The organism is Bradyrhizobium sp. RD5-C2 (genome assembly GCF_019972155.1).
Lineage (GTDB): Bacteria > Pseudomonadota > Alphaproteobacteria > Rhizobiales > Xanthobacteraceae > Bradyrhizobium.
The window spans coordinates 53,824-110,262 of the sequence record NZ_BOVL01000012.1; the positions used below are offsets into that span (position 1 = coordinate 53,824).

General features: G+C 65.7%; 54 protein-coding genes (1 of these 54 only partly in view). 29 read left to right on the forward strand and 25 right to left on the reverse strand.

What is annotated here, in order from left to right; translation table 11 throughout:
• Positions 1–160 carry the beginning of a glutathione S-transferase family protein gene (locus BraRD5C2_RS14530; protein ID WP_223969391.1) on the reverse strand. It extends 461 nt beyond the left edge of the window, so 160 of the gene's 621 nt are visible here — the first part of the coding sequence; it begins with the start codon at positions 158–160; its stop codon lies off the left edge, out of view.
• A gap of 172 nt (positions 161–332) precedes the next feature.
• Between BraRD5C2_RS14530 and BraRD5C2_RS14535 the strand changes: the two genes are divergently transcribed.
• Positions 333–1,601, forward strand: coding sequence for a flavin-dependent oxidoreductase (locus BraRD5C2_RS14535; protein WP_223969392.1), 1,269 nt, complete (start codon positions 333–335; stop codon positions 1,599–1,601).
• Between the two features lie 177 nt (positions 1,602–1,778).
• Here the strand turns inward: BraRD5C2_RS14535 and BraRD5C2_RS14540 are convergent, their stop codons facing one another.
• Both BraRD5C2_RS14540 and mutY read right to left on the reverse strand, forming a co-directional pair.
• Positions 1,779–2,198 carry a PaaI family thioesterase gene (locus BraRD5C2_RS14540; RefSeq protein WP_223969393.1) on the reverse strand — a complete coding sequence of 140 codons (420 nt, stop codon included), beginning with the start codon at positions 2,196–2,198 and terminating at the stop codon, positions 1,779–1,781.
• 68 nt (positions 2,199–2,266) lie between these two features.
• Positions 2,267–3,349: an A/G-specific adenine glycosylase gene (mutY, locus tag BraRD5C2_RS14545; protein ID WP_223969394.1), complete on the reverse strand. Its 1,083-nt coding sequence runs from the start codon at positions 3,347–3,349 to the stop codon at positions 2,267–2,269.
• A gap of 230 nt (positions 3,350–3,579) precedes the next feature.
• Between mutY and BraRD5C2_RS14550 the strand changes: the two genes are divergently transcribed.
• From BraRD5C2_RS14550 to BraRD5C2_RS14585, 8 genes are all read left to right on the forward strand, one after another.
• Positions 3,580–4,059: a DUF721 domain-containing protein gene (locus BraRD5C2_RS14550; RefSeq protein ID WP_223969396.1), complete on the forward strand. Its 480-nt coding sequence runs from the start codon at positions 3,580–3,582 to the stop codon at positions 4,057–4,059.
• A 122-nt stretch (positions 4,060–4,181) separates the two neighbouring features.
• Positions 4,182–4,838, forward strand: coding sequence for a DsbA family protein (locus BraRD5C2_RS14555; protein ID WP_092124558.1), 657 nt, complete (start codon positions 4,182–4,184; stop codon positions 4,836–4,838).
• 346 nt (positions 4,839–5,184) lie between these two features.
• Complete coding sequence (gene smc / locus BraRD5C2_RS14560; RefSeq protein WP_223969398.1) at positions 5,185–8,649, forward strand: chromosome segregation protein SMC; 3,465 nt, start codon at positions 5,185–5,187, stop codon at positions 8,647–8,649.
• 146 nt (positions 8,650–8,795) lie between these two features.
• Positions 8,796–9,764, forward strand: a complete 969-nt coding sequence (locus tag BraRD5C2_RS14565; RefSeq protein ID WP_223969400.1) for a small ribosomal subunit Rsm22 family protein — start codon at positions 8,796–8,798, stop codon at positions 9,762–9,764.
• A 772-nt stretch (positions 9,765–10,536) separates the two neighbouring features.
• Positions 10,537–11,097 carry a LemA family protein gene (locus tag BraRD5C2_RS14570; protein WP_092124555.1) on the forward strand — a complete coding sequence of 187 codons (561 nt, stop codon included), beginning with the start codon at positions 10,537–10,539 and terminating at the stop codon, positions 11,095–11,097.
• Positions 11,098–11,230: 133 nt separating this feature from the next.
• Positions 11,231–12,472, forward strand: coding sequence for a M48 family metallopeptidase (locus tag BraRD5C2_RS14575; RefSeq protein WP_223969402.1), 1,242 nt, complete (start codon positions 11,231–11,233; stop codon positions 12,470–12,472).
• Between the two features lie 163 nt (positions 12,473–12,635).
• A complete protein-coding gene (locus BraRD5C2_RS14580) occupies positions 12,636–13,379 on the forward strand; it encodes a P-loop NTPase family protein (protein ID WP_092124553.1) in 744 nt (247 codons plus the stop codon).
• Positions 13,380–13,509: 130 nt separating this feature from the next.
• A complete protein-coding gene (locus tag BraRD5C2_RS14585) occupies positions 13,510–14,178 on the forward strand; it encodes a P-loop NTPase family protein (protein ID WP_223969403.1) in 669 nt (222 codons plus the stop codon).
• Positions 14,179–14,214: 36 nt separating this feature from the next.
• On the opposite strand, the gene BraRD5C2_RS14590 is transcribed toward BraRD5C2_RS14585, so the two are convergent.
• Positions 14,215–14,754, reverse strand: coding sequence for an adenine phosphoribosyltransferase (locus tag BraRD5C2_RS14590; RefSeq protein ID WP_223969405.1), 540 nt, complete (start codon positions 14,752–14,754; stop codon positions 14,215–14,217).
• 14 nt (positions 14,755–14,768) lie between these two features.
• Positions 14,769–16,934 (reverse strand): anthranilate synthase component I, encoded by a 2,166-nt coding sequence (locus BraRD5C2_RS14595; RefSeq protein WP_223969407.1) that lies wholly within the window; start codon positions 16,932–16,934, stop codon positions 14,769–14,771.
• Between the two features lie 344 nt (positions 16,935–17,278).
• On the opposite strand from BraRD5C2_RS14595, the gene BraRD5C2_RS14600 reads away from it, so the two are divergent.
• Positions 17,279–18,274: a VOC family protein gene (locus tag BraRD5C2_RS14600; protein WP_223969409.1), complete on the forward strand. Its 996-nt coding sequence runs from the start codon at positions 17,279–17,281 to the stop codon at positions 18,272–18,274.
• Between the two features lie 150 nt (positions 18,275–18,424).
• Here BraRD5C2_RS14600 and BraRD5C2_RS14605 read toward each other — a convergent pair whose 3' ends face one another.
• From BraRD5C2_RS14605 to petA, 3 genes are all read right to left on the reverse strand, one after another.
• The gene (locus tag BraRD5C2_RS14605; RefSeq protein WP_223969411.1) at positions 18,425–19,099 is read right to left on the reverse strand and encodes a dienelactone hydrolase family protein; all 675 of its coding nucleotides are present in this window, start codon (positions 19,097–19,099) and stop codon (positions 18,425–18,427) included.
• Between the two features lie 201 nt (positions 19,100–19,300).
• On the reverse strand, positions 19,301–21,373 hold the full coding sequence (locus tag BraRD5C2_RS14610) for a cytochrome c1 (RefSeq protein ID WP_223969413.1): 2,073 nt from the start codon (positions 21,371–21,373) through the stop codon (positions 19,301–19,303).
• A gap of 71 nt (positions 21,374–21,444) precedes the next feature.
• Positions 21,445–21,975 carry a ubiquinol-cytochrome c reductase iron-sulfur subunit gene (gene petA / locus BraRD5C2_RS14615; RefSeq protein WP_097672906.1) on the reverse strand — a complete coding sequence of 177 codons (531 nt, stop codon included), beginning with the start codon at positions 21,973–21,975 and terminating at the stop codon, positions 21,445–21,447.
• Between the two features lie 277 nt (positions 21,976–22,252).
• On the opposite strand from petA, the gene BraRD5C2_RS14620 reads away from it, so the two are divergent.
• The 6 genes from BraRD5C2_RS14620 (at position 22,253) to BraRD5C2_RS14645 (ending at position 25,749) form a co-directional block, all read left to right on the forward strand.
• Positions 22,253–22,723 carry a tRNA (cytidine(34)-2'-O)-methyltransferase gene (locus tag BraRD5C2_RS14620; RefSeq protein ID WP_223969415.1) on the forward strand — a complete coding sequence of 157 codons (471 nt, stop codon included), beginning with the start codon at positions 22,253–22,255 and terminating at the stop codon, positions 22,721–22,723.
• A gap of 10 nt (positions 22,724–22,733) precedes the next feature.
• The gene (queE, locus tag BraRD5C2_RS14625) at positions 22,734–23,366 is read left to right on the forward strand and encodes a 7-carboxy-7-deazaguanine synthase (protein ID WP_223969417.1); all 633 of its coding nucleotides are present in this window, start codon (positions 22,734–22,736) and stop codon (positions 23,364–23,366) included.
• Between the two features lie 27 nt (positions 23,367–23,393).
• Positions 23,394–23,759 (forward strand): 6-pyruvoyl trahydropterin synthase family protein, encoded by a 366-nt coding sequence (locus BraRD5C2_RS14630; RefSeq protein ID WP_092126881.1) that lies wholly within the window; start codon positions 23,394–23,396, stop codon positions 23,757–23,759.
• Between the two features lie 2 nt (positions 23,760–23,761).
• Positions 23,762–24,658, forward strand: a complete 897-nt coding sequence (hemF, locus tag BraRD5C2_RS14635) for an oxygen-dependent coproporphyrinogen oxidase (protein ID WP_223969419.1) — start codon at positions 23,762–23,764, stop codon at positions 24,656–24,658.
• Positions 24,649–25,389: an HAD family hydrolase gene (locus BraRD5C2_RS14640; protein ID WP_223969421.1), complete on the forward strand. Its 741-nt coding sequence runs from the start codon at positions 24,649–24,651 to the stop codon at positions 25,387–25,389. Before hemF ends, BraRD5C2_RS14640 begins: the two co-directional genes overlap by 10 nt.
• A 111-nt stretch (positions 25,390–25,500) precedes the next feature.
• Positions 25,501–25,749, forward strand: a complete 249-nt coding sequence (locus BraRD5C2_RS14645; protein WP_223969424.1) for a YodC family protein — start codon at positions 25,501–25,503, stop codon at positions 25,747–25,749.
• Positions 25,750–25,828: 79 nt separating this feature from the next.
• Here the strand turns inward: BraRD5C2_RS14645 and BraRD5C2_RS14650 are convergent, their stop codons facing one another.
• The 5 genes from BraRD5C2_RS14650 to BraRD5C2_RS14670 are packed head-to-tail and all read right to left on the reverse strand — an operon-like array spanning position 25,829 to position 29,427.
• Entirely contained in the window at positions 25,829–26,593 is a 765-nt protein-coding gene (locus BraRD5C2_RS14650; protein WP_223969426.1) for a sulfite exporter TauE/SafE family protein, read from the reverse strand.
• Complete coding sequence (locus BraRD5C2_RS14655) at positions 26,590–27,846, reverse strand: CCA tRNA nucleotidyltransferase (RefSeq protein WP_223969427.1); 1,257 nt, start codon at positions 27,844–27,846, stop codon at positions 26,590–26,592. The genes BraRD5C2_RS14650 and BraRD5C2_RS14655 overlap by 4 nt, the downstream gene beginning before the upstream one ends.
• Complete coding sequence (locus tag BraRD5C2_RS14660; RefSeq protein WP_223969429.1) at positions 27,843–28,106, reverse strand: DUF6111 family protein; 264 nt, start codon at positions 28,104–28,106, stop codon at positions 27,843–27,845. Before BraRD5C2_RS14660 ends, BraRD5C2_RS14655 begins: the two co-directional genes overlap by 4 nt.
• Entirely contained in the window at positions 28,103–28,738 is a 636-nt protein-coding gene (locus BraRD5C2_RS14665) for a CoA pyrophosphatase (RefSeq protein WP_374708003.1), read from the reverse strand. The genes BraRD5C2_RS14660 and BraRD5C2_RS14665 overlap by 4 nt, the downstream gene beginning before the upstream one ends.
• A gap of 32 nt (positions 28,739–28,770) precedes the next feature.
• A complete protein-coding gene (locus BraRD5C2_RS14670) occupies positions 28,771–29,427 on the reverse strand; it encodes a DUF1285 domain-containing protein (RefSeq protein ID WP_223969433.1) in 657 nt (218 codons plus the stop codon).
• A gap of 229 nt (positions 29,428–29,656) precedes the next feature.
• On the opposite strand from BraRD5C2_RS14670, the gene BraRD5C2_RS14675 reads away from it, so the two are divergent.
• The 6 genes from BraRD5C2_RS14675 (at position 29,657) to BraRD5C2_RS14700 (ending at position 39,672) form a co-directional block, all read left to right on the forward strand.
• Positions 29,657–30,661, forward strand: a complete 1,005-nt coding sequence (locus BraRD5C2_RS14675; protein WP_223969434.1) for an AAA family ATPase — start codon at positions 29,657–29,659, stop codon at positions 30,659–30,661.
• Positions 30,661–31,602: a DUF58 domain-containing protein gene (locus BraRD5C2_RS14680; RefSeq protein WP_212315584.1), complete on the forward strand. Its 942-nt coding sequence runs from the start codon at positions 30,661–30,663 to the stop codon at positions 31,600–31,602. The genes BraRD5C2_RS14675 and BraRD5C2_RS14680 overlap by 1 nt, the downstream gene beginning before the upstream one ends.
• Positions 31,602–34,412: a DUF4159 domain-containing protein gene (locus tag BraRD5C2_RS14685; protein WP_223969802.1), complete on the forward strand. Its 2,811-nt coding sequence runs from the start codon at positions 31,602–31,604 to the stop codon at positions 34,410–34,412. The genes BraRD5C2_RS14680 and BraRD5C2_RS14685 overlap by 1 nt, the downstream gene beginning before the upstream one ends.
• Positions 34,413–34,535: 123 nt before the next feature.
• Positions 34,536–36,599, forward strand: a complete 2,064-nt coding sequence (locus BraRD5C2_RS14690) for a hypothetical protein (RefSeq protein ID WP_223969435.1) — start codon at positions 34,536–34,538, stop codon at positions 36,597–36,599.
• 171 nt (positions 36,600–36,770) lie between these two features.
• A complete protein-coding gene (locus BraRD5C2_RS14695) occupies positions 36,771–37,193 on the forward strand; it encodes a DUF2946 family protein (protein WP_223969436.1) in 423 nt (140 codons plus the stop codon).
• Positions 37,194–37,305: 112 nt separating this feature from the next.
• Positions 37,306–39,672, forward strand: a complete 2,367-nt coding sequence (locus BraRD5C2_RS14700) for a TonB-dependent receptor (protein ID WP_223969437.1) — start codon at positions 37,306–37,308, stop codon at positions 39,670–39,672.
• A 58-nt stretch (positions 39,673–39,730) separates the two neighbouring features.
• Here BraRD5C2_RS14700 and BraRD5C2_RS14705 read toward each other — a convergent pair whose 3' ends face one another.
• From BraRD5C2_RS14705 to BraRD5C2_RS14715, 3 genes are all read right to left on the reverse strand, one after another.
• Positions 39,731–40,048 (reverse strand): EthD family reductase, encoded by a 318-nt coding sequence (locus tag BraRD5C2_RS14705; RefSeq protein ID WP_223969438.1) that lies wholly within the window; start codon positions 40,046–40,048, stop codon positions 39,731–39,733.
• A 113-nt stretch (positions 40,049–40,161) separates the two neighbouring features.
• A complete protein-coding gene (locus BraRD5C2_RS14710) occupies positions 40,162–40,674 on the reverse strand; it encodes a GNAT family N-acetyltransferase (RefSeq protein ID WP_223969439.1) in 513 nt (170 codons plus the stop codon).
• A gap of 39 nt (positions 40,675–40,713) precedes the next feature.
• A complete protein-coding gene (locus BraRD5C2_RS14715; RefSeq protein WP_223969440.1) occupies positions 40,714–41,202 on the reverse strand; it encodes an NUDIX domain-containing protein in 489 nt (162 codons plus the stop codon).
• A gap of 147 nt (positions 41,203–41,349) precedes the next feature.
• Here BraRD5C2_RS14715 and BraRD5C2_RS14720 point away from each other — a divergent pair, with 147 nt between their 5' ends.
• Positions 41,350–42,237 (forward strand): metallophosphoesterase family protein, encoded by an 888-nt coding sequence (locus BraRD5C2_RS14720; protein WP_223969441.1) that lies wholly within the window; start codon positions 41,350–41,352, stop codon positions 42,235–42,237.
• A 61-nt stretch (positions 42,238–42,298) separates the two neighbouring features.
• Here the strand turns inward: BraRD5C2_RS14720 and BraRD5C2_RS14725 are convergent, their stop codons facing one another.
• The 3 genes from BraRD5C2_RS14725 to BraRD5C2_RS14735 all read right to left on the reverse strand — a co-directional run bounded on the left by BraRD5C2_RS14725 (position 42,299) and on the right by BraRD5C2_RS14735 (position 44,150).
• Positions 42,299–43,081 (reverse strand): glycine-rich domain-containing protein, encoded by a 783-nt coding sequence (locus BraRD5C2_RS14725; protein ID WP_223969442.1) that lies wholly within the window; start codon positions 43,079–43,081, stop codon positions 42,299–42,301.
• A gap of 74 nt (positions 43,082–43,155) precedes the next feature.
• The gene (locus BraRD5C2_RS14730; RefSeq protein WP_223969443.1) at positions 43,156–43,731 is read right to left on the reverse strand and encodes a hypothetical protein; all 576 of its coding nucleotides are present in this window, start codon (positions 43,729–43,731) and stop codon (positions 43,156–43,158) included.
• Positions 43,732–43,940: 209 nt separating this feature from the next.
• A complete protein-coding gene (locus BraRD5C2_RS14735; RefSeq protein ID WP_223969444.1) occupies positions 43,941–44,150 on the reverse strand; it encodes a DUF4170 domain-containing protein in 210 nt (69 codons plus the stop codon).
• A 243-nt stretch (positions 44,151–44,393) separates the two neighbouring features.
• Here BraRD5C2_RS14735 and BraRD5C2_RS14740 point away from each other — a divergent pair, with 243 nt between their 5' ends.
• Positions 44,394–45,836 carry a helix-turn-helix domain-containing protein gene (locus tag BraRD5C2_RS14740; RefSeq protein WP_223969445.1) on the forward strand — a complete coding sequence of 481 codons (1,443 nt, stop codon included), beginning with the start codon at positions 44,394–44,396 and terminating at the stop codon, positions 45,834–45,836.
• Between the two features lie 2 nt (positions 45,837–45,838).
• Here BraRD5C2_RS14740 and BraRD5C2_RS14745 read toward each other — a convergent pair whose 3' ends face one another.
• The 3 genes from BraRD5C2_RS14745 to BraRD5C2_RS14755 all read right to left on the reverse strand — a co-directional run bounded on the left by BraRD5C2_RS14745 (position 45,839) and on the right by BraRD5C2_RS14755 (position 47,795).
• Entirely contained in the window at positions 45,839–46,096 is a 258-nt protein-coding gene (locus tag BraRD5C2_RS14745) for an iron oxidase (RefSeq protein WP_223969446.1), read from the reverse strand.
• Positions 46,097–46,567: 471 nt separating this feature from the next.
• Complete coding sequence (locus BraRD5C2_RS14750) at positions 46,568–46,999, reverse strand: hypothetical protein (RefSeq protein WP_223969447.1); 432 nt, start codon at positions 46,997–46,999, stop codon at positions 46,568–46,570.
• A gap of 127 nt (positions 47,000–47,126) precedes the next feature.
• Complete coding sequence (locus tag BraRD5C2_RS14755; RefSeq protein WP_223969448.1) at positions 47,127–47,795, reverse strand: S1 family peptidase; 669 nt, start codon at positions 47,793–47,795, stop codon at positions 47,127–47,129.
• A gap of 290 nt (positions 47,796–48,085) precedes the next feature.
• Between BraRD5C2_RS14755 and BraRD5C2_RS14760 the strand changes: the two genes are divergently transcribed.
• Positions 48,086–48,499 carry a nuclear transport factor 2 family protein gene (locus BraRD5C2_RS14760; protein WP_223969449.1) on the forward strand — a complete coding sequence of 138 codons (414 nt, stop codon included), beginning with the start codon at positions 48,086–48,088 and terminating at the stop codon, positions 48,497–48,499.
• A gap of 266 nt (positions 48,500–48,765) precedes the next feature.
• Here the strand turns inward: BraRD5C2_RS14760 and BraRD5C2_RS14765 are convergent, their stop codons facing one another.
• Entirely contained in the window at positions 48,766–49,101 is a 336-nt protein-coding gene (locus tag BraRD5C2_RS14765; RefSeq protein ID WP_223969450.1) for a GYD domain-containing protein, read from the reverse strand.
• 421 nt (positions 49,102–49,522) lie between these two features.
• Here BraRD5C2_RS14765 and BraRD5C2_RS14770 point away from each other — a divergent pair, with 421 nt between their 5' ends.
• Entirely contained in the window at positions 49,523–49,894 is a 372-nt protein-coding gene (locus tag BraRD5C2_RS14770) for a cupin domain-containing protein (protein WP_223969451.1), read from the forward strand.
• A 247-nt stretch (positions 49,895–50,141) separates the two neighbouring features.
• Entirely contained in the window at positions 50,142–51,092 is a 951-nt protein-coding gene (locus BraRD5C2_RS14775; protein WP_223969452.1) for an aldo/keto reductase, read from the forward strand.
• 205 nt (positions 51,093–51,297) lie between these two features.
• On the opposite strand, the gene htpX is transcribed toward BraRD5C2_RS14775, so the two are convergent.
• Entirely contained in the window at positions 51,298–52,230 is a 933-nt protein-coding gene (gene htpX, locus BraRD5C2_RS14780) for a zinc metalloprotease HtpX (protein ID WP_223969453.1), read from the reverse strand.
• 234 nt (positions 52,231–52,464) lie between these two features.
• Positions 52,465–54,117, reverse strand: coding sequence for an ATP-binding protein (locus BraRD5C2_RS14785; RefSeq protein ID WP_223969454.1), 1,653 nt, complete (start codon positions 54,115–54,117; stop codon positions 52,465–52,467).
• 213 nt (positions 54,118–54,330) lie between these two features.
• Here BraRD5C2_RS14785 and BraRD5C2_RS14790 point away from each other — a divergent pair, with 213 nt between their 5' ends.
• Both BraRD5C2_RS14790 and BraRD5C2_RS14795 read left to right on the forward strand, forming a co-directional pair.
• On the forward strand, positions 54,331–55,656 hold the full coding sequence (locus BraRD5C2_RS14790) for a lytic murein transglycosylase (RefSeq protein ID WP_374708004.1): 1,326 nt from the start codon (positions 54,331–54,333) through the stop codon (positions 55,654–55,656).
• Between the two features lie 279 nt (positions 55,657–55,935).
• Complete coding sequence (locus BraRD5C2_RS14795) at positions 55,936–56,439, forward strand: DUF1993 domain-containing protein (protein WP_223969456.1); 504 nt, start codon at positions 55,936–55,938, stop codon at positions 56,437–56,439.

Genomic DNA, 56,439 nt, shown 5'->3' on the forward strand with positions numbered 1-56,439 from the left:
ACGGCACCCGGCCCTTCGGATTGATCTTCAGATATTCCGGGCTGTTCTGCTGGTTGACCTTGAAATCGAGCCGCTCGACCGAATAGGGCGCGCCGGCCTCGGCCAGCGCGATGTGGGACGCGAGCGCGCAGGTGCCGGGGGCGGTGTAGAGCTTGAGCATGTCGTTGTCCTCTGCGGGCCTTGTCGGTTCGTTGCGAACCCGGCCTGGCTTGTTATGAGATGCAGCGGACGTTAGCGGCAGCACCCGTTGCCGTCCACCCCGTGCGGTGCCGCGGACCTTGCCCGCAGCGGGGCCGCCATGCGATGACCATGGCCAATCGAGAGGGCTTTTGATGACTGTGCTGATTGCAGGTGGCGGAATTGGCGGGCTGACGCTGGCGCTCAGCCTGCACCAGATCGGCGTGCCCTGTCGCGTCTTTGAGAGCGTGCCCGAGCTGAGGCCGCTCGGCGTCGGCATCAACGTGCTGCCGCATGCGGTGCGCGAATTGATCGAGCTCGGCCTGCACGATGTGCTCGACGCATCAGCGGTGCGCACGCGCGAGCTCGCCTATTTCTCCAAGCACGGCAAGCCGATCTGGAGCGAGCCGCGCGGGCTCGAGGCCGGCTATAAATGGCCGCAGTTCTCCATCCATCGCGGCCGGCTGCAGCAGCTGCTGCTCGATGCCGCGACCGAGCGGCTGGGCGCTGCGAACATCCTGACCAGCCATCATCTTACCGGCTGGACCGAGACCACCGACGGCGTCCGCGCCGACTTCATCGACAAGGCGACCGGCAAGCCCGCCGGCAGCTATGACGGCGCGGTGCTGATCGCCGCCGACGGCATCCATTCGGCGGTGCGCGAAAAACTCTATCCGCAGGAAGGTCCGCCGATCTGGAACGGCCGCATCCTGTGGCGCGGCATCACCCGCGGCAATGCCTTCCTGACCGGCCGCACCATGATCATGGCCGGCCACGAGACCCTGAAATTCGTCTGCTATCCGATCTCGAAGGAGGCCGGCGTCGACGGCAAGTTCGACATCAACTGGGTCGCCGAGCGCCATATGCCGCCGACCTATCAGTGGCGCCGCGAGGACTATAACCGCACCGCAAAGCTCGACGAGTTCCTGCCGTGGTTCGAGAACTGGAATTTCGACTGGCTCGACGTGCCCGGCCTGATCCGCAACTGTCCGCATGCCTACGAATATCCGCTGGTCGATCGCGATCCGATCGCGCAATGGACCTTCGGCCGCGTCACGCTGATGGGCGACGCCGCGCATCCGATGTACCCGATCGGCTCCAACGGCGCCTCGCAGGCGATCCTCGATGCGCGCACGCTGACGCGCGAGATTTTGGCGCATGGCCCGACGCGGGCGGCGCTGTCAGCCTATGAGGCCGAACGGCGCCCGGCGACGACCGACCTCGTGATGCTGAACCGCCGCAACGGCCCGGAGCAGGTGATGCAGCTGGTCGAGGAGCGCGCACCCAACGGCTTTGGCGTCGTCACCGAGGTGCTGTCACAGCAGGAACTGGAAGACATCGCCGCCAACTACAAGCGCGTCGCCGGCTTCCAGGTCGAGGGGCTGAACGCCAAGCCGCCGATCGTGCAGCGGGCGGGTGCGTAAGCGCTGCATGACTTGAAGCAGCTTAATATCCCGTCATCCTGAGGAGCCGCGAAGCGGCGTCTCGAAGGATGAACGGCCCGGCTGGCGGCCGTCGACCCTTCGAGGCTCGCCCAGCGGTGCAAGTGCACCGCAAGGCTCGCACCTCAGGGTGACGGAACGGCCTGTAGCGAGCAGTCCCTATCGCAGCGCCCGCGCCGCCTCGACCAGCCGAATGCCGCTGCTCGCCGTCGCAAGCAATGTGCCATCCGCGGCGGTCAGCCGGCCCTCGACGAAGGCGATGGTCTTGCCGAGCTGCGTCACCGTCGCCTCGCCGGTGATCGGTCCGGGCTTCGCCGGTGCGAGAAAATTGACGGTCATCGTGATCGTCGTGGTGAACAGCCTGCCCTCGGTCATGATGAACACCGCCGGCCCCATCGTGTCGTCGAGCATCGAAGACAGCATGCCGCCCTGGATGAAGCCGGCCGGATTGCAGAAATCTTGCTTGCCGTCGAACACGATCCTGATCCAGCCGTCCTGCGGACGTGCGTCAGCCACGCGCCAACCCAGCAGCTTTGCGACTGGCGGCATCGGGATGCGGTCGAGTGCGGTTGCAATCATGGCGGCCTCCGTTTTGGACGTCGTAGCCGAGACCTGCTGCCAGCATGGTGTCAGCAGGTCGTCTCCCCCTAGAGATCCAGCCCGTGGGCGATAGCCTTGCGCATCACGTTGGGAAACGCCTCGCCGTCCAGCGTCGCCACCGGCACCCAGCGCATGCCGGCCGGCGCGCGCGTGCGTTGCGGCACGCTGGCCGTGTAGACCACGAGCTCGAGCGGAAAGTGCGTGAACACATGCGTGACCACGCCGGTCTTGCGGTGCCAGCGCATGACGCCCTTGAGCTCGGGCGCCTGCGCCAGCGCGGCGGCATCCACCTGCCCGGCCAGCCATTGCGATCCCGGCACTTCGGTCATGCCGCCGAGCAGGCCCTTTTCCGGGCGCGAGCGCACCAAAAGCTCGCCGCCCCGCGTCACCACGAAGGCGGCGCCGCGGCGCAGCGCGCCGCTCTTCTTCGGCGCCTTGCGCGGGAACGTCTCCTGGTCGCCGCGGGCGCGGCCTGCGCAATCGTCATTCAGCGGACATAATGCGCAGGCCGGCTTCTTCGGCGTGCAGATGGTAGCACCGAGATCCATCAAGGCCTGAGCACTGTCCCCGGCGCGAGAGTTCTCGTCGCCGGCGCGAGAGGGCCCAAGCAATGTCGCCGCCATCTCCTTGATCAGCGGCTTGGCCTGCGGCAGCGCCGCCTCGATGGCGTAGAGCCGGCTGACTACGCGCTCGATATTGCCGTCGACCGGCATGGTGCGGCGGTCGAAAGCGATCGCGGCGATCGCCGCCGCGGTGTAGGGCCCGATGCCCGGCAGCGCGCGCAGCCCGTCCTCGGTGTCCGGAAACACCCCGCCATGGTCGCCCAGCACTGCAACCGCGCAGGCGTGCAGGTTGCGCGCCCGTGAATAGTAGCCGAGCCCGGCCCACATCCTGAGGACATCGTCGAGCGAGGCGCGGCCGAGCGCTGACACGTCGGGCCAGCGCGACAGGAACTTCTCGAAATACGGTCCGACTGCCCGGACCGTGGTCTGCTGCAGCATGATCTCGGACAGCCAGACACGGTACGGATCGGCCCGCGCCCCCGCCTCCGCACGCCACGGCAGCCGCCGGCGATGCCGGTCATACCAGGCCAGCAGCCGGGCCGGGCGGTCGGCTTGCTGATCGGTCATTTTGGTCTTGGCGGCCGCGCGAGAGCTCATGATGTTACTTTAGGACAAATCTTGCCCCGTCATGGGCGGGCTTGACCCGGGCATCCACGTCTTTCTTTGTCCGGGGAAACAAAGGCGTGTATGGCCGGGACATAGGCGAGCGGAAGCGACGCCGTCCTTCGGACGGCTAAGCCCGGCGACGACGGAAGGAACGTTCCTCACACGAATTGCGGGATGCTATAACCCTACCCATGCCCAGACCCGGCCCGATCAGCGCAAAGCCCCTGTCGATCCTGCTCAGCGACGTCTTCACCGACGCCTATGCCAAGCAGGGCTTTGCCGCTCGCGAACTGGTGACGCGCTGGACCGAGATCGCCGGCGAGCGGATCGCGGCCTATTGCGAGCCCCTGAAGATCCAGTGGCCTCGGCCGGTCGAGGGGCAGCCGCAGGAGCCGGCCACGCTGGTGCTGCGGGTCGAGGGGCCGATGGCGCTGGAGATCCAGCATTCCTCCGACGTCATCCTGGAGCGGGTGAACCGCTTCTTCGGCTGGCACGCGGTCGGCCGCCTGACGATCCGGCAAGCGCCGCTTTCGCGGCGCGCCCCCCCGACCCGGCCGCGCCCGCCCGACGCCAAAGCCGTAGCCCGGGAGGCGGCAAATCTTGCAGCCGTTGAGGACGATGATCTGCGCGCCGCGCTGGCCCGGCTGGGTGCCTTGATCAAGCGAAATTGACGCTTTTCGCAGGCACGGCCGCAAGACCCCGGCATTGCCACAATGGTCGTTTCAAGCTAGCGAAGGCTTCTTTTCGGGACCCCCTTCATTCTGGCGTGAATGCGCCAATCCGGGAGCTGACCTTGATCATCACGCGCCGCGCTTTCACCACCGCTCTCTCGCTGACCGGGCTTGCCGCTCTCGCCGGGCTGTCGCCGCTGCGCCTGATCACGGACGCGTTCGCGCAGACCGCCGCCGAGGTCGCCAAGCCGCAGTCGCTGCCGGACATGGGGCTCGGCCCGGCGGACGCCAAGGTGACCATCATCGAATACGCCTCGATGACCTGCCCGCACTGCGCCAATTTCAACGAGACGGTGTTCCCGAAGATCAAGTCGACCTACATCGACTCGGGCAAGGTCCGCTACGTGTTCCGCGAATTCCCGCTCGACATCAAGGCCGCCGCCGGCTCGATGCTGGCGCGCTGCATCGCCAAGGACGACGCACCGAAGTTCTTCGCCGTGATCGACCTGCTGTTCCGCCAGCAGAACGACTGGGTGGTCAAGAACACCACCGAGACGCTGACGCGGATCGGCAAGCAGGCCGGCCTCAGCCAGCAGCAGGTCGAGGACTGCCTGAAGGATCAGACGCTGCTCGACAAGATCGCCGCCGACCAGAAATACGCCAACGACGTGCTGAAGGTGAACTCGACGCCGACCTTCTTCGTCAACGGCGAGATGCTGAAGGGCGAGACCTCGTTCGAGGAGTTCAGCAAGCACATCGATCCGCTGCTGAAGAGCTGATCACGCACCCGCGAATCCGACGTCGTCGTGCCCGCGTTCGAGTCGCGGCACGATAACTGTGGATGATTTGCGATCACCGCATGCGGCCGTCGCATAATTTGGTTGTTGAAAACCTGATTCGCGCGATGCGAATCTTGGAGGACATGCAGGGGCCACAAAACCCCTGTAAATCCCCTGCAAATCCCTTGGGAAAAGCTTGGTCAAGCGGTTGCCCTGACGCACTCGCATCGCCATTGTCGCCGCTCATGAGAGCTGCACGCAGCTATTCACCCCAGACACCGACATTGCCATCCATGGTATTGTCACGGCAGGGAGATTCGCGCCCGGCCAAACGAGATTTGTGTACATGAAGCTCACGCGCCTCCGCCTGCACGGTTTCAAGTCGTTCGTTGAACCCACCGATTTCATGATCGAGCCGGGCCTGACCGGCGTTGTCGGACCGAACGGCTGCGGCAAATCCAATCTGGTCGAAGCGCTGCGTTGGGCGATGGGCGAAACCTCGCACAAGTCGCTGCGTGCCGCCGACATGGATGCGGTGATCTTCGCCGGTTCCGGCAACCGCCCGGCGCGCAACCACGCCGAAGTCGTGATGACGATCGACAATTCCGATCGCTCGGCGCCGGCCGCTGTCAACGACAGCCAGTTGCTCGAAATCTCCCGCCGCATCGAGCGCGAGGCCGGCTCGGTGTACCGCATCAACGGCCGCGACGTGCGCGCCCGCGACGTCCAGATCCTGTTCGCCGACGCCGCCACCGGCGCGCGGTCGCCGGCACTGGTCCACCAGGGCAAGATCGGCGAGATCATTCAGGCCAAGCCCGAGCAGCGCCGCCGCGTGCTGGAAGACGCCGCCGGCGTCGCCGGCCTGCATGCCCGCCGCCACGAGGCGGAACTGCGGCTGAAGGCGGCCGAAACCAACCTCACCCGCGTCGAGGACGTGATCGGCCAGCTCACCGGCCAGATGGAAGGCCTGAAGAAGCAGGCCCGCCAGGCGATTCGTTACCGCGAGGTCGCGGCCAAGGTACGCAAGTCCGAGGCCATGCTGTTCCATCTGCGCTGGATCGGGGCCAATGCCGACGTCAACGACGCCGGGCGGACGCATGATCTCGCCGTGCGCGAGATGGCGGAGCGCACCCAGCATCAAGCGGAAGCCGCGCGTATCCAGGCGATCCGCGCCACCGAGCTGCCGGCGCTGCGCGATGCCGAGGCGCGCGCCGCCGCCGGCCTGCAGCGCCTGACCAATGCGCGCGAGATGCTCGATCGCGAGGAACAGCGCGCCAAGGAACGCGTCGGCGAGCTCGATCGCCGCCTCACCCAGTTTGCCCAGGACATCGCGCGCGAGCAGCAGCAGACCTCCGATGCCGACATCGCGTTGCAGCGGCTCGACACCGAAGACGCCGAGCTGAAGGAAGAGATCAAGTCGCGGGTCGAGAAGCGCTCCGGCGTCGACGAGCGCGTCTCCGAGGCCGAGGAGATCCTGGCCGCGACCGAGCGCCAGTTCTCCGAGCTGACCACGCAGCTCGCCGACCTCACCGCCAAGCGCAACCAGCTCGAAGCCGGCGTGCGCACGCATCGCGACCGGCTGGCCCGGCTCGATCAGGAGATCGCCAACGTCCAGGCCGAGGAAACCAAGCTCGCGCAGGAGACCGGAAATCTCGGCGACATCGATGCGCTCGCCGCCGCCATGGAGATGGCGCAGCAGACGCTCGCCGAGTCCGAGGCGGCCGTGCAGGAGAGCGAGGCGCATCACGCCGCCGCACGGCAGACGCTGGAATCCTCCCGTAATCCGCTCGCCGAGGCCGAGAAGCGCGTGCAGCGGCTCGAGACCGAAGCCCGCACCATCTCCAAGCTCGTCACCAGCGAGACCAAGAATCTGTGGCCGCCGATCATCGACGGCATCACGGTCGCCAAGGGCTACGAAAAGGCGATCGGCGCCGTGCTCGGCGACGACCTCGACGCGCCCGTGGATTCGTCTGCGCCGATGCGCTGGACCAATGTCGGCGAAGCCGCTGATGATCCTGCGCTGCCGGATGGCGTCGAGCGGCTGGCCGATCACGTCCAGGCGCCGCCGGAACTGGCGCGACGTCTGGCCCAGATCGGCGTGGTGGCCAAGGAACGCGGCGCGGCGCTGGTGTCGCAGCTGAGGACCGGCCAGCGGCTGGTGTCGCTCGAAGGCGACGTCTGGCGCTGGGACGGCTTTGTCGCCGACGCCCATGCCCCGACCGGCGCGGCCCGCCGCCTCGCCGAGCGCGCCCGTCTGGTCGACATCGAGCATGAGCTGGAACAGGCCCGCATCGATGCCGCCGCCAAGCGCCAGGCGCTGGAGACGGCTGAAGAAGAATTGCGCTCGGCATCCGCCGCCGAGGGTGCCTCGCGCGAAGCCGTGCGTGCCGCCCGCCGCGAAACCGACGCCGCCCGTGAGCGCCATGCCGCGACCGAACGCGAGATCAATCGCCACTCTGCGCGCAAATCGGCGCTGACCGAGGCGCACAGCCGCGTCGCCGCCGACCGCGCCGAAGCCGAAGCGGCCCATGAGAACGCAGTTGCCGCGCTGTCCGAACTGCCGCCGGGCGTGGAGACCGAAGCCCAGCTCGCCGCGGTTCGCGCCGAGATCGACAACCAGCGCCGTGCCGCGGCGCAAGTCCGCGCCGAGGCGCAGGCGCTCGCCCGCGAGGCCGAGCTCGCCGACCGCCGCGTGCAGGCCATCGTTGCCGAACGCAACGAGTGGCAGAGCCGCAAGACCAGCGCCGCCTCGCAGGTCGGGACCATCGAAGAGCGCATCGCCGAGGTGTCGGCCGAGCGCGAGGAACTGGCCAACGCGCCGGAAGTGTTCGCCGAGAAGCGCAGCGCGCTGATCACGGAGATCGAGCACGCCGAGGGTGATCGCCGGATCGCCGCCGATGCGCTGGCGACGGCGGAAGCCGCGATGGCGGAAACCGATCGTGTCGCCAAGGCTACGCTCGAAGCCCTCTCCTATTCCCGTGAGGCAACCGCGCGTGCCGAAGAACGCATGGAAGGCACCCGCCGCCGCCTCGCCGATATCGAGCGCGAGATCCACGATATGCTCGAGGTCGAGCCGCAGGCGGTCGTCGGCCTCGCCGAGATCGAGCCCGGCCAGGAGCTGCCGCCGGTCACGCAGGTCGAAGAAGAGCTCGAAAAGCTGCGACGCGACCGCGAGCGCCTAGGCGCGGTCAATCTGCGCGCCGAGGAAGAGTTGAAGGAAGTCGAGACCCAGCACACCGCGCTGACCACCGAGCGCGACGACCTGGTCGAGGCGATCAAGCGGCTGCGGCAGGGTATCCAGAGCCTCAACCGCGAAGCGCGCGAGCGCCTGCTGACCTCGTTCGAGACCGTCAACAACCACTTCAAGCGGTTGTTCACCGAGCTGTTCGGCGGCGGCGAGGCCGCGCTGCATCTGATCGAGAGCGACGATCCGCTCGAAGCCGGCCTCGAGATCATCGCCAAGCCGCCCGGCAAGAAGCCGCAGACGCTGTCGCTGCTGTCAGGCGGTGAGCAGGCGCTGACGGCGCTCGCGCTGATCTTCGCGGTGTTCCTGACCAACCCGTCGCCGATCTGCGTGCTGGACGAAGTCGATGCGCCGCTCGACGACCACAACGTCGAACGATTCTGCACCCTGCTGAACGAGATGACCTCGTCGACGGAAACCCGCTTCATCATCATCACGCACAATCCGATCACGATGGCGCGGATGAACCGGCTGTTCGGCGTCACCATGGCCGAGCGCGGCGTGTCGCAGCTGGTGTCGGTCGACCTGCAGGGCGCGGTCGATATCCTCGACCAGAACGTGGCGTAACGCTACGTCGAAGCACCTCGGACTTGAGGCGAGGCCTCTCGGCCCCGTCATTGCGAGGCGCGACAGCGACGAAGCAATCCACGCCTCCACAAGCGGCGCGATGGATTGCTTCGCTCTGCTCGCAATGACGTGCGATAGTATAGCGGATGACCTCACCCGATCTCCCCGCTGAACTGCGTGCCGCCCTCAACGCCAGGCTCGAAGGCCTGTCGCGCAACGACGCGGCCGGTCGCGCGGCGATCATCTCACAGACGTACCGCGAGGGCGGCGGCTCCGGGACGATCCGGACCGAGACCGATGCGCTGGCCTATGCGCTGGCACGGATGCCCGCAACCTATGCGGCCGTGGTGGCGAGCCTCAATGCACTGACAGAGATCCGGCCGGACTTCGCGCCGGCGAGCCTGCTCGATGTCGGCGCCGGCCCCGGGACCGCTACCTGGGCGGCCTCCCAGACGTTCACGTCGCTGCGGGGCTTCACCCTGCTCGACGCCAATGGCGCGTTGAGAACGCTGGCGCAGGAGCTTTTTCAACGCACCGCACGCCTGCACGACACCAGCTACCAACTCGGCCAAGCCCGCGCCTTGCTGGACAAGGCCGACCCCGCCGACCTCGTCGTCGCCAGCTACATGATCGGCGAGCTCGGCGAGTCCGAGCGCGCGGCACTGACCGACGCGCTGTGGTCCAAAGCGCGCGACACGCTATTGGCCGTCGAACCCGGCACGCCCGCGGGCTATGCGCGGATCATCGCACTGCGCGCACGCTTGATCGCCGCCGGCGCGCATGTCACAGCCCCCTGTCCGCATGATGGCGCCTGCCCGCTGGTCACGCCCGACTGGTGCCATTTCTCGCAGCGCCTGCAACGCTCGCGCGCGCACAAGCAGGTCAAGGGCGCCGACGCCCCGTTCGAGGACGAGCGCTTCGCCTATGTCGCGCTGAGCCGCGCGCGCGTTGAGAACCGGCCATCGCGCGTACTGGCGCAACCGGATGCCGGCAAGGTCGAGGTCGCGGCCAAGCTCTGCACGCCCGAGGGCGTTGTTGTCACAAAAGTGCCGCGGCGCGCGAAGGCCGATTACGCCCGGGCCCGGCGCTGGCGCTGGGGCGACGCGACCGGCTGATATTCGCGTTTATCCTTGAGCATCTCCTGCCGCAATGCCAAGTTGCAGATCCTGCCTACGCACCATTGGCCGCCTGAACGGAACGTAGCCATCATGGCTCAGCACGAGCCCAGCGGATCATCCAAGACAATCGTGTTCGTGTCGGACGGCATTGACATACGATGGGGGCTATGGACTATCGCCGTCGCAATTTCCGCGCTCGCGGCCATCATTAGGAAGACGATCGATCCTTCCGCAGATCAAGCCCGGACATTCGCAATACTCGTATTGCTCGGCTGCATCGTCGGCCTCGGCATCGTCCGGCGATGGACCGTCCCAATCGATCCGCATGACCGGAGAATGACGATCGTAAGATCCTTGGCTCTGCGATGGACCGGCGTCGTGCTGCGGACCGAAGTCATTGAGCACTGCTCGTTCGACGAATGCAGTGAAGTCGGAATCCTGACGTATACGGGATACGGTGGGCCAGTGGAGCTGGTCCCGCACCGACGTGATTGTCGACTTCAAGCGGGGCGGCAGGCACAGGATTCCGGTGCAATCGTGGTCGCTGGACGAAGCCAGTCGGCTCGCCGCGGAATTGTCTGCAGCGACTGGAATACCCCTGCAAAGTGGGGTCGGCCAAGCGCCTGCGGCCGAGCGCTGGTCAGCTTCGAGTTGAACCTAGCCGGGGGACCGGCCGACCAACTCATGCCCACCTTTTCGCGGCGGGCTGCCCTGCGCCCCGATCTTGGGCTACGGTGCCGCCGTCTCGTCCATCAGGAGCTGCCCTGCCATGTCGACCAGCTGGATCGTTATCGGCGTCATCGTCCTTCTCGTGCTGTTTGCGTTCGGCGCCTACAACCGGCTTGTCGCGCTCGGCCAGCGCGTCAGCCAGGCCTTTGCCGACATCGATGTGCAGCTCAAGCAGCGCCACGATCTGATCCCGAACCTGGTCGAGACCGTGAAGGGCTATGCCGCACATGAGCGCGGCACGCTCGACGACGTCATCAAGGCACGCAACTCGGCGATCTCGGCACAGGGGCCGGCCCAGGTCTCGGCGGCGGAGAACCAGCTCTCCGGCGCGCTCGGCCGGCTGATCGCGCTATCGGAGGCCTATCCGGACCTCAAGGCCAACGCCAATTTCCAGCAGCTCGCCTCGGAGCTTTCCGATCTCGAGAACAAGATCGCCGCCAGCCGCCGCTTCTTCAACAACGCGGTCCAGGAATACAACACCGGCATCCAGCAGATGCCGGCCGCCCTGTTCGCCGGCATGTTCGGCTTCACCCGCAAGGATTTCTTCGACCTCGGCGCCAGCCGCACGGAGGTCGAGGCGGCACCGAGCGTGAAGTTCTGATCAGCATGGCATCCAGCCAGCTCTGTCATTCCGGGGCGATGCAAAGCATCGAACCCGGAGTCTCGATCGACCAAGAAACCTCTGGATTCCGGGTTCACGCCGTTGGCGTGCCCCGGAATGACGATGGTTAGTCATGGCCGCCTATGGTCTCTACACGCATATCGCATCGAACAAGTTTCGTTCGATGCTGTTGCTTGCCGGCCTGTTCCTGCTGATCTACGTGCTGGTGTATGCCGGCGCGCTGGTCGCGGAGGTGATGATCGATAGTGGCCGCACGGCCGACTACTATCTGACCCATGCCTCGCGCGATCTGGTCTCGGCCTTCCCATGGGCGACGATCGCGGCGGTGGCCTGGATCGTGATCGCCTATTTCTTTCACCAGAAGATGATCGACGCCGTCACCGGCGGCGAAAGCGTGACGCGGCAGCAGCAGCCGCGGCTCTACAATCTCTTGGAAAACCTCTGCATCTCGCGCGGCATCCCGATGCCGAAGCTGAAGGTGATGGACAGCCCGGCGCTGAACGCGTTCGCGACCGGACTGAACCCGCGGCAATATTCCATCACGGTCACCACGGGTCTCCTGAAGGCGCTTGATGACCAGGAGATCGAGGCCGTGCTCGGCCACGAGCTCACCCATATCAAGAACGGCGACGTGCAGCTGATGGTGGTCGCCGTGATCATCGCCGGCGTGGTCGGCTTCTTCGGCGAGCTGTTCTTCCGCCTGTTCACAAATCTGTCGTGGAGCGGCGGCGGCGGAGGTGGCTGGTCGTCCTCGTCATCCTCCCGATCGTCGTCATCCTCGTCGGACCGCGACAGCAAGGGCTCGGGCGGCGGCGCGATCGTCGTGATCATCATCGCGGTCGCGCTGATCGTGCTGGCCTGGCTGCTGTCGCAGGTGGTCAAGCTCGCGCTGTCGCGCTCGCGCGAATTTCTCGCCGATGCCGGATCGGTCGAGCTGACGAAAAATCCCGATGCGATGATCTCGGCGCTGCGCAAGATCGAGAACCGCGGTGAGTTGCCGGGCGCCACCTCGGCGGTGATGGAACTCTGCGTCGACAATCCGCGCGAGGGTTTTGCCGACCTGTTTGCCACCCACCCGTCGGTGAAGTCCCGGGTCGATGCCCTGGTGAAATATGCCGGCGGCCACGACCCCGGACCGCTAGCGCTGCCGGATGAGACGTTGGACGCGACGGAGCCGCAGGACCAGCCGTCCACGGCAGGCGACCAGCCCCCGCCGGTGACCCATGGCCCGTGGGGTGACACGCAGCCTGCACAACCGAACAATCCGCCGCCGCTGCCCGGCACCGGCCCCAGGCAGGGACCGTTTGGTCCGCTCCAGGGACCGCTTCAAGGCCCTTGGGGCCGGCACCGCTGATCGTGCCCTAGGTTACTCAGTCCATTAAGGAAATCCCTACCAAACCCAATGTGGGCACCTTAAGGAATTGAATTCTCCCTCGTTTCTGCCATGTTCGCGCCCAAAGCAGTGTGGGGACTTGCCGATCGCCATCGCGGTCGGGAGCGCGCTTTAAGGGACTTCCATGGCAAAGCCGGTTGTGATCGTGGTGGGCGCTGACAAGGGCGGGGTCGGCAAGACCACCGTCTCGCGGACGCTCCTGGACTATTTCAGTGCCAACAATGTGCAGACCCGGGCGTTCGACACCGAGTCGCCGCGCGGCACGCTGAAGCGCTTCCATCCCGACATCACCGAGATCGTCGACATGACGACGACCGCGGACCAGATGAAGATCTTCGATACGCTGAACGCCGGTTCCTCGGTCACCGTGATCGACGTCCGCGCCGGCCTGTTGTCGCCCGCGCTGGCCTCGCTGCGCGATATCGGCTTCCTCGACGCGGCGCGCTCCGGCCAGATCACCTTCGCCGTGTTCCACATCCTGGGCCCGTCGATCGCCTCGCTGGACGAGATCGCCGAGACCGCCAACTTCATGAGCGGCGCGAAGTATTTCCTGGTGAAGAACTTCATCAACGACACTCAGTTCTTCCAGTGGGACCAGGCCACCTACAATTCGTACTTCCACCGCATCAAGGATGCCGTGGACCTCACCATCCCGAAGCTCAACGAAATGGCCTACGAGCAGGTCGAGGTCTCCTCGGTTCCGTTCCTGAAATTCGTTGCCAACAAGGGCATCAACGACGACGCCGCAAACTACTCCTTCGTGCTGCGCGGCTATGTCCGGCACTGGCTTGCGAACGTCTGGAGCGAGTTCGACCGGATCAAGCTGACCGACCTGGTCGGCGCCAAGGCGGCCAAGGGCGAAAAATAGTCGCGCGCAAAGGCGACCGAAAGTCGCGCCCGGCCGCAGCGAAGAGTCGCGCCCGGGGAAGCGAAAAAAGTCGCGCGCAAGGCGGCGATGGGGCTGGATTAGGCGAAAATTTGGCCTGATATAGCGGGCGATGTCGTCCACGCCCGTTTACATCATCTGCTCGCCCCGCCCGCAGGTCGGCAAGACGCTGATCGCGCGGCTGCTCGGCGAATTCCTGCTGCTCAAGAACGGCGATGTCGTCTGCTACGACATCAACCTGAAGGAGCCGTCGCTGCTCGACTACCTGCCGCGGATCACGGAAACCGCCGATGTGATCGACACCTACGGCAAGATGCAGCTGATGGACCGCGTCATCGTCAATGACGGCATCGGCAAGGTGATCGACCTCGGCTACCACGCCTTCGACGAATTCTTCAGAATGTGCGACCAGATCGGGCTGATGAAGGAGGCGCTGCGCCGCCGCGTCTCGCCGGTCATCCTGTATGTCGCCGATACCGACCGCGCCTCGGTGCACGGCTACCAGACGCTGCAGGGCATGATCCCGCCGAACGCGCTCATCGTGATCGACAATGAATTCGTGGTGCGCGGTGAGCTGCCGCCCGTCATGACCGCCAGCCGGGTGCTGCGCTTCCGGGCGCTGCCGGTGTTCCTGAAGACCTATATCGACCGGCTGACCTTCTCCTTCACCGGCTATCTGCGCCAGGAGAGGGACTCGTCCACCGAGCTGCATCAGTGGATCCGGAAGAACTACACCACATTCCGCGATCTCGAGCTGAGCATACTGCTGCAGCGGGGATGACCGTCGTCCCGGCGAAGGCCGGGACGACGCGTGGCGCTAGTGCCCTTCGAACGCCATCAGCGTGCGCACCGGAACGTCCATCGCGCGCAGCTTGGCGGCGCCGCCCAGATCGGGCAGGTCGATGATGAAGCAGGCGGCGACGATGTTGGCGCCGATCTGGCGCAGCAGCTTCACCGCGCCCTCCGCGGTGCCGCCGGTCGCGATCAGATCGTCGACCAGGATCACGCGCTCGCCGGGCTGCACGGCGTCGGCATGCATCTCCATCTCGTCGATGCCGTATTCCAGCGAGTAGGCGATCCGCACCGTGGTGTGCGGCAGCTTGCCCTTCTTGCGGATCGGCACGAAGCCGGCGGAGAGCTGATGCGCCACTGCGCCGCCGAGGATGAAGCCGCGCGCCTCGATGCCTGCGACCTTGTCGACCTTCGCCCCCGCCCAGGGATGCACCAGCTCATCCACCGCGCGGCGGAAAGCGCGGGCATCGGCGAGCAGTGTCGTGATGTCGCGAAACAGGATGCCCTTCTTCGGATAATCCGGGATGGTGCGAACGGTCGCCTTGATGTCGTGGTCGAAGGTCATTGGTCTCGCAATCCTCAATTGGCCGGCGGATTAAGCCGGAATGCATTCTCGACAATGCGCAGGCCGACCTCGTTGCCGAGCGACATCAGCGATTCCGGATGGAATTGCACGCCGCCGACCGGCAGGGTCTTGTGCTCGATCACCATCGCGACGCCGTCTTCGGTGGTCGCGGTCACCGCCAGCACCTCGGGCACGCTGTCGCGCTCGACATAGAGCGAGTGGTAGCGGCCGATCACGATCTCATTCGGCAAATTGTGCATCAGCCTGCCGCCGCGGACCTGGACCCGCGACGGACGGCCATGCGCGGGCTGGCCGAGCTGGCCGAGCTGGCCGCCGAAATATTCGCCGATCGCCTGCACGCCGAGACAGACGCCGAAGATCGGCAACTTCTTCTCAAGCGCGGTGTCGATGGTCTTCGCGATGCCGAAATCCTCCGGGCGACCCGGCCCGGGCGACAGTACCAGCAGGTCCCAGCCGCGTTGCTTCAACATGTCCTGGGCATGGATATGCCTGACCACGGTGACGTTGGCGCCGACCTGGCGGAAGTAATCCGCCAGCATGTGCACGAAGCTGTCGTCGTGATCGATCAAAAGCACGTTCTTGCCCGAGCCGGTGGCATCGGGCGCGAAATCCGACAGCGGCTTCGGCGGATCGCCGCGCAGCGCCTGGAACAGCGCCGCCGCCTTGACCTGGCACTCGCGGTCCTCGGCGGCGGGATCCGAGTCGAACAGGCAGGTCGCGCCGACGCGCACCTCGGCGAGACCGTCCTTCATGCGGATGGTGCGGATGGTGAGGCCGGTGTTGATGCTGCCGTCAAAATTGACGCAGCCGATCGCGCCGGCGTACCAGCGCCGCGGCGACCGCTCGTGATCCTCGACAAATTGCATCGCCCACAATTTCGGCGCGCCGGTCACGGTCACCGCCCAGGCATGTGTCAGGAAAGCATCGAGCGAATCGAAGCCTGGCCGCAGCATGCCCTCGACGTGGTCGACTGTGTGAAACAGCTTTGAGTAGGTCTCGATCTGCCGCCGCGCCAGCACCTTGATGGTGCCGGGCACGCAGACGCGCGCCTTGTCGTTGCGGTCGACGTCGGTGCACATGTTGAGCTCGAACTCGTCCTTTTCCGAGTTCAACAGCTTGCGGATCTGCTCGGCATCGCCGATCGAATCCGACCCGCGCGCGATGGTGCCCGAGATCGGACAGGTCTCGACCCGGCGGCCGTCGGAGCGCACGAACATCTCCGGCGATGCCGAGACCAGGAATTCGCCGTCGCCGAGATTCATCAGCGCGCCATAGGGCGACGGATTGATGCGACAGAGTCGCTGGAACACTTCCGCCGGCGAACGCTCGCAGGGCTCGGCAAACAGCTGCCCGGGCACCGCCTCGAACAGGTCGCCGCGGGCGAACGCCGCGCGCGCGACTTCGACGGTCGCCTGGTATTCGCCTGGCGCGTGATCGGCAAAACCCTGCCGCCCGGTCATGGCGTAGAGGCTCGGCGCGGTCTCGTGCGACTGGCCGGCGGTGGATTTGCCCTTCCAGGAGAACTCGTAATTCAGCGCCACGCCGCGGCCGGTGGCGCGGTCATACGCCAGCAGCCGGTCCGGCACGTAGAGCACGATGTCGCGCTGGTCGGCCTCGCGGGCGCGCTTCTGCACGATGTCCTCGATCTGGAACACGAGGTCGTAGGCGAAAGCGCCGAACAGGCCGAGCAGCGGATCGGCATTGGAGGTGAACGCCGCCACCATGTCGCGCACCAGCGACATCACGCTGGCGCGGCGCGTGCGCTGGTCTTCCTCCACCGGCGCGGCGCCGCGGAGGATATGGCCGGCGAGCCGCGTGGCGCTCCGCTCCGTGATCACGACGCAGGGCTCGCGCAGCACGTCGCCGAGGAAGGCGATCAGGACCTCGCCGCGCGGGTTCAGCGCCTGCAACGAGAAATCGGTGCCTGACGTCTCCAGCACCAGCGGCGGATCGGCGAAGCCGAGGTCAAAGCTCTCGTAGCGGCCCGGCACTGTGGTGCCCGAGGACAGCACCACGCCGCGGCGGCGGTCCAGCAGCGCGATCAAATCGTCGAGACGGTTGGCGCCGCCGGTGAACTGCTCGACCACGCGCGCGACCGCGAGGCCGCCGTTGGTCAGGTATTCGCTCTTGGCCGGCAGGGAGAAAACTGTCCTGTTCATGTGATCCTCTTACGAAACTTGGGAAGAGAGCGCCACACAGGACAAACGAAGGGAGACCGTCGCACTGCGATGGCGACCTTCGACGTTTTTGGGAAATGAAAACGCACCGGCCACCTATGAGAAGGTGGGCCACCAACGACGGGATGGACTGGCAACGGTGCTCATGGCCGCTACTCACCACCGGGCGCGGGCCGTGTCAAGGGATGCCCCGACACCCCTGCCCCAATCCTGAACGCCCTCTTGGACGGCATTTTCGGGGTTTGAAGCGACCGGAATCCGCGTAGGGTTTGTCGAAATGGCGGCGGATCAGTCGCCCAAAAAACAGACAGATGGTGGAGGCGCAGATGGCGATTTTGGGTCTCGGATATGCCGGCTTCGGCTCCGACGCGCTCGACGACTGGCGGCAGTTCGGCACCGGCCTGGTCGGGCTGCAGGCGATCGAGCGCGGCAACTCGCTGCTCGCCTTCCGGATGGACGACCGCAAGCAGCGCATCGTGATCGACCGCGCCCAGGGCGAAGGGACGCGGTTCTTCGGCTGGGAGGTCGCGGATGCCACAGCGCTCGACGCGCTGGCGGCGCGGCTCGAGCATGCCGGCGTTGCCGTGATCGCCGAACCGCAGGCGCTCGCAGATAGCAGGCGGGTCCGCCGACTGATCTCGTTCCAGGACCCGGCCGGCAACCGTCTGGAGGCCTTTCATGGCCCCGAGATCGACGACACGCCGTTCCGGCCCGGACGATCCATCTCCGGCTTCCGTACCGGCGCGCTGGGGCTCGGCCACGCGGTGCTGACCGTCGAGAACATCGCGCCTGTCATGAGCTTCTATGTCGACGTGCTCGGCTTCGGCCTCAGCGACTACATCGAAAAGCCGTTCCGTGCCTATTTCTTCCACGTCAATGCCCGCCACCATTCGCTCGCGCTGATCGAGACCGGCACGAACGGCATGCATCATCTGATGGTGGAATTGTTCTCGCTGGACGATGTCGGCCAAGCCTACGACATCGCGACGAAGGAAGACCGGGTCAACGTCACGCTCGGCCGTCACACCAACGACCTGATGACGTCGTTCTACGCCAAGTCGCCGTCAGCTTTCATGGTCGAGTGCGGCTGGGGCGGCCGCGAGATCGACCCTAAGAACTGGACGCCGTTCGAAATGTACGACGGCCCGAGCCTGTGGGGCCACGAACGTGTCTGGCTGTCGCCGGAGGACCGCGCGGTCGCGCGCGAGATGCGGATGCGCGCCGCCGCCGAGGGCAAGCGCGCGCCGGTGCAGGTGCTGGAAGGCAATTTCAAGCTGATGTCGGGGACCTGCCCGTGGTGGGATGGGGTGAAGGCTTCATAAAAGCTGCGTCGTCCCGGCGAAAGCCGGGACCCATAACCACAGGGCGTAGTTGTCTGGCAAAGCCGTCGGCCAGCTTCCTTTGATCACGACGGCCGCGGCGTATGGGTCCCGGCCTTCGCCGGGACGACGGATGGTGATCGCGAACGCCGCTCAGCCCAGATGCTTCCTGAAGAAATCCGTCGCCCGGTCCCAGGCCAGTTCCGCACACTGGCGGTCGTGCACCGACAGGCGCTGCTCGTTGCCGAAGCCGTGGTCGGCGTCATAGCGGTACAGCTCCAGCGATTTGCCGGCGGCCTTCATCGCTTTCTCGAAACCATCGACCAGCGCCGGCGTGCACCAATCGTCCTTGGTGGCGAAATGGCCCTGCAGCGGAATCCGCACGTCCGCCGGCTTGGCCGCCTGCTCCGGCGGAATGCCGTAGAACACCACACCAGCGGTCAGCTCCGGGATCTTGGTGGCGCCGATGATGGTCACCGCGCCGCCGAGGCAGAAGCCAGTCAGGCCGACCTTGGCGCCGTTCTTGCCGAGATATTGCGCGGCGCCGCGCACCGTCTGCGTGGTGGCATCCATGAAGTCGAGCGAGTTCATCTCTTTGCCGGCCGCGTCGGTGTCGTGATACGGCACCACCTTGCCCTTGTAGAGATCGGGCGCCAGCGCATCGAAACCGGCCCGCGCGAAGCGGTCGCACATGCCCTTGATCTGGTCCTGCAGCCCCCACCACTCCTGGATCACGACGACCCCGGGCGCGTTGCCGCGCGCGGCGTTGGCGAGATAGCCCGACGCTTCCTTGCCGTCCGGACGCTTGAAGTTGATGCTGGTACCCATGAGTTCCTCCGCGATGTTTGCCGGCCGATTGGCCGGCATTTTGTCCGTACTCGGTGACCGACGCAATCGCCCTGCGGCCCCCTCGCGCACTCGTCATGACTGCCGAAGCACCAACGCGCTTCTCGTGAACCAAGCCTCGGACACGCACAAAACAAAAAAGCCCCCGAAGGGGCTTTTTCAAATTCGCTACCGCGTCTGAGGTCAGTGCGCGTCGGCCCAGACCTTGCGCTTGGTGAAGTACATCAGGATGGCGAAGATCACGAGGAAGAAGAACACCTGCATGCCGATCCGCTTGCGCTCTTCCATGTGCGGCTCGGCCGCCCACATCAGGAACGTGGTGACGTCGTGCGCGTATTGCTTGACCGTAGCCGGCGAGCCGTCGTCGAAGGTCACCTGACCGTCGGACAACGGCTTCGGCATCTTGATCGAATGGCCGGGGAAGTACTTGTTGTAGTACGAGCCCTCCGGGATCGTCACGCCGGCCGGCACCTTGTCCTCGAAACCTTGCAAGATGGCGTCGACGTAGTCCGGTCCCTGCTCCTGGTACTGGCTGAAGAAGTCGATCACGAACTGCGGGAAGCCGCGCTTGTAGGACCGCGCCTTGGTGATCAGCGAGAGGTCCGGCGGCGCCGCGCCGCCATTGGCCGCGCGCGCGGCCTGCTCGTTCGGGAACGGCGCCGGGAAGTAGTCCGCCGGGCGGCCCGGGCGCTCGAACATCTCGCCCTGGTCGTTCGGACCGTCCTTGATCTTGTACTCAGCGGCCAACGCCGCGGCCTGCGCCTCCGAATAGCCGGGGCCGCCGGCGTCGGCGAGGTTGCGGAATGCGATGTAGTTCAGGCTGTGGCAGGCCGAGCAGACTTCCTTGTAGACCTTCAGGCCACGCTGCAGCGAGCCGCGGTCATACTTGCCGAACGGGCCGGAGAACGACCAGCTCTGGGCCGGCGGCGCGTTGCCACCTTCCTCGGCCTTGGCGTTCTGGGTGCTGCCGGCGAACAGGCCACCGGCCAGCACCAGCGCAACCATCACGGAGGCTGCGGTCGCGGCCCTGCCCTTGCTCTTCGCCAGCACGTCGTCGGCGATCGAGTTCGGTACCGGGCGCGGCGTCTCGATGCGGGCGAGCAGCGGCAGCACGATCAGGAAGTAGGCGAAGTAGCACACCGTCAGGATCCGGCCGGCGATCACATAGATGCCTTCCGGCGGCTGCGAGCCGAGATAGCCGAGCAGGATGCAGACCACCACGAAGATCCAGAAGAACTGCTTGGCCAGCGGACGATACTTCGACGACCGCGTCCGTGCGCTGTCGAGCCAGGGCAGGAAGCACAGGATGATGATCGCCGAGAACATCGCCACGACGCCGGCGAGCTTGTTCGGGATCGAGCGCAGGATCGCGTAGAACGGCAGATAGTACCATTCAGGCACGATGTGCGCCGGGGTCACGCCAGGGTTCGCCGGGATGTAGTTGTCGGCGTCGCCGAGGTAGTTCGGCATGTAGAAGATGAACCAGGCGAAGAAGATCAGGAAGCACGACACACCGAACGCGTCCTTGATCGTCGCATACGGGGTGAACGGAACGGTGTCCTTCTCGGTCTTGGCCTCGACACCGGCCGGGTTGTTCTGACCCGCGACGTGCAGCGCCCAGACGTGCAGCACGACCACGCCGGCGATCACGAACGGCAGCAGGTAGTGGAGCGAGAAGAAGCGATTCAGCGTCGGGTTGCCGACCGAATAGCCGCCCCACAGCAGGGTCACGATGCTCTCGCCGAAATACGGCACGGCGGAGAACAGATTGGTGATGACGGTGGCACCCCAGAAGCTCATCTGGCCCCACGGCAGCACGTAGCCCATGAAGCCGGTCGCCATCATCAGGAGGTAGATGATGACGCCGAGGATCCACAGCACCTCGCGCGGTTCCTTGTACGACCCGTAATAGAGACCGCGGAACATGTGGATGTAGACGGCGAAGAAGAACATCGACGCGCCGCAGGCATGCATGTTGCGCAGCAGCCAGCCGTAATTGACGTCGCGGACAATCAGCTCGACCGACTTGAAGGCGAGATCGGCGTGCGGCGTGTAGTGCATCGCCAGGATCACGCCGGTCAGGATCTGCAGCGCCAGCATCATCGAAAGGATGGCGCCGAAGGTCCACCAGTAGTTCAGGTTGCGCGGCGTCGGATAGGCCACGAAGGAGGAGTGGATCAGGCCGAAGATCGGAAGACGCCGTTCGATCCACTTCAAGGCGGGGTTGCTCGGTTGAAAATCAGATGGTCCGCTCATTGATGCGATCCTGAAGAAGAAAAACGACGCGATGGGTCCAAGGGGAAGTCCAAATCCCGGAGGTCCGGGACTTAGCCGATCTGGATTTTGGTGTCGGTAAGGAAGGCGTAGGGCGGCACCGCCAGGTTGGCGGGCGCCGGCCCCTGGCGGATACGACCGGAGGAGTCGTACTGCGAGCCGTGGCAGGGGCAGAAGAAGCCGTCGTAATTGCCCTCATGGGCGATCGGGATACAGCCGAGATGGGTGCAGATGCCGATCACGACCAGCCACTGGTCGTGGCCTGCCTTGACGCGAGCCGAGTCGGGCTGCGGATCGGGCAGGCTCGAGAGCGCAACGCCCTGGGCCTCCTGGATCTGCTTCTTGGTGCGGTGGCTGATGTAGATCGGCTTGCCGCGCCAGAACACCTTGATGTCCTGGCCCTCGGCGATCGGCGTCAGGTCGACCTGGATCGGCGCGCCGGCCGCGATCGTCGCGGCATCCGGGTTCATCTGGGCAACCAGCGGCCAAACAGTGGCGGCTGCGCCGACCACGGCGGCAGCTCCGGTTGCAACAAAGAGAAAATCACGGCGTGTCGGATGGTCCGCCGAAGACGCTGTCGTCACGATTCCTAGCCCTTTCTTTTCTGCAGCCGGTGGAACCGCCCCGGAGACGCAGAACGCGCCCCAAGAAAGGCTGCCGGCGCCCGCGGCCCCCGCGGCGGCAGAAAACCGCTATTCCCCACCCCAAATGGCGGAACAGCAGTCCAGAATCGTTCTATTGGCACCCTTGCCGGACGAGCGCAAGCCCGCTATCGGCTCGCACACGTGCAATGCACGAAATCCGCGCCGAGCGATGTTTTATTGAGACAATTTCATCCGGATTTCACAGGTCGCCCGCACCATGCAGATCGCGCTGTTCCAGCCCGACATCCCCCAGAATACAGGGACGATTCTGCGCCTCTGCGCCTGCCTGGACGTGTCAGCCCATATCATCGAACCGGCAGGGTTCGACACCTCGGACCGGAATTTCCGCCGGGCGGGTATGGACTATCTCGACCATGTGCGGTTGAAGCGTCACGACTCATGGTCGAAATTCGAGGAATGGCGAGCCGAGGCCGGATGCCGGCTGGTCCTGTTCACGACCAAGGCAGCGAAATCCTACCTTGATTTCGCGTATAGGGCCTCCGATGTCCTGCTCTTCGGGCGCGAAACGGCGGGGGTGACCGAGGCGGTGGTAGCCGCCGCGGATGCGCGGCTGTTGATTCCGATCAAGCCGTCCTTGCGCTCGCTCAATGTGGCGGTCACCGCGGCCATGGCAGTCGGAGAGGCCCTGCGGCAGACGGGTTCAGGAATTGCCGGTTCGGTAACTTAAGGGATTTTTGGTGAGCTACGCGGTCAAGGAGATCTTTCTCACCCTGCAGGGCGAAGGCGCCCATGCGGGCCGGGCCTCCGTGTTCTGCCGCTTCGCCGGCTGCAACCTCTGGACCGGCCGCGAGCAGGACCGCGCCGGGGCAGTCTGCCGGTTCTGCGACACCGATTTCGTCGGCACCGACGGCACGCTCGGCGGCCGCTATGCCGACGCGGCCGAGCTTGCCGGCACCATTGCCGCGCAATGGACCGGGGGCGAAGCCGACCGCTACGTGGTGCTGACCGGCGGCGAGCCGCTGCTGCAGGTCGACACCGCCCTGATCGAGGCCCTGCACGGCCACGGCTTTGCGATCGCGATCGAGACCAACGGCACCATCGCGCCGCCCGACGGGCTCGATTGGGTCTGCGTCAGCCCCAAGGCGGCATCCGAGCTCGTGGTGCGCAAGGGGCACGAGCTCAAACTGGTCTATCCGCAGCCGGAGAACGCGCCGGAGGATTTTGCGGGCCTCGCCTTCGAGCGCTTCTCGCTGCAGCCGATGGACGGCCCCGACGTGATCGAGAATACCGAGCTTGCGATCGCATACTGCCTGAAGCACCCGCGATGGCGCCTCAGCGTGCAGACGCACAAGACGCTCGGCATTAGATGAACTAACAGAACTGGATTGTTGAGAGAGATGTGGGAATTGACGAAAGCGTTTCGGTTCGAAGCTGCGCATGCGCTATCCGGAACGACCTTTGGCACTGCAAGCGAGGAGATCCACGGTCACTCGTTTCGAGCCGAGGTTACCGTCCGCGGCACGCCCGATCCGAAAACCGGGATGGTGGTCGATCTCGGCCTGCTCGAACGCGCCATGGCCGAGGTGCAGAAGACGCTCGACCACAAGTTCCTCAACAAGATCGAGGCGATCGGTGTCCCGACGCTGGAGAATCTCTCACGCTTCATCTGGGAGCGGCTGCAACACGCGGGCAAGCTGACCCGCGTCAGCGTCCATCGCGACAGCTGCAACGAGAGCTGCACCTATTTCGGCCCGCAAGGTTAGCCATGCTGCCAACAGACCCCACCATCATCGAACACCGCAAGACGCGTGCGCGCGGCTGGTTCGAGGCGCTGCGCAACGACATATGCGCAGCCTTCGAGAAGCTCGAGGACGACGCCCCCTCCGCACTCTATCCCGGCAATGCCGGCCGGTTCGTGCGCACCCCCTGGGATCGCACCGACCACACCGGCAAGCCCGGCGGCGGCGGCGTGATGTCGATCATGAAGGGCCGGCTGTTCGAGAAGGTCGGCGTGCACTGCTCGACCGTGCATGGCGAGTTCGCTCCCGAATTCCGTGCGCAGATTCCCGGCGCGGCCGACGATCCGAGGTTCTGGGCCTCGGGCATTTCGCTGATCGCGCATTTGCGCAATCCGAACGTGCCCGCCGTGCACATGAACACCCGCTTCGTCGTCACCACCAAGGCCTGGTTCGGCGGCGGCGCCGATTTGACGCCGGTGCTGAACCGGCGGCGCACCCAGGAAGACCCCGACACGGTCGCCTTCCATGCCGCGATGAAAGAGGCCTGCAGCGGGCCGAACGGCGTCGCCGACTACGACAAGTACAAGAAATGGTGCGACGACTATTTCTATCTGCCGCACCGCAAGGAAGCCCGCGGCATCGGCGGCATCTTCTATGACTGGCACGACAGCGGCGACTGGGAGGCCGATCTCGCCTTCACTCAAGACGTCGGGCGCAGCTTCCTGAAGATCTACCCCGATCTGGTGCGGCGCAATTTCGAGGCCAACTGGAGCACGGAGGATCGCGACGAGCAGCTGATCCGCCGCGGGCGCTATGTCGAGTTCAACCTGCTCTATGATCGCGGCACCATCTTCGGCCTTAAGACCGGCGGCAATGTCGATTCGATCCTGTCGTCGCTGCCGCCGGAGGTGAAATGGCCGTGACCAAGCTGCCGCGCGCGATGCTGATCGACATGGATGACACCATCCTGTCGGCCTATGGACGTCCCGAGATCGCCTGGAACACGATCACCACCGAATTCGCCGCGGAGCTCGCGCCCCTGCCCCCGGAGATGGTCGCGACCGCGCTGCTGGCCTATGCACGGCAATTCTGGTCGACCGCCGAGCCGATCTGGCGGATCAAGCTCGGCGAGGCGCGGCGGCTGACCGTGAAGGGCGGCTTCGCTCAGCTTGCGGCGGCCGGCCACCGTGCGCTGCCGGACGATCTCGCGGATCGCATTGCCGATCGCTTCACCGCCTATCGCGAGGAGGAGATGTTCATCTTCCCCGGCGCGCATGAAGCGATCGATACGTTCAAGGCGCTCGGCATCAAGCTCGCGCTGGTCACCAACGGCGCCGCCGACATGCAGCGCGCCAAGGTCGAGCGCTTCGCGCTCGGCCATCGCTTCGATCACATCCAGATCGAGGGCGAGCACGGCTTCGGCAAGCCCGAGGAGCGCGCCTATCTGCACGCGATGCAGGCGCTCGGCGTCACCGCACCGGATACCTGGATGATCGGCGACAATCTGGAGTGGGAAGTCGTGGCGCCGCAGCGGCTTGGCATCTATGCGATCTGGATGGACGTGCACGGCGTCGGGCTACCGCCCGGATCGACGATCAAGCCCGACCGCATCATCCGCTCGCTGACCGAACTGGTTCCGGCCGCGCGGAAATAACGCAGCTTCTGTTTTCACAGCAGATCCATCGCGCCAGGCGCCGGCCGTGATCGCACTGTCATCACCGGTCGCTAGCTTGCCGTCCGCGTCATCCAGCGCGGAGGGAAAATCATGGAACTGAAACCAGGCGATGTCGTCATGCTGAAATCCGGCGGTCATCCGATCACGGTGGTCGAAGTCGACGAGGACAAGGTGGAGTGCCTGTGGATGGGCACGGACGGCGACCTGTTTCGCGAAACCCTGCCGCTCGTCGCACTCGAGTCGGCCGAAATCGATCCGGAAGATGACGAGCAGGACGACGACGAAGAAGAGGATGACGACGAGGACGGCGACCGCAAGAAGAAGCGCAAGGCCGCTTAACGAGGCAGCTTGACAAGGCTGCGTGAGATTCAGGCGATGCTGCCGGGCGCGCCGCCGGCAGCGTCGCCTCCGCTTCTCGTCACAACGCGCGCAGCGCGCTCGAGATCATCACCAGGCCGCCGGTGATCACGGCGGCATCGAGGATCGCGGTGTGGATATGCACCGGCATCCGCTCGACAAAGGCCTTGGCCAGGAACGCGCCGGGAATAGCGACCAGGCCGATCAGAAGCGCAAGCGCCAGCACCTGCGCGGTGATGACACCGGTCAAACCGAACACCGAAATCTTGACCGCGGCGCTTGTGAGCGAGATCACCGCATCGGTTGCAATCACAGCGGCGCCCTCAAGGCCCGCCGCCATCAACAGCGACAGCAGGATGACGCCGGAGCCCGCAGTGCCGCCGACCACGACGCCATAGCCGACTGCACCGGCTGCAAGGCCCCGCTCACCGATCCTGACGCTGTGCTTGCGCAGCAGCCGCCTCAGCGGGACGCTGAGGATCAGCATGCTCCCGATCACCAGCGAGGCGCCGGCGCTGGTCAGCCGCGTGTAACCGTAGGCGCCGAGCGCTGTGGAGAGCAGTGCTGCGGCGATCACGATGATCGCCTTGCGGCGGTCGGCAAATCTGACAAAGGCGACGAAGCGGCTGGTGTTGGTGAAGATCGACGAGATCGCAATGATCGGCACGACCGGCTCGGCGCCGACCATCGGCACCAGCACCAGCGGCATCAAGGCGCCGGTGCCGTAGCCGGCGAGGCCTCCGATCACGGAAGCAAACAGGGCAACGGCTGCGACCAGCAGAATTTGCACGAGCGAGATGTCTGCGAAGCCGGAGAGGAAATTCAAAGCCGATGATCGCGGGTGAAACGGGAAACGGTCTGGTCGGCGATGCCAGACAACACCTGCGGATCCAGCGGGAAATCCGCGGCTAGCCAAGCGTCCTCGGCCAAGGTCAGTACATGCCCCAGCGCCGGTCCCTCGGCAATCCCGCGCGCGATGAAATCCGACGCCCTCAACGGAAAGTGAGGGGCGTGCCAGCGCTGCGGCAACGTGGCGAGCGCGCGCCACTGCTCGACGTCGCGGTTCGCGCCGGTTCGCGCCCAGGCGAGCAGCAGCCGGTCGCGATAGGGCTCTTCGTCGAGCCGGTAGAGCCTGCGCTTGGCACGCGCCTCGTCCATGCCGGGCAAGCGCCACCAGCGATGGCCCATCGAATCGAGCGCCTTGGCCTCGGCATTGGAGAGCCGCAGCCGGCTTGCGATCCGCCGCGCGTCCTCGGTCACGGCGACCGTCAGCGCGGCGAGCCGGCGCGTCGCGCTCGGCTTGAGCGCCATCAACTGCTCGATCTCGATCATCGCCGCGAACGGCCCGGTATGGGCGACGCCGCCGAATAGCGGCAGCAGCAATCCGCCATCGCCCATCGCGACCACCGCGCTTGCGGCACCGTTCGCGACCACGAGCTTGAGCATCTCCATGCGGATGCGCTCGGCCGAGAGGCCGGCAAGTCCGGCGCGCCCGCTGATGCAGGCGAGATAGCCGGCGCGATCGACCTCGCCTGCGCCATAGGCGGCGTGGAAACGGAAGAAGCGCAGGATGCGCAGATAATCCTCGGCAATCCGCTGCGCGGGATCGCCGATGAAGCGCACGCGCCGCGCCTCGATGTCGGCGAGACCGCCGACGTGATCATGCACGACGCCGGAGGCGTCGACCGACAGGCCGTTGATGGTGAAGTCGCGCCGCTCGGCATCGCGCACCCAGTCGCGCCCGAATGCCACCTTGGCCTTGCGGCCATAGGTCTCAGTGTCCTCGCGCAGCGTCGTCACCTCGAAGGGCTGGCCATCGACCACCAGGGTCACCGTGCCGTGCTCGATGCCGGTCGGCACGCTCTTGATGGTTGCCCGCTTGGCGCGGCGGATCACCTCCTCCGGCAATGCCGTGGTGGCGATGTCGATGTCGGCGAGCGGAATCCGCATCAGCGCGTTGCGCACGGCACCGCCGATCACCCGCGCTTCCTCGCCGTCGGCATTGAGCAGGCCGAGCACGCGCGCCGCGGGCCCCGAAGCGAGCCACGGCGCGTCGGACAACAGGCGCACCTCGCTCATTTCTCAGCTCCCGGCACCAACCTGCCGTTCTCGATATGGGCGGGAACGTAGGTCGAGTTCGGCGGCGCGCCGGTCAATTCGGCGAGCAGCACGAAGCTCACGATGACCAGCACCAGCGCCGCCAGCGTCAGCTTCGCGATCATGTCGAGCGGCCATGATGCCGGCAGCGTCACGCCGGACCGCGTCGCGAAGAGGAAGATGGCATAGACCGCGAAAGGGATCAGAAAGATGCCGATCTCGGTCAACACCGTGCGGATCATGACAGATAGATCCGCTCATACAGCACCCGCAGGATGCCGGCGGTCGCGCCCCAGATGTAGCGCTCGGCGAACGGCATCGCGTAGTAGGACCGGTCCATGCCGCGGAATTCCTTGGTGTGGATCTGATGGTTCTCGGGGTTCATCAGGAAAGCGAGCGGCACCTCGAACGCATCGACGACCTCGGCCTCGTTGATCTCCAAGGTGAATCCCGGCTTCACCTTGGCGACCGTCGGCAGGATGCGGAAGCCGAACGCGGTGCCATAGAGGTCGAGATAGCCGACAGGGTCGATGAATTCCCGCTTCAGCCCGACTTCTTCACAGGCTTCGCGCAGCGCCGCGTCGAGCGGCGAGGCGTCGGTGGCGTCGATCTTGCCTCCGGGAAACGAGATCTGGCCGGCATGGCTCGACAGATTGGGCGACCGCTGCGTCAACAGCACGGTCGGCTCAGGATGATCGACCACCGGGATCAGCACCGCGGCCGGCCGCACCGGCTGCTCCTGGGCCACGATCTCAAGCATGCGATCGTTGCCGGAATCACCGGTGCGCGGAATGATATGCGGATCGACCAGGCCCGGCGGCACTTCGAAATCGAGCCGCGTGCGGGCTCGCGCGAAGAATTCCGTCGAGCTGATCGTCACCGGCTTCACCTTCAGCAACGGCTCGTTCAAAGTGCGCCCCTCACCTGGCTGGCATCGGCCATCGCGAAAAACTCGCCGCCGGACTCGATGCCGAACATCTCCTGACCATCGACCATCCGCTCCTCGCCCATGTCAACCAGATCGTAGTAGAGCGCGCGGGTGACCTTGGCCCACAAGTCGGCGCGAACGTGCAGATAGGGCGTCAATCCGCCGTCTTCGGCGGCCTCGAATCTGAGCCCGTGGCCCTTCTCGCAATCGACCCAATCGTCGACATTGGTGCGGAACCGGAGCAAACGGCCGCGCGCGTCTGCTTCCGTCTGCATTTCCACGGCAAGGAACGGCGCGTCATCGACGCGGATGCCGACCTTCTCCACCGGTGTCACGAGAAAGTGCTTGCCGTCCTCGCGCTTCAGGATCGTGGAGAACAGCCGCACCAGCGCGGGGCGTCCGATCGGCGTTCCCATGTAGAACCAGGTGCCGTCGGGCGCGATTCGCATGTCGAGATCGCCGCAGAACGGCGGATTCCATAGATGAACCGGCGGCAGGCCCTTGCGTCCGGCCGGACCCGATGTCGCGGCTTGATTGGCGGCGGTGGTCAGCCCTTCGAGGCCCTTGCCTCCGAGCGCCTTCGCTCCGAGCCCCGTAGTTTCACTGCCGGAATCGCTCTGCCCTTGCTTCGCCATTGTTTGCCCTGAAGTTTCCAACCCTCAATCTGGCACATTTGGTGCACGTATCCTGAGATGTGGTCGGGATGTCATTCTCGCCACATCGTGATGCCGTTCATACCCTGAAATACCGATAAGGTGGGGATAGTTTAATTCAACGAATACATGGCCTTCGCATAGGTTTAGCATGCAGCCCATGTGGTGACGACGCGAGAATCGAGCGCATCGTCAAGAAGGAGCGGATCGAATGGCCGGTGCAGACAGCGTCGAGAAACTGGAAGATGTGATCGTCCGCTCGGCCGAACAGGTCGCGGGCCAGATCAAGGCTGCCAAGGAAGCGGTCGCCACCGTCATCTTCGGCCAGGACCAGGTGATCGAAAACACCCTGGTGACGATCCTGTCCGGCGGCCACGCGCTGCTGATCGGCGTCCCCGGCCTTGCGAAGACGAAATTAGTCGAGACGCTCGGCATTACGCTCGGGCTCGACGCCAAGCGCATCCAGTTCACGCCCGACCTGATGCCGTCGGACATTCTCGGCGCCGAAGTGCTCGACGAAAGCTCCGCAGGCAAGCGTTCGTTCCGCTTCATCTCAGGTCCGGTGTTCGCGCAGCTCCTGATGGCCGACGAGATCAACCGCGCCAGCCCGCGCACCCAGTCGGCGCTCTTGCAAGCCATGCAGGAGCAGCACATCACCATTGCCGGCGCGCGGCACGATTTGCCGAAGCCGTTCCACGTGCTCGCGACGCAGAACCCGCTCGAGCAGGAAGGCACCTATCCGCTGCCCGAGGCGCAACTCGACCGCTTCCTGATGGAAATCGACGTCGACTATCCCGATCGCGACGCCGAGCGCCGCATCCTGTTCGAAACTACCGGTGCCGACGAGACGCTTGCCAAGGCGTCGATGGACGCCGAGACGCTGATCACTGCGCAACGCCTGGTGCGGCGCCTGCCGGTCGGCGATTCCGTGGTCGAAGCGATCCTGACGCTGGTGCGCGCCGCGCGTCCCGGCCCCGAAGGCGGCGAAGCCGGCAAGCTGATCGCCTGGGGACCCGGTCCCCGCGCCAGCCAGGCCCTGATGCTGGCGGTGCGCGCCCGCGCCCTGCTTGACGGCAGGCTCGCGCCGTCGATCGACGACGTGCTCGATCTTGCCGAGCCCGTGCTCAAGCATCGCATGGCGCTGACCTTCTCGGCGCGCGCCGAGGGCCGCACCATTCCTGACGTGATCAAGCAGCTGAAGACGCGGATCGGTTGATGGCGGCAGACAACAGGCACCAGAACGAGGAGATCCTGGCGGTTCGACGTGCCGATGGCGAAAGCCGAACGCTCGCCGCATCGCTGCCGCGTCTTGTGCTTGAGGCCCGCCGTGTCGCCGCCAACGTCATCCATGGCCTGCACGGCCGCCGGCGCGCCGGCTCCGGCGAGAATTTCTGGCAATACCGCCGCTTCGTCTCCGGCGAGCCGTCGCAGCGCGTCGACTGGCGCCGCTCGGCGCGCGACGACCATCTCTATGTCCGCGAACAGGAGTGGGAGGCCGCGCACACCGTGTGGATCTGGCCCGACCGCTCGCCCTCGATGGCCTTTGCCTCGCGCGAGGCACGCGACAGCAAGCTGGAGCGCGGACTGATCGTCGCCTTCGCGCTTGCCGAGCTGCTCGTTGCGGGCGGAGAACGCGTCGGCATTCCCGGCCTGCTGAACCCGACCGCAAGCCTCAACGTGATCGACAAGATGGCGGAGGCGATGTTGCACGACGAGACGACGCGCGCGAGCCTGCCGCCGTCCTTCGTGCCGTCGTCGCTGGCCGAAGTCGTCGTGCTGTCGGATTTCTGGTCGCCGATCGCGGAGATCACGACCATGCTGGCCGGGCTCGCCTCGTCGGGCGCGCACGGCACGATGATCCAGGTCGTCGATCCCGCCGAGGAGAGCTTTCCTTATTCAGGCCGCGTCGAATTCGTCGAGCCTGAGGCCGGTAGCGTCATCACCGCGGGCCGCGCCGAAAGCTGGGCGAGCGACTATGTCGCGCGCGTCGCACTGCATCGCGACCAGATCCGTGCCGAGACCAACCGGCTCGACTGGCTGTTCTCGACCCATACCACCAGCCGCTCCGCGGCCGAACTGCTGCTGTTCCTGCATGCCGGCATGATGGTGAGCAAGGGCGGCGGCCGGTCAACCGTCAAGGCGGGACGCAGCGCATGATCGCAGGCCTCCCGCTCTCCTTCGCCGAACCATTGTTGCTGCTGGGGTTGGTCAGCCTGCCGGTGCTGTGGTGGCTGTTGCGCGTGATGCCGCCGCGGCCGCGCCGGATCGAATTCCCGCCGACGCGGCTGTTGTTCGACATCGCGCCCAAGGAGGAGACGCCGTCGCGCACGCCGTGGTGGCTGACGCTGCTGCGGCTCGCCGCCGCCGCGCTGGTGATCTTCGCCGCCGCCGGACCGATCTGGAATCCGCAGACCGGCGTTGCGGCCGGCAAGCAGCCGCTGGTGATCCTGCTCGACGACGGCTGGAGCGCGGCCTCAAGTTGGGATGCGCGGATCAAGGCCGCGGACGAGTTGGTCACCAATGCCGACAGCGACCGCCGCGGCGTCGCGCTGGTGCCGCTGTCCGAGCCGACGCGCGACATCACGCTGATGCCGGCTGGCGCCGCGCGCGTCGCGCTGCGCCAGCTTGCGCCGAAGCCGTACTCGATCGATCGCGTTGAAACCCTGGCAACGCTGGAACGTTTCCTCAAATCGACCGGCGACTGCGACATCGCCTGGCTGTCCGACGGCGTCGACACCGGCCGCGGCAGTGAATTCACCGAAGGTCTCGGCAAGGTGATCGCGAGCCGCAATCTGACGATCTATGCCGGCGGCGCGCAATCCGCGCAGGCACTGGTCGCTGCCGAGAACGCCGCCGCCAAGATGACCGTGAAGGTGCTGCGCACCGAAAGCGGCATCGCGGCGGGAACGGTGCGCGCGGTCGACGCCAAGGGCTCGCCGATCGGCGAGGCCCGTTACGCATTCGGCCCGCAGGAGCGCGAGACCGAAGCCGCCTTCGATCTTCCGGTCGAATTGCGCAACGACATCGCGCGGCTCGAAATCTCCGGCGAGCATTCGGCCGGCGCCGTGCAGCTGCTCGACCGCCGCTGGCGCCGCCGCGCCATCGGCGTGGTCTCGGGTGCGAGCAACGACACCGCCCAGCCGCTGCTGGCATCGACCTTCTATCTCTCCCGCGCGCTGTCGCCGTTCGCCGACGTCAGGCTCGGCGATCGCGGCGCGCCGCAGCAGGTGATCGGGCAATTCCTCGATCAGCGGCTGCCGATGATCGTGATGGCCGATGTCGGCACGCTGTCGCCGGAAATCCGTGACCGGCTCAACGCCTGGATCGAGCAAGGCGGCGTGCTGGTGCGCTTCGCAGGTCCCCGCCTCGCGCAAGCCGATGACGACCTCGTTCCTGTCAAGCTGCGCCGCGGCGGACGCACGCTCGGCGGCAGCCTGACCTGGGAGAAGCCGCAACACATGGCCTCGTTCGCCGCCGACGGCCCGTTCACGGGCCTCACCGTGCCGAAGGACATCACGGTCAGCCGCCAGGTGCTCGCCGAGCCCGACGCCGTGCTCGCGACCAAGAGCTGGGCCTCGCTCGAGGACGGCACGCCGCTCGTCACCGGCGAGCATCGCGGCAAGGGCGTGGTCAGCCTGTTCCATGTCGGCGCCGACATGCGCTGGTCGGACCTGCCGATGTCCGGCACCTTCGTCGAGATGCTGCGCCGGCTGATCGACATGTCCGGCTACACCTCGAAGCCCGGCCCCGGCGTCGCCAGCGATCCCAATGCCGAGACGGTAGCGCCGCTGCGCACGCTCGACGGCTTCGGCGCGTTTGGCCCGCCGCCGTCGACCGCCAAGCCGATGTCGGCGGACTATCGCGACCGCGGCACCGCGGACCATCCGCCCGGCTTCTACGGCACCGCCGAGAGCCCGATCGCGGTCAACACGCTGGCCTCCGCCGACCGCATCGCGCCGCTCGACATCTCCGGCCTGCGCGCGAAGCATGCGACCTACACCAACACCGAGCCGCGTGACCTGCGCGGCATCATGCTGTCGACGGCGCTTGCGCTGTTCCTGCTCGACGCGATCGTGGTGGCGATGCTCGGCGGCGGCCTTGCCGCGCTGATCCGGCGCCGCGCCGCGCCGGCTGTGCTCGTTCTGGCCTTCATCCTTGCGACCATGATGGTGCCTTCGTCGACGCGCGCGCAGAACGCCAGCAGCGACGACTTCGCCATCAAGGCGGTGTCGCAGACGCGGCTCGCCTATGTCGTGACCGGCAACGCCGACGTCGATTCCATCGTCAAGGCCGGGATGTCCGGCCTGACGCTGTTCCTCGGCCAGCGCACCGCGCTGGAGGCCGGCGATCCCATCGGCATCGATCCCGCGCGCGACGAGCTCGCATTCTTCCCGTTGATCTACTGGCCGATCGTGCCGGGCGCGCCGAAGCCTGCGCAGGACGCCATCAACAAGATCGACGCCTACATGAAGCAGGGCGGCACCGTGATCTTCGATACCCGCGACGCCGTCGAGGCGCCACCGGGCGACAATGGCGCATCGCAGACGCCGGGCATGCAGACGCTGCGCGAATTGCTGTCGACCCTCGACGTGCCCGAGCTCGAGCCGGTGCCGCGCGAGCACGTGCTGACCAAGACGTTCTATCTGCTGCGCGACTTCCCCGGCCGCTTCAACACCGGCCAGACCTGGGTCGAGGCGCTGCCGCGTGAGGATGACGAGGAGGCCGCGCAGCGCCCGGCACGCGGCGGCGACGGCGTCTCGCCGATCATCATCACGTCGAACGATCTCGCCGGCGCCTGGGCGATCCGCCCCGACGGGCAGCCGATGCTGCCGCTGACACCTGGCGAGCCGCGCCAGCGCGAATTCGCGTTCCGCGCCGGCGTCAACATCGTGATGTACACGCTCACCGGCAACTACAAGGCCGACCAGGTGCACGCGCCTGCCTTGATCGAGCGGCTGGGACAATAGAGATGCGAGTCATGAGTTCAACTGCCTACCCGTCATTCCGGGATGGTCCGAAGGACCAGACCCGGAATCTCGAGATTCCGGGTTCGATGCTTCCGCATCGCCCCGGAATGACGGAGTAGCGCCATGAACTACGGTATCGCGTTCACACCGCTGGTTCCCTCGATCGTGCTGTGGATCGCGCTCGGCGCGATCGTCGTCATCGCGGTGTTGCTGCTGCTGTCGCGCGCGCGCGGCGCCGCGGTGCGTGTCGCCGCACTGGCGCTGATCCTGCTTGCGCTGGCCAATCCCTCCTTCACCCGCGAGGACCGCGAGCCGTTGACCTCGGTCGCCGCCGTCGTGATCGACAAGAGCCCGAGCCAGAATTTCGGCACGCGCACCCAGGAGACCGACAAGGCACGGCAAGCGCTGGTCGACAGCCTGAAGCAGATCAAAGGCCTCGAGGTCCGCGTCGTCGAGGCCGGCCAGGCCGACGGCGAAACCGACGGCACCAAGCTGTTCGGCGCGCTGACGTCGGCATTGTCGGATGTTCCGGTCGAGCGCGTCGCCGGCGCGTTCATGATCACCGACGGCCGCGTGCACGATATTCCCGCTAACGCCCAGGCGCTCGGCTTCCAGGCGCCGCTGCACGCCCTGATCACCGGCCGCAAGGACGAGCGCGACCGCCGCATCGCGATCACCGCGGCGCCGCGCTTCGGCATCGTCGGCCAGACCCAGACCATCACCTACCGGCTCGACGACCAGGGCGTCACCGGCGAGCGCGCCAAGGTCACGATCCGCCGCGACGGCGAGGTGATCAACGAGCGCACGCTGACCTCAGGCCAGACCTCGAGCGTCGACATCGACATCAAGCATGCCGGTCCCAACATCGTCGAGATCGAGGCCTCACCGCTCGAGAACGAGCTGACGCCGGTCAACAACCGCGCCGTGGTCGCGATCGACGGCGTGCGCGACAAGCTGCGCGTGCTGCTGGTGTCCGGCGAGCCGCATGCCGGCGAGCGCACCTGGCGCAATCTGTTGAAGTCCGACCCCAGCGTCGATCTCGTGCACTTCACCATCCTGCGTCCGCCGGAGAAGCAGGACGGCACGCCGATCAACGAGCTGTCGCTGATCGCGTTTCCGACCCGCGAGCTGTTCCAGCAGAAGATCAACGAATTCCAGCTGATCATCTTTGACCGCTACGCCCGCCAGGGCGTGCTGCCGATCGCCTATTTCGACAACATCGCGCGCTATGTCCGCTCCGGCGGCGCCGTGCTGGTCTCGGCCGGGCCTGATTACGCCTCGACCACCAGCATCTGGCGCACGCCGCTGGATTCGGTGCTGCCGGCCGAGCCGGTCGGCGTCACCGAGAAGCCGTTCTACGCGCATTTGAGCGATGCCGGGAAACGCCACCCGGTGACGCGCGGACTTGAAGGCTCGAATGCCGAGCCGCCGCATTGGAGCCGGTTCTTCCGCACCGTCGACACCCGCAACGCGATCAACCCGCCGGTGATGACCGGCGCCGACGGCAAGCCGCTACTGCTGCTGTCGCGGTTCGGCGAAGGCCGCGTCGCGCTGCTGCTCTCCGACCAGATCTGGCTGTGGGCGCGCGGCTATGAAGGCGGCGGACCGCATCTCGATCTGTTGCGGCGGGTGTCGCACTGGCTGATGAAGCAGCCCGACCTCGACGAAGAGGCGCTGCGCATGCAGGTGCAGGGCAAGGACCTCGCGGTGGTGCGGCAGACCATGGCCGACACCGTCGCGCCGGTCACCGTGACGTCGCCAAGCGGCGCCATCCATGAACTGACCTTGATCGCCGGCGATCCCGGCGAGTGGCGCGCTACCCTGCCCGCGAGCGAGCTCGGCCTGTGGCAGGCCACCGACGGCACGCTGAAGGCGCTGATCAATGTCGGCCCGACCAACCCGAAGGAATTCTCGGAAGTCACCTCGACCACCGACATGCTGAAGCCGCTGGCGCAGGCGACCGGCGGCGACGCAAGGCGCATCGTCGACGGCTCGAGCCTCGACATGCCGCGCGTCGTGCCGGTGCGCGCGTCGACGATCTTCCGCGGCGACGGCTGGCTCGGCGTCAAGATGCGCGACGCCAGCGTGGTCAAGGGCGTCGGTGTGCTGCCGATGTTCGCCGGCCTGGTCGGCCTGCTGCTGTTGCTCGGCGCATTCGCGGCAACCTGGCTGCGTGAGGGACGCTGAGACCAGTAGCGCTCAATGTCCAATCGGCCCGTTGCTTCAATCACACACCAGCAACGGATCGACACAGTGTGTCTGAACCACCGTTGACATCGTGGCCACCCTCCGATGTTATAATGTAACATCGGACGGTTGGGGAATGAGCGCCGTCCCGATGGGTGGGGCTCAATCGGCATGAAGTGGTTCCGAAGACGCATCAAGACTGGCTCGCGGCTTGCGCTGTTCGCGCTCGCTGTCCAGTTCGTGCTGTCATTCGGGCACTTCCACCCGATCGCAGCCGCGCAAGCGGCGCCCGCGGTCCAGACCAGCCTGTCGCTGCTCGATCTCGCCTATATCGGGACCTCGGCGACGCCGGACCTCGCAGTCCAGGTGACCGGGACCGAGCCGCCCACCAGGCCGGACAACGACCGGCATCCGGCGGATCATTGCGCGATCTGCACCGTGATCTCGCTCGCGAGCAGCATGCTGTTCACAGCGCCGCCGCTGCTGCTGTTGCCGGAAGCCATCGAGCTTCTGTTCCGCACCACCAATGCCGAATTCATCCACCTGAAATCGGCGCCTGCGGCCTTCCACTCCCGCGCACCTCCTCTGTCCTGACATCGACTGATTGCTGCACGCCCTGAGCGGACGGCCGCGTCACAGTAGCGGCCTGCTCCAGCAGGGCAAATCGGGATCGATCCGTCATTTCGACGGCACCTGGATCGGGACAATGACACTTCAGAAGAAACGAGCGCTCCACATCGGAGGCGCGAGCTGGCTGCTGCTCGGCGCAATGCATAGCGGCGCGCTGGCCGATGACACGCCGACGCAACTCCCTGACATCACGGTGACGGCGCCAAGCCCGATCCAGCGGCATCGGACTGTGCCAACACGCACGCTGGTTCACGCCGTCCGGGCCGCGCCCAGCCCCAATCGCGAACGCGCCGCAGCGGTGCAACCGGCGCTCGCGGCACCGGCGCCGGCACCGCAGCAGGGCGTGCTGCCTGTCGTCACCGACCAGTTCGCAACGGTCACCGTGGTGCCCAATGAGGAACTGCGGCGCGCCGGCGGCGCCACGCTGGGCGATCTCCTGTTCTCCAAGCCTGGCATCACCGGTTCGAGCTTCGCGCCCGGCGCATCGAGCCGGCCGATCATCCGCGGCCTCGACGTCAACCGCGTCGGCATTGTCGAGAATGGCCTCGGCGGCGGCGGTGTCTCGGATCTCGGCGAGGATCATTTCGTGCCGATCGATCCGTTCTCGACCAACCAGATCGAGGTGGTGCGGGGACCTGCCGCGCTGCGCTACGGCTCGACCTCGATCGGCGGCGTGGTGAGTGCCACCAACAACCGCATTCCCGACGCGATGCCGGCCTGCGCGGCGGCGCCGTTCCAGAGCTACGGATTACCGGTGAAAGCGCCGCTGGCCGACACAGGCGCGCCCGGTTGCCTCAATGTCGAGACCCGCACGTCCGTCAGCTCGGTCAATCGCGGCGTCGAGGGCGGCATGCTGCTGGACGCCGGCGGCAACAATGTCGCGGTGCATGCCGACGTCTATGGCCGCACCAGCAGCGACTACAGCATCCCGAGCTATCCGTATCTGTTCGACCAGACCCGGCCGGTGAACGGCCGCCAGCCGAACTCCGCGACCCAGTCGGATGGCGCATCGGTCGGCGCGTCCTACTTCTTCCAGGGCGGCTTTATCGGCGCGTCGATCACCCAGAACGACTCGCTCTACCACATCCCCGGCATCGACGGCTCCGATCACCGGACCCGGATCGACGCGCATCAGACCAAGATCGCGGTCAAGGGCGAGTACCGGCCCGATGCGGCTGCGATCGACGCCGTGCGGTTCTGGGTCGGCGCGACCGACTATCGGCACAACGAGCTCGGCCTCGCCGATCCGGCCGACCTGTTCAGCGACGGCGTGCGGCAGACCTTCACCAGCAAGGAGCAGGAGGCCCGTGTCGAGGTGCAGATGATGCCGTTCAACGCGCGCTTCGCCACGGTGACCACGGCGTTCGGCCTGCAGGGCGGACACCAGGAGCTGACTGCGCCGAGCCCGGACAACCCGGGCACGCTGTTCAACGGACTGTGGAGCCCGAACAACAACAACCGCATCGCGGGTTATGTGTTCAATGAGTTCAAGTTCACGGATTCGACCAAGGCGCAGCTCGCCGGCCGCATCGAGCATGTCGAGCTGCACGGATCGACGCCGGATTTCCCGGCGGACTTCCTGCCGGACGGCGTGCCGCAAAGCTCGGTTTCACGCAATCCGTCCTACACGCCGGTCAGCGGCAACGTCGGGCTGATCCAGAACCTGCCCGGCGACCTCGTCGGCAGCATCACGGCGCAATATGTCGAGCGGGCGCCGAAGCCCGCCGAGCTGTTCTCGCGCGGCGCGCATGATGCCACCGCGACCTTCGACATCGGCAATCCGAACCTGACCATCGAGACCGCGAAATCGGTCGAGGTCGGCCTGCGCAAGGCGACCGGCCCGTTCCGCTTCGAAGCCACTGCCTACTACACCCGCTTCAGCAATTTCATCTATCGCCGTCTGACCGGAGTGATGTGCGGCAGCGATTTCGACTCCTGCGGCAACGGCGATCCCGGCAACGAGGACCGCCAGGCGGTCTATTCGCAGCGCGATGCAACCTTCCGCGGCGCCGAATTCCAGAGCCAGCTCGACATCGGCCCGCTCAACGGCGGCATCTGGGGCATCGAGAACCAGTTCGACGTGGTGCGCGCCACCTTCACCGACGGCAGCAACGTGCCACGGATTCCGCCGGTGCGGCTCGGCGGCGGCGTCTACTGGCGCGACACCAACTGGTTCACCCGCATCAACCTGGTGCACGCGTTCGCGCAGAACGACATCGCTGTGATCGGCGAGACCCCGACTGCGGGCTACAATCTGCTGAACGCGGAGATCACTTACAACACCAAGCTCAATCAATCGTGGATCGGTGCGCGCGAGATGACGCTTGGTCTGGCCGGCAACAACCTGCTCAACCAGAACATCCGCAACTCGGTGTCCTACACCAAGGACGAGGTGCTGATGCCGGGCCTCGGCGTGCGCGCCTTCGCCAATCTGAAGTTCTGAGGCGAGCGAATCCCTCTGCCATCAGCGGCAGAGGGATGTGCCTTGACGCCCGCGCCGTTCAGTGGCCGACCACGACTTCGCTGATCTGAATCACCGGCTGCAGATCGGTGTAATTCGGAATGTCGCCCATGATCTCCGGGGCGTGCTTGCCCATGGCGGCCCCGAAGGCCTCAACCGAGTCAGAGAAGATGTGGCACATCCCGACATAGGTGGCGGGCGTTCCCGGAGCGCCGCCGGCGAGACCCTTGTCGACGGTGTAATATTTGCAGGCGTCGCCGAGCCGCGCCTTCACCAGCGGCATGTGCTTGTCGCGATAATATTCGTGATCAAACCGCGCGCCGGGCTTGTTCGGATACATCACACTGACCTTGATCATGGCGCGCACTCTCCCTGTTGATATGACATGCGCCGGTCTTGTCCCGGCGCTTGCCTCAACTGTGCTTCAGTTTCCGAGAGCGCGCAACCGTTCCGGCAACACTCGCGGAAACGTCAGATCGCCTTGCTCCAGTCCGGCTGGATCGGCCCGGATACACCCTCGGCAGCGCCGTCGACCAGTTCCATGACAAGCAGGCGACTGTAATCGACCGGGCCGGGCATCGTCATCCGTCCCTTTGGGACCGGCTTGAAGCCGACCCGCGAATAGTACGGCGCGTCACCGACCAGCACGATCAGCCGATGGCCCTTGGCGCGAGCGTCGTTGATCGCGCGCTCGAGCAGCGCGCGGCCGACGCCGCGGCTGCGGAACGGCGGCTCGACCGTCAACGGCCCGAGCATCAGGGCCTGCGTATCGCCGATGCAAACCGGCAGTTGGCGCACCGAACCGACCAGCAGCGTGCCGATCCGCGCCGTGAAGGAGACGTCGAGCAGATGATCGACATGCTCGCGCAACCGGTAGGCGCTGAGCGCGAAGCGGCCGGGCCCGAAGGTGCGCTCGGTCAGGCGCTCGATCGCCTGGGCGTCTTTCGGGGTCTCGGGCAGGATGGTCAGGGACAGTTCAGTCATTGTGGGGCGCGGGATAGCATCTGGCGCGGGCGCGGTCCATCACCGCCATGTGGCCGGCGGTGGCTTGCCCTCGAGCACCTCCGCGACCCGCAGCCGCGTACCGGGGGTGGTGTCGTCAGGCAGGTCAGCCGGATCGAAGAAGCCGCAGGCCACGATCTCGCGATTCGGCTCCGGCAGTCGGTCCTGCCGGTAGTTCCTGACGACATAGACCGCGACATGATCGCGCGGCGAGACGTGGCTGTTGTGGAAAATGCCGTGCAGCACCGGCGTGCCGTCGAGCTCGATCCGCCCTTCCTCTTCGAGCTCGCGCCGCAGCGCTTCGATAAAACTTTCACCGACCTCGACCCCGCCGCCGGGCAGATACCAGCCATGGACATAGCTGTGCTTGACCAGGAACACCTTGTTGTCGGCGTCGAGCACCACGGCGCGGACCCCGAGCGTCATGCCGCGGGCCAGCCGCCAGTAGAAATGAAACACCCACCTGAGCTGCGGCTCGCAGCGTTTGCGTAAATCCTCAAGGACCGTCACTGAACCCTCGACACCATGGTGTTTGACCCATGCTTTGATCCTTGCGCGGCCGCGCAGCTCTTGCCAATACAGGGCAGGACGTTCGGGATAGCACGACATGACCGGTGGCCGGCCACTTTTCACCGACAATCCGAAGGGAATCGCGTGATGGCGGTGTTCCGTCTCGCGCATCTGTCGGACCCGCATCTGCCGCCGCTGCCGGCCGCGCGGCTGCGCGATCTCGCCGGCAAGCGCGCCTTCGGCTATTTGAACTGGACGCGCAACCGTCAGAAATATCATCGGCGCGACGTGCTCGACACGCTGGTGTCGGACATGCAGGCACAGCAGCCGGACCATGTCGCCGTGACCGGCGACCTCGTCAATCTGGCGCTGGATGCCGAGTTCAATCCGGCGCGGCAATGGCTCGAGGGTGTCGGCGGCGCTGCCGACGTCACCGTGGTCCCCGGCAATCACGACGCTTATGTGCGCGCGACCCGGCATCGCTTCGTCAGTCACTTCGGCGACTATCTGCGCGGCGACGCCGATGGCGCAGCGACGCATTTTCCGTTCGTGCGCCGCCGCGGGCCGGTGGCGCTGATCGGCGTCTCCTCGGCGGTGCCGACACCGCCGCTAATGGCGACCGGCTGGCTCGGCCATGCCCAGCTCGGCGCGCTGGATACGATCCTCGCGCGGCTGTCGCGGGAGGATGCTTTCCGCGTCTTGCTGGTGCATCACCCGCTGCATTCCGACGGGCGCGCCAAGCGGCTGACCGATTCGCATCAGCTGCTGGCGCTGCTCAAGCGACATGGCGTCGAGCTGGTGCTGCATGGCCATGACCACATCCATTCGACGATGTGGTTCGACGGCCCTGAGCGGAAGATCCCGGCGATCGGCGTGCCGTCGGCATCGGCACTGGCGCGCAAGCACTATCCGGCGGCGGCCTACAATTTGTTCTCGATCGAGCGTGACGGCAATGGCTGGCGCTGCGAGCAGACCGTGCGCGGCATCGGCGCTCACGACGGCATTCGCGAGCTCAGGCAAGTGCGGCTATCCTAGAGCATTTTGTATCGACGCGTTTTCTTCACGCGAACCGGTGTCCACTTCGCTCGAAAACGCTCTAATCACCGCCCCCGCCGCCACCACACCCACCGCCGCAGCCGCCTCCGCTGTCGCCGCCACCCCCACCGTCGCCACCGCCTCCATCACCGCCGCCGTGGCCACCGCCGTCACCACCATCGCCGCCATGGCTTCCGTCATTGCCGGCATCGCCAAACCCCGCCGACGATCCGTCGATCGACGAGTCGGAGAAATCGCCGCCGCAATAGGGACTGCTGCCGTCGATGCCGCTGCGGCGCAGCGCTTCGCAGTCGGTGTGATAGATGAAGCCGCCCGCAATGTTCAGCTTGGCGTCGAGCGCGAACAACAGCGGCAGCCGCGTCGGCCTGACCGGATCGATGTTCTCGTACTTGCAGCAATACCACCACACCCGCCGCAGCCCCTCATTGCTCCGACGCCGCTCCTTCACGAGGACGACCGCGGGCGTGTGATGCAGGAAGCTGCCGAAGGCGCGGCGGCAGAACGCGTCGTACTCGCGGGTGTAGAGAATGAATTCGTGCCAGAGGTCGTCGGCCGCTTGCGACGGCATCGAGACGTAGCGCTTGCCGCTCATCAGATAGGCGAGGAAGAACTGCCGCAGGCCGCGCGATACCAGCGCGCTGTCCTTGCGGGCGAAGCCGGGGTGATGCTTCTCGAGCCGGGCCAAGAGGCCGGCCGGCCACTTGAAGGTGCGGATATATTCGGCGCGCCGCAGCGTCTGCCATTTGCCGAACAGCACGGCGCTGCCGACCACCGCGGCCGCCGCCAGGACGCCGAAAAATGCCGAGGCGGGTGTTATGACCACGATGCCCCCGCCCCTGCCCATATTTGAGCATGGTCTTTTTCGGAAAACCGCTTCGCACTTTTCCGGATCATGCCTTAGAAATTTTGCAAGCTCGCAAGCAGCGCGAAGCCGAACAGCGCCAGCGCGCCCAGGATGAAGCCGAGCACGAACGTGCCGACCCCGCCGCGGCGCTTCGGCGCCACCACCGGTACGGGCGGCGGTGCCGGCGGCTCGGCAACCGGAAGCGGCGTTGCCACCATCGCATGCTCGCGCTCGATCATGCGCCGCGCGACATAGTCGGTGACCGCATCGACGATCACAGCCACGTCGTGCGATTCGGCGAGCACGATGCGGCCGAACCTTGTGTCCTGCACGAAGCGGTAGATGCGCTTGTCGCGCCCCATCAGCACATGCGCGACCACGTCGATCCACAGCCGCGGCGTCTCGCCCTGGCTGATGCCGCGGTCGAACAAATCGACCTCCTCCGGCACCTGCGCGAACAGCGGATCGAGCGCGTCGTTGAGGATCTCGAGCCGCGCCACCTCGGCATCGCGCAATTCGACCACGACGCCGGTGCGATCGGCCGCCTCGATCCGCGCCCGCCGCAGCGCCTCTCGCAGCGTCGGCCGCATCTCGCGCGCCTCGCTGCCGGTGTTGTGCGGATCGGACATGCCTTACGGCCTCGTGGTGACGGGTTGCCTTACCCATTAACCTATCAGCAACCATGACGTCCGCAAAGCACGTTGGTTCCCAAGCACTTAGGCGGCCACTTATCCCCAGATGAAAGATCCCGGCGCTGTCCCAAAAGCGGTCGACCCCACCCGGATGAACCGGATGGGGCCGCCGTCCTTGGACGTTTCTTAGCTCAGGTAACTTGGTGTCAGGCCGAAACCCGCGACGGCTCCTCGACGATCGAGAAGCGCACGCCGGCCTTGTGGCGGCTCTCTTCCGAGACTTCCTTCCAGCACTCTTCGGCTTCCTTGCGGGTCTTGAACGGACCGCGGACCTGGGCGGAGCCTTCGACGAGCTTGTGGAAATTCATCGAGCCGAACTCGCCGCCGATCACCCAGAAATTGCTGCTCTTGCTCATCGTCAGTCTCCTCCAAAAAATCCGGCTGCCTCTGCTCAGCGGCCTGAATTCTGATCCCCGCGACCTGCTCGCCGCACCGACATTCTTGACAGAGCATCGCGAAGTGCGTGTCAGGAGATAAACGCGAAAAGGTGAACTTCGTACAGATGCCTTGTTTTTTTTTGGTGATGTCATGTAACATCTGAACTTGTAATAAATGTCAATTTGTAAATATTGTCACAAAAACAGGTCAGTAAGACTGTCATGCCTGGCGAGTCGGGAAAGAAGCTGTTCGTTGGTCCGCGGTTCCGGCGGATCCGCCAGCAATTGGGGCTGTCGCAGACCCAGATCGCCGAGGGGCTCGGCATCTCGCCCTCCTACATCAACCTGATCGAACGCAACCAGCGCCCGGTGACGGCGCAGATCCTGCTGCGGCTGGCCGAGACCTACGACCTCGATCTGCGCGACCTCGCCACGGCCGACGAGGACCGCTTCTTCGCGGAACTCAACGAGATCTTCTCCGATCCCCTGTTCCGCCAGATCGACCTGCCGAAGCAGGAGCTGCGCGATCTCGCCGAGCTCTGCCCCGGCGTGACGCATGCGTTGCAGCGGCTCTACGCCGCCTATACCGAGGCGCGCCGCGGCGAGACGCTGGTGGCGGCGCAGATGGCCGATCGCGAAGGCTCGCAGTTCGACGCCAACCCGATCGAGCGGGTGCGCGACCTGATCGAGGCCAACCGCAACTATTTTCCGGAGCTGGAGACCGCGGCGGAGAATCTGCGCGACGAGCTCAACGTGCCGACCGAGGGCCTGTTCACGGCACTCGCGACGCGGCTGCGGGAAAAGCATTCGATCGTCACCCGCGTCATGCCGGTCGACGTGATGCGCGAGACGCTGCGCCGCTTCGATCGGCATCGCCGGCAGATCCTGATCTCCGAACTCGTCGACAGTGCCGGCCGCAGCTTCCAGCTCGCGCTGCAGATCGGCTATGTCGAATGCGGCGCCGCGATCGATGCGATCGTCAGTCGCGCCGGCCCGCTCGACGACACCGCGCGCCGGCTCTACCGCATCACGCTCGCCAATTATTTCGCGGCAGCCGCGATGATGCCCTATCAGGCATTTCACTCCGCGGCCGAGGCCCTGAGCTACGACGTGCACGTGCTGGCACAGCGCTTCAACGCCGGCTTCGAGCAGGGCTGCCACCGCCTCACCACGCTGCAGCGGCCGAACGCGCGCGGCGTGCCGTTCTTCCTGTTGCGGGTCGACAATGCCGGCAACGTGTCGAAGCGATTTTCCTCGGGCACCTTCCCGTTCTCCAAATTCGGCGGCACCTGCCCGCTCTGGAATGTGCATTCGACCTTCGACATGCCCGACCGCCTGCTGAGCCAGGTGATCGAGCTGCCGGACGGCACGCGCTACTTCTCGATCGCGCAGACGGTGCGGCGGCCGGTGGCGCCCTATCCGCAGCCGCAGCCGCGCTTTGCGATCGGGCTCGGCTGCGAGATCCGTCACGCGGCCAAGCTCGTCTACGCGACCGGCATGGATCTGGAGAAGGTCGAGGGTACGCCGATCGGCGTCAACTGCCGGCTCTGCGAGCGCGAGAATTGCAGCCAGCGCGCCGAACCGCCGATCACGCGCAGCCTGATCCTAGACGAGACCACGCGGCGGGTCTCGTCGTTCGCGTTCTCGAATGCGCGGGAGTTGTGAGATCAATCGACGGCGGCAAAGGCCTTGCACCAGCCGTCCTTGCGGATGGCGCCCTCCACCACCTTGCAGCCGTCGGGCGCAACGAACAGCGTGCACAGTCCGCAGGAGTAGATGCCGTTCGGCGTGTCCTGGTATTCGGCTTGCGGTTTTGTCATTTTGTCGGAGGCTGCGGCGGGTCGCAGCAGCAGTGCCGCGGGAAGTCCGGAGATAGCGACGGCGATGAACGCCCGTCGCGAACATTCAGACTGTTGTTTGGCCATGGTGTTCACCCCATGCGTCGTCCCGGCGAAAGCCGGGACACGTACTCCGCGGCGGCCATTGTAACCGCGACTCGTGGTTCCAGCATCGCGCAACAAGCAGCATTTTTGGTTGTGCGGGGATGACGGGATTGTTCTGATTCAAGTGTCAACAACTACGCGGTGTCATCACCCGCGAAAGCGGGTGATCCAGTATTCCAGAGACGGCACTGCTTGAACCGAGAGGCCGCGGCGTACTGGATCGCCCGGTCGAGCCGGGCGATGACAGGTACATTGGGAACGCACCGGGGCTGTGCCGTCGAGTAAATCAGCACTTGAGGCGCAGCCCCTCTCTCCCACGTCATCCCGGGGCGCGCCTGTTGGCGCGAGCCCGGAATCCATTATGCCGCATAACTCGTGGATCAATGGATTCCAGGCTCTCGCTTCGCTCGCCCCGGAATGACCCCAGGAGTGCGGAAGCGCGATCGAACTCGCTCAGGGTTTGCGCAGGTTGAGCGAGAAGCGCAGATTCAGCGGCTGCAACATTTCCGGCGGCGGCGCTTCGCCGACATTGCCGCGCTTCAGGATGGTCCGCAGGTCCTCGGTCGCGCCGGCATCATTGAGCGCCGGAAACGCGACGTGTTCTAAGGTGCCGTCCGGGCTGAGCCAGGCGCGCACCACGAGCGTCGGCGGCGGCCCGTTCTCCTTGCCGGAATGCTCGATGACCCAGTTGCGGAAGCGATTGGCGACCGTCTCGTCGGCCGCGATCCATTCCTCGAACCGGTATTTGACCAGCTTGGCAAACTGCGCCCATGACGGCGGCGCCTGTTCCGGATTGCGAAAGTTGGCGTCCTGGGCGTGGCCCGGCGCCGCGGACAGGATCAAGAGGCCGAACGAGAGCACGAGCGTGCCCCGCAAGATGAGCATGGTTCTGGACAAGGGTTGACCGCAGACAGCTGACAGGACGACGCGCGAGCATCGCTCATTGTTGCAGGCATGTGACACGTGCCGAGATGCTGGCAGCGCGATGCGCGCGGGATGCGGTGCCGCTCAGCTATGGCCGATCGTCCTCCTGGAAGCGGACGCCGTGCGCGGCAAGGAAGGATTTGGCGTGCACGGCATCGACCGCCAGTACGCGATCGACCGTGGTCCTGCGGCTCACCACCCCTTCGACAAGGCCGCGGGAATCCAGCACCGGCGCGCCGCTGGTGCCGAAGGTGACGTTCGAGCGCAGCACGAGGTGCTCGGGATCGCGCAGCGTGGTATCGACGAACGCATTGCCGAGCGATCCGCCATGCGCGAGGATCGGCTTCAGCCGGTCATAGGCCTCGGCAAACACCATGTCGTTGGCAACCGACGTATTCGCGCGCGGGAAGACCGCCGCGAGACCGAGCGTGCGCGGCACCTTGATCAATGCAATGTCGCTCGCAGCCAGCGCCACCGCGCGCGCCGCGACGGCCCGGCCCTCCTTGCTGACGACAATGCGGGCGCAGTCCGCGACCGCATGCCGCGCGGTCAGCATATGTCCGAGATCGTCGACAAAGAACGCGGTGCCGTCGAGCCGCTGGCTGACGTCGCGCGCCATCGGCTTTGCAGCCTCCATCTGTCGCGCCGGCTGAAACGGAGAGAATGGCACTTGCGCCATCACCCGCGGCGGCGTGAAGCCAATGAGCGCGCAGCCGATCGCAATACCGCCGGCCAGCCGGACAACGCGGACAGGCAATTTCGCGCGCGCCGTCGACGCCGCGCCCAAGATCGAAACCGAGTGATGCACCTTGAGAACCCAACCCGCCCTTCAGCGTCGCCGCGCAAATCGTTGGCCGGCAACGCTTGTACATACACCGCACGTGAAGGCGGCTGAAGACCCCGCGGACGATGCGCCGCGCCGCAACGCTTTCGAACGAACGGCCGTCACGTCGATGCATCAAAATGTGAAACGATGACTTTCCATCATTGCCGTTTCAGGACGGCGGCTGCGACCACATGATCTCAGGAGTCACATGGAGGTCTCAGATGAACGAGCATGCCAGCAAGACCAGCGTCGCGCTCTCGGCGGGCGCAGACGCGAGCCGGATCGAAACGCTGCTCATCCGCAACCTCCCGGAGGTTTTCGGCGAAGGCGATCCGGTACGCCGCAGGGCCGCAATTGAAGAGCTCTACACCGCGGACTGCGTGCTCTACGCGCCGCCAGGCATTCTTGTCGGCCGCGACGCGCTCGACAAGTTCGCCGGCGATCTCCGCGCGACGCATCCGCACTTTGTTTATACGCCGCACGGCGCGCCGCAGGCGCTGCACAATTCGGGACGCCTGGCGTGGGGCTCCGGACCGAAAGGCGAAACGCCGGTCTATACCGGCGTGGATTTCATCATCGCGCGGGACGGCAAGATCGCGGCGCTTTACGTGTATCTGGACTCTCCGCCCTCATGAGCGGAGGCGGCGCGGTGCCGCAATCGCCGCGCCGAAGACGCGCTGAACGAGGCGGCGGACGTCATGCGACGGCACAACCGGCCGGGGCTATGCGAGCCAGCATGCGCGCGCGACATCCGCCTGAGCGACTGCCCATCCGTTAACGCGCCCCGGATCTGCGGCGCGCAACGGCCCTCGCCTCCGCGCGGGACACTGTGAAGCGCCGCCGCGCGCGAGTGACAGCGGTCATCAGATCGATCTGTGCCGCGTTTCGTGGTCCGTGCCTGCTAGCTTCCTGGAGGTGAATAAGCAGCCTTGAGCTTGCTCGCGTGCTGACGCACCACCTTGATCTCGTCCTGCGTGAACAGCCGGACCAGCTTCGCATTCTGGATGGCGCCCGACGCCACGACCACGCCGGTGATGGCAGGCGCCACGGTCGGATCCGGCACGTCGAAGATCACCATCACGCCGGGGCCATCGGCCGCCGTGCTGTACATCGAAATCAGCTTGCCGCCGGCCGTCTCGATCAACTTTTTGGCCGCCTCATACCGATTGGTTGTCGGGTTCTCCATGATGTTGTTGATGGAACGCGGTGTGTATTCCCCTGAGAGGCAGAAATGCATGGCAATCCCTCCACTTGGCTGGGAATGAAAAAATCAGTCGCCCGGGCGTGACCCAGGCAGAAGGTTTTTCGTACTGAAAATGAGACCGTAAGGCCTGCCGATGGCCATTTGCTCTGCCGCGCATTCTCCGGAATTCGGCGTGACCGGTGGCAGCTCGCCGCGCAATCTACATCAAATGACCGGCAAATGAAATTGCGTTTCGCAACGCCGGAAATAATCGCCCCGTCATCGAACGACCATGAAGGGCAGCCCGCCTGACCTGATGCGCGAGCGAGCACCGCCGATCGTCTCTGCATCGGACACAGCGCGACGCCGCGATGCGCACGGCAGAACGAATCTCGTGGCGACAAACGTCCTGTGGTAGATGTCACCCGCGCTCATTGCCGAGCGCGTAGCTCGATTGAACAGGGAGTTTTCAGATATGAATTTCCGTGCATATGGCATTTCAATTGTCGGATTGCTTGCGGCGGTCTCTGCGACGGCGGCTGCGGATTCTCCACCGAGCTATCAAAGCGATCCGGACACCTACAAGGTCATCTTCGAGGATCAGAATTTCCGCGTCATCGCCGCGACATGGAAGAAGGGGACGACAGACAAGCCGCATTCGCACCCGGTGCCGTTCGTGGTCTATCCACTGACCGACTGCACCATTCGCCTGCACAATGCCGACGGCACCACGCGAGACACCCCCAGCAAGGCAGGCACGGCGTTTGCCGGGCCACTCGTGGTATCTCACACCGCCGAGAACATCAGCAGCGACGACTGCAAGGCGGTCTTCGTTGAGCGCAAATAGCCGAGCCGCCGGCGGCGATATCTCCGTGATCATCCGTCGGCATTCCGACCGGGCAATGCCGACGGATCCCGTGACAGATGACCCGCAACGCTGCTCCCAAACTGGACAGCAGCGTCGCGCGTTTGCGGCCGGCTCTGGTCGCAACCGCTCGGAAACAGCGCAATGCGGACCCCGGCGTGCCTTGCAAACAAGGCCGATCTGCCTCAGTCTCCCGCGCCTCCCGTCAAGAACAAGAGAAAGAACACTCATGAAGCATCGCGCGCTCGGCCGCTCCGGCCTCACCGTCCCTCCCCTCTGCTTCGGCTGCAATGTGTTCGGCTGGACGGTGGACGAGGCTGCATCTTTCCGGCTGCTCGACACCGTGCTGGAGCATGGGCTGACATTCCTCGATACGGCCGACGTTTATTCGCGCTGGGTGCCGGGCCATCACGGCGGCGAGTCCGAGACGATCATCGGCAAATGGATGAAGGCGCGCGGCAACCGCAACCGCATCATTCTCGCCACGAAGGTCGGCATGGACATGGGTAACGGCAATGTCGGCCTGAAGCCGGACTACATCGCGCGCGCCGTCGAGGACTCGCTGCGCCGGCTGCAGACCGACCACATCGACCTCTACCAGTCCCACAAGGACGATGAGGCGACGCCGCAGGAAGAGACGCTGGCGGCTTACGACAAACTGATCAAGGCCGGCAAGGTCAGGGCGATCGGCGCCTCGAATTTCTCGGCGGAACGGCTCAAAAGCGCGCTGGATATTTCCAGGACGAATGGGCTGCCGCGCTATGAGAGCATGCAGCCCGAATACAGCCTGGCGGAGCGGTCGAGCTACGAAGGCGCGCTGCAACGCGTCTGCGTCGAGAACGACGTCGGCGTGATCACGTTCTTCTCGCTCGCTGCGGGATTCCTGACCGGCAAATATCGCTCGGAGAGCGACTTCGCCAAGAGCCCGCGCGGCACGCGCAGCATTCCGAAATACATGAACCCACGTGGCTTGCGTATCCTCGCCGGCCTCGACGAGGTCGCCGCAGAGACCCACGACGAGCCGGCCGCGGTTGCGCTCGCCTGGCTGATGGCGAAGCCCGGCATCACCGCACCGATCGCCAGCGCCACCAAGCCCGAGCAAGTCGCAACGCTGGTCGCGGCGGCGAAGCTGGAGCTGAGCAAGGGTCAGGTCGAGCGGCTGGACACAGCTAGCGCGTAACGGCGCAGGCTAGGCCTGCTGGCTCTGGCCGCAAAGGCGGAGCGCTCCCTCTCCCGCTTGCGGGGGAGGCTGGGGTGGGGGCTCTCTCCGCGAGTCGTATCATGGGGATAGCCCCCACCCGCCGCGCTGCGTGCGTCGGCCTCCCCCGCAAGCGGGAGAGGCGAAGAAAATACGCGGCTGCAGTTCAAGATGATTTCACCCCGCCCTAGCCCCACGGCCCGCGCTGGCCCGAGGCACCGCCCCACGGGCTGCGTGGCGGGTAGCTGGCGCCGGCCGGGCGCGGCGCGGTCTGGGTGCCGAGCTCGGCGGCGAGCTGCTGCAGCGCGGCGATGCGGTTCGCGGTCGAGGGGTGGGTGGCGAACAGATTGTCAACGCCGCGGCCCGACAGCGGGTTGATGATGAACATGTGCGCGGTGGCCGGATTGCGCTCGGCTTCCATGTTCGGCAGCTGATGCGAAGCGTTCTCGATCTTCGCGAGCGCTGATGCCAGCCACATCGGCTGGCCGACGATGCGCGCGCCGAGATTGTCGGCGGCGTATTCGCGGGTGCGGCTGATCGCCATCTGCACCAGCATGGCGCCGAGCGGCGCCAGGATCATCATCGCGATCGAGCCGACGATGCCGGGGCCGTTGTTGTTGCGGTTGCCCCCGAAGAACATGCCGAACTGCGCCAGCATCGAGATCGCGCCGGCGATCGTCGCGGTGATCGTCATGGTCAGCGTGTCGTGATGCTTGATATGCGCAAGCTCGTGCGCGATCACGCCGGCGAGCTCCTCGCGGCTGAGCTGCTGCATCAATCCCGTGGTGACGGCGACCGCCGCATTCTCCGGATTGCGGCCGGTCGCGAATGCGTTCGGCTGCGCCTCGTCCATCACGAACACGCGCGGCATCGGCAGAGCGGCGCGCTGCGCGAGCTCCGCGACGAGATTGTAAAGCTCCGGTGCCGAACGTGCATCGACCTGGTGGGCGCCGTACATCGACAGCACCATGCGGTCGGAATTCCAGTAGGTGAACAGATTTGTCGCAGCCGCGACGATCAGCGCGATCACGGCGCCGGTGCCGCCGCCGATCAGATAGCCGACGCCCATGAACAGCGCGGTGAGGCCGGCAAGCAGGAGCGCGGTGCGGAAATAATTCATCGTGGTTCCCTCACGGCGAGCGGAATGCTGCCACAACTGACGCCGCTGAGGTAGGGATTTTGCCGCTGAAGCCGCAAGGGGAAGGTGTGCGTCGCAGCGACGCGGCGCGGATTAACGATTGGTCATGTGACGCGATCGGTAGCCCGGACGGAGCGAAGCGAAATCCGGGACTACCTCACCGCGGAGAAACTGCCCCGGATTGCGCTTCGCTCCATCCGGGCTACGATCCCGCGCCTACTCGGCCGGCTCCTGCGCGCGCTCCGTCTCCTCCGCGCGCAGCGCGACCCGCAGCATGCGGGCGAGCTGGGCGCGGCTGTAGGGTTTGGCCAGAAACAAGATGCCCAGCTCGAGCTTACCGTCCTGGTCGATGGCGTCATCGGTGTAGCCCGAGGTGAACAGCACGCGCAGGTCGGGGCGCCGTTTCTGCGCCTCGGTGGCGAGATCGCGTCCGTTCATCGCACCGGGCATGATGACGTCGGTGAACAAGAGATCGACCGGCACGCCGCTGTCGAGCACGGCGAGCGCTTCGCCGCCATTGTTGGCCGAGCGCGTCGTGTAGCCGAGGCTCTCGATCTGGGTCAGCACGTAGGAGCGCACCAATCTGTCGTCCTCGACGACCAGCACGATCTCCTGTGCGCCGCGCACCTCCGGCTGCCGCCGCTCGGGTGCGGCGGCCGGCGAGAGCACCGCCGCGCGCGGCAGATGGAGCATCACCCTGGTGCCGCGGCCGACCTCGCTGTCGAGCGCGATATGGCCGTTGGACTGCTTGACGAAGCCGTAGACCATGGAAAGCCCGAGGCCAGTGCCCTTGCCGACGTCCTTGGTGGTGAAGAATGGCTCGAACACTTTGGCAAGATCGGCTTCCGCGATGCCCTGGCCGTTGTCGATCAGCGCTATCGCGACATAGTCGCCGGCGGCAAGTCCGTCATGGCCGTGCACGTCGGATGGCTTCAGTTCGGCCGTGCGGGTCTCGATCCGCAGCCGGCCACCCTTCGGCATCGCATCGCGCGCATTCAGCGCGAGATTGATGATCGCGGTGACCAGCTGGTTGGAATCGACCAGCGCGCGCGGCAGATCCGGCATCGGCCGAAAATCGATATCGACATGGTCGCCGATGGTCGGCCGCAGCAGCTCGATGGTGTCGACCATCAACGCATTGACATCGACATCGCTCGGCTGCAGCGGCTGCTTGCGCGCGAAGGCGAGCAGATGCCGCGTCAGCGACGCACCGCGCTCGGCGGCGTCGCGGATCAGGCTGGTGATCTCGGTGAGCTGGCGATTGTGGGTGACCGCCTCGGCCAGGATGTCGATGGTGCCGGTGATGACGGTGAGGATATTGTTGAAGTCGTGCGCGATGCCGCCGGTGAGCTGGCCGACCGCTTCCATCTTCTGCGCCTGGCGGATCTTGCTCTCGTTGACTTCGGCCTCGCGGAAACGCTCGAGCAGGACTTCCGAGCGCTGGCGCTGCCGGCCCTCCTCGGCGAGCGCGACATGCGCCTCGCGCAGCTGCGCCTCGGTCGGGATCGCCAGGATTCTCGGGATCAGCGGCCAGAGCAGCACCGCGGTGAAGATCGAGGCGACGGCGGTCAGCGCCTTGACGATGCCTTCGAGCCCGTAGATCGGCACCCACAGCGTGTAGATCGAGAACACATGCGTGAGGCCGCAGGCGAGGATGAACACAGCAAACGGCCAGGCCATCCAGCCGAACTGGAAGTCGCGCCGCTTGGAGACGAGGATCGCCAGCGCAAACGGGATCGAGAAATACGAAGCGGCAATGATCGCGTCTGAAATCACGTGCAGCCAGATCAGCTCCGGCTCCCACAACAGGCAGATGCCGTGTGGCGAAAACGTCGACGAATCCAACAGACGCTCGAGAAAACTCCACATGGGTCGCTCCGGGCGTGATCGATCCGCCGACCCCCCTGCCCGCGAATCACCCGCCGATCATAGCGGCGGCCCTTCAACCTGCCGAAGCCCAATTGGTCTAACAGGGCACCCCCGTTGTTGCCCGGTGTCGCCCTGGTGTATGCAGGATGGGCCTTGATCCCCCTTTCCCAGCCGGTGACATCGATGCCAGCATCTCCCCTCCGCGCCCCGATCATGATCGCAGCGATCGCGGGGGCGCTGGCACTCTCCTCCCTTGCCCTGGCGCAGCAGCCCCTTCCCAATCCCGCAGGACCCGCCCCGGTCAGGGCGCGCCCGGCCACCACAGCATCGCCAAGGGCTGCGTCCTGCCACAACGGGCAGAGCTTCGATCGCTTCCTCGCCGAGTTGAAACAGAAGGCGGTCGCCGCCGGCGTCTCGCAGCGCACGATCGCGGAAGCCGCGCCCTACCTGGTTTACGACCAGGGCATCGTCAACCGCGACCGCGGCCAGCGCGTATTCGGGCAGATCTTCACCCAGTTCGCCGGCCGCATGGCCGCGAACTACCGCGTGCAGCAGGGCCAGCAATATATCAAGACCTACGCGGCCGCGTTCGCGCGCGCCGAGAAGGAGTATGGCGTGCCGCCGGCGGTGATCGCCGCGTTCTGGGGACTGGAGAGCGATTTCGGCGTCCAGATGGGCAATCTGCCGACGCTGAAATCGCTGGTGTCGCTGGCCTATGATTGCCGCCGCTCGGAGATGTTCCAGGGCGAGACCATCGCGGCGCTGAAGATCATCGAGCGCGGCGACCTGACGCCCGACGAGATGATCGGCTCATGGGCCGGCGAGCTCGGCCAGACGCAATTTTTGCCGACGCACTATTTCAACTATGCCGTCGACTATGACGGCGACGGCCACCGCAATCTGCTCGCCAGCGGCCCCGACGTGATCGGCTCGACCGCGAACTACATCGCCAACGGATTGAAGTGGCGGCGCGGCGAGCCGTGGCTGCAGGAGGTGCGCGTCCCGCAGGCCGCGAATTTCGCGAATTTCCCTTGGGACCAGGCCGACCTCACCATCAAGCTGCCGCGCTCGAAATGGGCCGCGCTCGGCATCACGCTGACCGACGGCAAGGCGCTGCCGAATGACGAGATGCCGGCCTCGCTGCTGCTGCCGATGGGCCGGATGGGTCCGGCGTTCCTCGCTTACCCGAACTTCGCGGCCTACACCGAGTGGAATAACTCGCTGATCTATTCGACCACCGCCGGATATCTCGCAGGCCGCATCGCGGGCGCACCGCCGATGCAGCGGCCGCATGCCCCGGTCGCGCAGCTGCCGTTCAACGAGATCAAGGAGCTGCAATCGCTGCTGGCGCGCGCCGGCTACGACGTCGGCAAGATCGACGGCGTTCTGGGCCAGGCGAGCCGCAGCGCGGTGAAAGCGATGCAGATGAAATACGGCCTGCCGGCGGATTCCTGGCCGACCGCGGAGCTCCTGGCGCGGATGCGCGGCGGTGGCCGCACGCAGCCGGCCGCGGATGCAACGGTGCCGGGGACGCGGTAGGGACGTCGTCGGGCTTTCTGGGTAGCAAGCAGTGCTTTTGAACCGTCACCCTGAGGAGAGCGTAGCGCGTCTCGAAGGGTCGACGGCCACCGACCAGGCCGTGCATCCTTCGAGACGCGCTACGCGCTCCTCAGGATGACGGGTCGAAGACAAGTGCTTCCACAGGCAACATTTGACCAAGTGTTACAGCCGCCCGCAGTTGTATTCTTCCCCTCGCGGCCCCATGTGCAGCATCGCCGTTCGGCAGATCCGGATTTCATCAGAACAAAGAGCATCCCCATGTCCTTTCATGACGCCGTCGTCCCCGCCTACTTGCAGATCCTCAACAGCCTCACCGGCGAGCTGACCAAGGCCGAAGCGCATTGCGAAGCGAAGAAGATCGCGCCCGAGGTGCTGCTGGGATCGCGGCTCTATCCCGACATGCTGCCGCTGACCAAGCAGGTGCAGCTGGTCTGCGATCACGCCGCACGCGGCTGCGCGCGGCTGACCCATAGCGAGGTGCCGTCGACGCCCGACACCGAGAAGAGCATCAGTGAACTGAAACAGCGGCTGGCGAAGACGATCGACTATGTGAAGTCGTTCAAGCCGGAGCAGTTCGACGGCGGCGATGCCAAGGACGTCACCTTCCCGATCGGCCCCGATCGCACCATGACCCTGAAGGGCCAGCAATTCGTCAGCGCCTTCTCGTTCCCGAACTTCTACTTCCACGCCGTCACCGCGCACGACATCCTGCGTCACAACGGCGTCGAGGTCGGCAAGCGCGATTTCCTCGGCGTGAGCTGA

Coding starts and splice junctions, on each gene's coding strand:
- BraRD5C2_RS14585 (WP_223969403.1), top strand. CDS start 13,510: ATGTCGTCCACGCCCGTTTACATCATCTGCTCGCCCCGCCCGCAGGTC.
- BraRD5C2_RS14705 (WP_223969438.1), bottom strand. CDS start 40,048: ATGATCAAGGTCAGTGTGATGTATCCGAACAAGCCCGGCGCGCGGTTT.
- BraRD5C2_RS14610 (WP_223969413.1), bottom strand. CDS start 21,373: ATGAGCGGACCATCTGATTTTCAACCGAGCAACCCCGCCTTGAAGTGG.
- BraRD5C2_RS14695 (WP_223969436.1), top strand. CDS start 36,771: ATGAAGTGGTTCCGAAGACGCATCAAGACTGGCTCGCGGCTTGCGCTG.
- BraRD5C2_RS14700 (WP_223969437.1), top strand. CDS start 37,306: ATGACACTTCAGAAGAAACGAGCGCTCCACATCGGAGGCGCGAGCTGG.
- BraRD5C2_RS14790 (WP_374708004.1), top strand. CDS start 54,331: ATGATCGCAGCGATCGCGGGGGCGCTGGCACTCTCCTCCCTTGCCCTG.
- BraRD5C2_RS14795 (WP_223969456.1), top strand. CDS start 55,936: ATGTCCTTTCATGACGCCGTCGTCCCCGCCTACTTGCAGATCCTCAAC.
- BraRD5C2_RS14600 (WP_223969409.1), top strand. CDS start 17,279: ATGGCGATTTTGGGTCTCGGATATGCCGGCTTCGGCTCCGACGCGCTC.
- BraRD5C2_RS14660 (WP_223969429.1), bottom strand. CDS start 28,106: ATGATCCGCACGGTGTTGACCGAGATCGGCATCTTTCTGATCCCTTTC.
- BraRD5C2_RS14640 (WP_223969421.1), top strand. CDS start 24,649: ATGGCCGTGACCAAGCTGCCGCGCGCGATGCTGATCGACATGGATGAC.
- BraRD5C2_RS14745 (WP_223969446.1), bottom strand. CDS start 46,096: ATGGCCAAACAACAGTCTGAATGTTCGCGACGGGCGTTCATCGCCGTC.
- BraRD5C2_RS14565 (WP_223969400.1), top strand. CDS start 8,796: ATGACCTCACCCGATCTCCCCGCTGAACTGCGTGCCGCCCTCAACGCC.
- BraRD5C2_RS14750 (WP_223969447.1), bottom strand. CDS start 46,999: ATGCTCATCTTGCGGGGCACGCTCGTGCTCTCGTTCGGCCTCTTGATC.
- BraRD5C2_RS14550 (WP_223969396.1), top strand. CDS start 3,580: ATGCCCAGACCCGGCCCGATCAGCGCAAAGCCCCTGTCGATCCTGCTC.
- BraRD5C2_RS14775 (WP_223969452.1), top strand. CDS start 50,142: ATGAAGCATCGCGCGCTCGGCCGCTCCGGCCTCACCGTCCCTCCCCTC.
- mutY (WP_223969394.1), bottom strand. CDS start 3,349: ATGACCGATCAGCAAGCCGACCGCCCGGCCCGGCTGCTGGCCTGGTAT.
- BraRD5C2_RS14590 (WP_223969405.1), bottom strand. CDS start 14,754: ATGACCTTCGACCACGACATCAAGGCGACCGTTCGCACCATCCCGGAT.
- BraRD5C2_RS14740 (WP_223969445.1), top strand. CDS start 44,394: ATGCCTGGCGAGTCGGGAAAGAAGCTGTTCGTTGGTCCGCGGTTCCGG.
- BraRD5C2_RS14655 (WP_223969427.1), bottom strand. CDS start 27,846: ATGAGCGAGGTGCGCCTGTTGTCCGACGCGCCGTGGCTCGCTTCGGGG.
- BraRD5C2_RS14730 (WP_223969443.1), bottom strand. CDS start 43,731: ATGTCCGATCCGCACAACACCGGCAGCGAGGCGCGCGAGATGCGGCCG.
- BraRD5C2_RS14690 (WP_223969435.1), top strand. CDS start 34,536: ATGAACTACGGTATCGCGTTCACACCGCTGGTTCCCTCGATCGTGCTG.
- BraRD5C2_RS14595 (WP_223969407.1), bottom strand. CDS start 16,934: ATGAACAGGACAGTTTTCTCCCTGCCGGCCAAGAGCGAATACCTGACC.
- BraRD5C2_RS14765 (WP_223969450.1), bottom strand. CDS start 49,101: ATGCATTTCTGCCTCTCAGGGGAATACACACCGCGTTCCATCAACAAC.
- htpX (WP_223969453.1), bottom strand. CDS start 52,230: ATGAATTATTTCCGCACCGCGCTCCTGCTTGCCGGCCTCACCGCGCTG.
- BraRD5C2_RS14760 (WP_223969449.1), top strand. CDS start 48,086: ATGAACGAGCATGCCAGCAAGACCAGCGTCGCGCTCTCGGCGGGCGCA.
- BraRD5C2_RS14580 (WP_092124553.1), top strand. CDS start 12,636: ATGGCAAAGCCGGTTGTGATCGTGGTGGGCGCTGACAAGGGCGGGGTC.
- smc (WP_223969398.1), top strand. CDS start 5,185: ATGAAGCTCACGCGCCTCCGCCTGCACGGTTTCAAGTCGTTCGTTGAA.
- BraRD5C2_RS14630 (WP_092126881.1), top strand. CDS start 23,394: ATGTGGGAATTGACGAAAGCGTTTCGGTTCGAAGCTGCGCATGCGCTA.
- BraRD5C2_RS14720 (WP_223969441.1), top strand. CDS start 41,350: ATGGCGGTGTTCCGTCTCGCGCATCTGTCGGACCCGCATCTGCCGCCG.
- BraRD5C2_RS14770 (WP_223969451.1), top strand. CDS start 49,523: ATGAATTTCCGTGCATATGGCATTTCAATTGTCGGATTGCTTGCGGCG.
- BraRD5C2_RS14670 (WP_223969433.1), bottom strand. CDS start 29,427: ATGGCGAAGCAAGGGCAGAGCGATTCCGGCAGTGAAACTACGGGGCTC.
- BraRD5C2_RS14620 (WP_223969415.1), top strand. CDS start 22,253: ATGCAGATCGCGCTGTTCCAGCCCGACATCCCCCAGAATACAGGGACG.
- BraRD5C2_RS14570 (WP_092124555.1), top strand. CDS start 10,537: ATGTCGACCAGCTGGATCGTTATCGGCGTCATCGTCCTTCTCGTGCTG.
- BraRD5C2_RS14605 (WP_223969411.1), bottom strand. CDS start 19,099: ATGGGTACCAGCATCAACTTCAAGCGTCCGGACGGCAAGGAAGCGTCG.
- hemF (WP_223969419.1), top strand. CDS start 23,762: ATGCTGCCAACAGACCCCACCATCATCGAACACCGCAAGACGCGTGCG.
- BraRD5C2_RS14535 (WP_223969392.1), top strand. CDS start 333: ATGACTGTGCTGATTGCAGGTGGCGGAATTGGCGGGCTGACGCTGGCG.
- BraRD5C2_RS14675 (WP_223969434.1), top strand. CDS start 29,657: ATGGCCGGTGCAGACAGCGTCGAGAAACTGGAAGATGTGATCGTCCGC.
- BraRD5C2_RS14735 (WP_223969444.1), bottom strand. CDS start 44,150: ATGAGCAAGAGCAGCAATTTCTGGGTGATCGGCGGCGAGTTCGGCTCG.
- BraRD5C2_RS14710 (WP_223969439.1), bottom strand. CDS start 40,674: ATGACTGAACTGTCCCTGACCATCCTGCCCGAGACCCCGAAAGACGCC.
- BraRD5C2_RS14645 (WP_223969424.1), top strand. CDS start 25,501: ATGGAACTGAAACCAGGCGATGTCGTCATGCTGAAATCCGGCGGTCAT.
- BraRD5C2_RS14680 (WP_212315584.1), top strand. CDS start 30,661: ATGGCGGCAGACAACAGGCACCAGAACGAGGAGATCCTGGCGGTTCGA.
- BraRD5C2_RS14540 (WP_223969393.1), bottom strand. CDS start 2,198: ATGATTGCAACCGCACTCGACCGCATCCCGATGCCGCCAGTCGCAAAG.
- BraRD5C2_RS14785 (WP_223969454.1), bottom strand. CDS start 54,117: ATGTGGAGTTTTCTCGAGCGTCTGTTGGATTCGTCGACGTTTTCGCCA.
- BraRD5C2_RS14575 (WP_223969402.1), top strand. CDS start 11,231: ATGGCCGCCTATGGTCTCTACACGCATATCGCATCGAACAAGTTTCGT.